We start from the raw sequence: 55,622 nt of genomic DNA on the forward strand, positions 1-55,622 counted from the left end.
TATCCCAAACTCGACAACCCGCACCCCGTTCTAAGGCAATCGGGAAACGGGCATATGTGTCCATGACTGACTCTTTGAAGTTGTCTGAGTCGAAGGATTTTACCACAGTGGCAGCTGATACTGACAAGTTATGGTTAGAAATAAGAGTATCTATAGTCACTATTTACGCCTCAATCAAAAATTTATTTTTTAACTTTCTGCTGTCAATTTAGCAGCAATGCCTAAAACTTTCCGTCGCATCCGACTCAGATCGCACATAATCTAAACTAGCTCAGATTTATCATTTGTCATTTGTGATTCGTCATTTGTCATTCGTGAGCCTGAAGTAGGGAGCAGCTATTTTCTCCCTTCACTTTCTTTCCCTAGCCCGTAACCTCTAAACCCAATCCCTCTCTTGTACTCAACCCCAGAGAAAATATATCGTCGAATTCAAAAAGAGTTACTAGCGGGGGCGATCGCGCTTGTAGGTGTCTTGCTGTTGGGGACTCTGTGGTATCGCTTTATAGAAGGTTGGTCGTGGGAAGATGCGGCTTACATGACGGTAATTACCCTAGCTACCGTCGGTTATGGTGAAACTCGACCGTTGGGCGATCGCGGACGATTATTTACCATCGGTCTAATTTTAATGGGAGTGATTACGATTGGTTACATCGTCAATCGCTTTACAGAAGCAGTAATTCAAGGGTACTTTCAAGAAGGAATTCGATTGAGGCAGCAACGGCGGTTAATGAAATCGCTCTCTGGACACTACATTTTATGTGGTTTCGGGCGCACGGGTCAGCAAATTGCCCTGGAATTTCAAGCTGAAGGGGCTAATTTTGTTACGGTTGACTTAGATGATGCTTCGGTGGAAAAAGCACGGCAGCTCGGTTATGTAGCAATCCAGGGTGATGCGACGTTAGACGATACTCTGCTACAACTACGAATAGATCGAGCAATTTGTCTGGTTGCAGCCCTGCCTTCTGATGCCGAAAACCTCTATACGGTGCTGTCAGCCAAAACCCTTAATCCGCAAATTCGAGCGATCGCTAGAGCAAGTACGAGAGAGGCTTTACAAAAGCTACAAAGGGCAGGAGCTGATGCAGTCGTATCTCCCTACATTACGGGAGGTAAACGCATGGCAGCAGCGGCATTAAGACCCCAAGTATTAGATTTCGTCGATGGCATCCTCACGGGAGCAGACAGGGAACTGTATATGGAGGAATTTCGCCTCGATCCGGCAGCGTGTCCCTGCATTGGTCAAACTTTGAGAGAAGCAAAACTGCGATCGCAAACTGGAGCGTTAATTTTAGCAATCCGCCGCGTCGATGGTACTTTAATTGGCGGTCCCACGGCAGACACTATGTTAATGGCAGGTGATTTACTCATTTGTATGGGGACGGCAGAGCAATTGCGCCAGCTCAATCAAATTTTGGGACCAATTCGCCCCCAGCAACTCCCCCGTCCGCCCAAGCATTAGGTGTGGGTTGCTGGATAACCGTTTCTCGTTAGTCCAATTTCAAAGCATTAACTGGCACGTCGTCCCACGATTCTACCGTTCGCAGTCTGGCTTCCCAACCGGATTCTTTTTGCGTTTCGGTCAAATTTTGCAAGTAGGATTCGTGACAAGCTTGCGCCTGCATTTCGTCACAGCAAGCAATGCAAGCGTGTATCATTCCAGACGGATCGATCTGCTCGTTAACCCAAATTGTCATCTTGCCTCTGGTGTAAACTGACGCTAATTCAAAGTTGACATTTGTTAGCTTAACCTGTTGTATCCTTTCGTTAACCACCAGATTTCCCAATCTTTGCTAGCAGTTTTCGCCTGCTTACTCCTTATGACTTAACAACAGACAAGGGAAAGAGGTAAGGAGTGTAGAACTTCTCTCATCACCACTCACTCCTTACTCCTCACTTTATGTATTAAAGTGCGAGTGATGTTAAGTTCTTATTGTTGAGAGCTTTCCTTTACTGCTGGGGCAAGCTGATGTCGTTCATCTAATTTCTATGCCTTCCCAACTCTGGCCCTATATTACACCAGGTATCCCTGACGATTTATTCGAGCGCTTGCCAGGAATTCCCTTGAGTAAGCGGGAAATTCGGTTATTGCTGATTTCTCAGTTGCGGTTACAACCAAACTCCTTGGTGTGGGATATTGGCGCAGGAACAGGGACAATTCCAGTTGAAATTAGCTTGTTGTGTCCGAAAGCCCAGATTATTGCTGTCGAGCGAGATGACGAAGTTGCTAGCTTGATCCGTCGCAACTGCGATCGCTTTAATGTGAAAAATGTTGAAGTCGTAGAAGCTAGCGCCCCAGAATGCTTACCAAATTTACCTCAAGCTCCGCACCGAGTTTGTATTGAAGGTGGTCGTCCTATCAAAGATATTCTCAAAGCTGTTTGGCAATATCTGCCACTACAAGGTAGAGTCGTTACCACTGCTGGGAATTTGGAAAGTTTATATGCTATTTCTCAAGGTTTAGCTGAGTTACATGCTAGAAATATCGATGTCGTGCAATCATCTGTCAATCGCTTAGAGCAAAAAGGTAATCAGCAAATCTTTGCTGCTGTCGATCCTATTTTTATTTTGAGTGGAGAAAAGCTAGACTAATCCCATCCGATTTTAGATTTTAGATTTTGGATTGAAGTCAAAGTCTGTAATCGAAAGTTCCAAATCCTAAATCCAAAATTGCTCTATGCCTTGGTCTCGAATTATTAGTGGAATTATCGCGATCGCTCTTGCCCTAACCGCCAGCGTCTTAGGAGGGTGGTATTTTACCTTTATGTTTATGGCGATCGTTTATTTGGGTCAACTAGAATATTTTGAGTTAGTCCGAGCCAAGGGAATTGCACCTGCTGCGAAAACAACGATAGTCGTCAGTTTGGCTTTACTCGCGATCGCTACAGTTTCTTCTAACTTGGCTGATGCCGTGATGCCAGTAGCAGGAACGTTTATTTGTTTCTATCTCCTATTTTTACCAAAATTAGCCTCGATCGCCGATATTTCTACTTCTATTCTGGGACTATTTTATTGCGGTTATTTACCGAGTTATTGGATTAGATTGCGATCGCTGGGCAATCCTGCTGTTAGCAACATTCCATTCGATGGCTACTTACCAGATATAGCGACTATTAATCTCATCAAGCATGGAAATTTTGCAGCTTTACCGCAAGGTTTGACAGTTACTCTTCTAGCTTTTTTTTGTATATGGGCAGCTGATATTGGAGCGTATACTATTGGTAAATTTTTTGGACGCACGCGCCTTTCTGATATTAGCCCCAAAAAAACTGTGGAAGGGTCTGTATTTGGAGTTGCTGGTAGTATAGCTGTAGCTACAATTGGCAGCTGGTTTCTTCATTGGGCTGGTTCGCCTTGGACGGGTATAGCTTTGGGATTGTTAATCGGGATTACCAGCTTGTTAGGCGATCTCACAGAGTCCATGATGAAACGCGATGCTGGGGTTAAAGACTCAGGACAATTAATTCCAGGTCACGGTGGCATTCTCGATCGCGCCGACAGTTACGTTTTTACCGCCCCCCTAGTTTATTATTTTGTCACTCTGTTGTTGCCGTTATTAGATTGAGTGGTAATTGGTAATCGATCGCAGATAACTAATTAAGGCATGACGGTAATACTACCACGACAGACAATCTGTCCTGGTTCTAAGGTTAGTTCTTTTAAATTGACGTGAGAACCTAAATCCATAACATAGTTTTCTAACTCTTCCCATGAGTTAGAAATTTGGAGTTGGGGTTGAGTTAGAAGCAATTTGCGACCGCTAGAAAGCTGCAAGCCGCACCTGAGAGTAATAGGTGTAGTGTGGCTAGAATTAACTAAATTACCCTGCAATAACAAGCTTCCTGGGGCGATCGCGATTTGTTTCCAGTCAATTTGTCCTCGCACAGCACTGTTGCTAGAAGCTAATTTTGATAGTAACTCCGTTAAAGCGCTAGACAGTAAATCCGACTTCAGGGAAGCATTGAGATCTGTTTCCTGTAGTATTGCTTCCCCAGAGACAACCATAGGTTCTAGCAGTTGCAGCGGTTGTCCTCTCATCACTTGATGTAAATTTGTCTGCATTCCCTCCCCCATTAGGCTGATTTTTGCGAAATGTAAACCTTTATAAACAATGCGATCGCCAGAGATAGATAGGCGGGGAATACTACCAGAAAGGATTTGTCGATCGCTGCTGGCGATTTGTACCTCTAAATGAGATACTTGCTCAACTTGCGATCGGACAAACAGCCATAGTGCCGGAGACAGCACTTTACTAATTAGGCGATGCTTAGCGGTCTTGTCTTGCTCTAAGTTGTTCGGATTCAAGGGAAATATGTCAGTGTAACAGTTGCTCAAATTAGTGTAGTTAATATTTGTTCGGTTATCAGTAGTAAAGGAGCTGAGGGAGCAACTCAAAATTCACGCATTCACGCATTAATTCCGAATTCCGAATTCCGAATTCTCAGCGTATATATTGGTATTACCTGGGTCTAAGGATCGACAAATGGAGGAACGGATACAAAAAATTCTTTCTCAGTGGGGAATCGCTTCGAGACGGCAAGCGGAAGAGATGATTAAGCTCGGTCGCGTGCGCTGCAATGGTGCGATAGTAGAGTTAGGGCATAAAGCCGATCCGAGCCGAGACGCGATCGAAGTGGATGGAAAGCCTTTGCGATCGCCTCATCGTCCCCAGCCTATCTATTTATTGCTCAATAAACCAACTGGTGTAGTTACAACTTGTGACGATCCCCAAGGTAGACCCACAGTGATGCAACTGTTACCACCTAATCTACGTCAAGGTCAGGGTATTCATCCTGTCGGACGTTTGGATACTGAATCTACAGGTGCATTATTACTGACGAATGATGGAAACCTGACATTTGCTCTCACCCATCCCCGTCATGACATTTCCAAGACATATCAAGTCGTAGTTGCGGGACATCCGCCAGAATCGGTGTTAAAACAATGGCGACAAGGAGTTGTTTTAGAGGGGAGAAAGACCAGAAAGGCACAAGTGCGCGTGTTGTCTCGCGATGCCAATCGCACGTGGTTAGAATTCATTTTATGGGAAGGCAGAAATCGGCAAATTCGCCGCATGACAGAACAGTTGGGTTATCCCACGCTCCAGTTGCATCGAACTACAATTGGTTCGATTCAACTAGAACCAACCGCAGGTGCAGCTTTGCCTCCAGGTTGCTATCGTTCGCTCGAAAAACGCGAGATTGATTATTTACAAAATCAACTACAAAATCAACTCAAATCTACAACAAGGGTGCAGGTGTAAGGTGCTATCAAGAAGTGCAACAGATAAATCTATGAAGCGGTGGAAACAGCAACAGCAGCAACAACAAGAACCAATCGTTTTGACGCTCGAACAACAAAGAGCTGAAAAGTTGGCGCAAATAGGTGCTACTCTGCGCCGCAGGCGAGAAGACAAACAAATTTCTCTAGAGCGAATTGAATCTACAACGCGAATTCGCCAGAGTTTTTTACAAGCGATCGAAGCAGGTAATATTGATAAATTACCTGAGCCAGTTTATATTCGAGGCTTTATTAAGCAATATGCCGAGGCACTCGATCTAGATGGTACGGAATTAGCTAATTCTTTTCCTTTAGAAGACTATCGGCAGAGTTTGAAGCCAGTAGGAGTTAGCCTACCTCCAGCTCAATTACAAACTTCTCATCTCTACGCTATATACATTCTTTTAATTATTGGTGCAGTCAGCATTTTGTCTCAGACATTGAGTAATTCTGACTTTCAAATCGGTCAAACTACTCAGTCACAACCTCCTTTACCCGTTGCTAATGTCGCTAAGCCTAAAGCACCAGCTAAAGTCAAACCAGTTGCTACTCCCAAAAAGCAAACCAAGCCAGTTGAAATTGGTATGACTTTTAAAGAAAAATCGTGGATTCGGGTAATTGCAGATGGGAAGAAAGCCTTTGAAGGCGAGTTACCTCAAGGAACGCAGCGTACTTGGACGGCTAACAATCGCCTGTCGTTCAGAGTTGGCAATGCTGGCGGGGTATTGGTTAATTACAACCAAGAAGAAGCTAAACCCTTGGGAGAGTCGGGACAAGTACAAGAAGTTACATTTGGAGCGAATAATCAGAGACTTTAATTCGTAACTCGTAATTCGTAATTCGTAATTCGTAATTTCTAACTAAATACTGGCGATCGCGCAAGTAAAGCACTCGCTCGATATCCGATCGATTGATACAGAAATTCGATTCAAGTGCTTCATTTTTAAATGTCAATACTATTAGAATTCATGACAGGAGGAGCTACCACAGAATTTCTCCATCATCGTCGAGAAATTTACCCGTGGGTGGATTCTCCATCGTAGCAAGTTTGACAATAATTGATGCTCCTTGTTCGACAGTACGCGGTGCATTATCTGTACCCATATCAGTTTTTACCCAACCAGGACAAATAGAATTGACGCTGATTTTGTCCTCTACTAAATCTTTTGCTAAGGCAACAGTTATAGCATTAAGTGCAGATTTGGAAGAGTTATAAGCAACGGTATTAACTCCGTAGTAATAATGTTCTGGGTCACTGAGAGAAGTTAGGGAACCAAGTGTTGACGAAATATTTATGATTTGTGGTTTCAGGATTTGTGCTGTTCCAGCTTGCTTGAGTAACGGTAGAAAATGGTGAATTGTTGCAAATGCACCAAAAACATTCGTGAGAAAAGTATCTTTGAGAACATCTACACTCAGCGTAGATGGTCGAGTTGCTGGTGAAAAATCATAATTGACAGCAGCATTATTAATCAGCACAGTAACTTGTTTCCACTGTCTAGCCACAGTTTCAGCAGCATCTTTAATTGACAATTCATCATTGATATCAATTGGTACAAAATGAACTTCAAATCCTTCAGCACGGAGTGTTTCTGCTGCTACTTCTCCACGTTGTACGTTACGTGTACCAATCAAAACAGTGAAGTCATGCTGGGCAAGCTGTCGTGCAACTTCATTTCCAATTCCTTTATTTGCACCTGTAATGAAAGTAACTGGCTTTGTTGTCATTGTCTCAAATCCTTTCTTGTCTAGGCTTAACTACATCGATCCAACGCTATACAATTCAGTAGCTCCATCTCGTGATGTCATAAATTTCAATCGAGACGATCTAAAGCGAGCTTTATTTTGCTTTGTTTGCTGTTATAGCATGGCAAAAAATCAGCGCGATCGCCACAACTGAAATAAGTTTGTCATACTCTAATAGAAGTTAAGCTATTAATGATAGATATTAAGCAATACTGCCGCGCTTACGCGCTTCCTTATAGGAAATTCCGACATTTCTCAAGCCTGCTTTGATCATTTGTTGTTCTAGCATCGCAAAGAAACGAGCGCGATCGCCTCCCCTCACAACTGCTTGATTGTGCGCCTCTGCTAACACGACAGGGTAGCCATAGCCTTTCTGTACTTGAGCTAACATCAAACCTAAAGACTGATTAAATAAAGCTTCATCCTCTGCTACCCAAGCCGGAACTTCTACCCGTGCAATTTCCGTACCGACATGTACGTAACAGAAATAGATTGTACAATCTCCATATAATTCTGTTATGCGGGCAGAACTACGCCATAAAGTGCTTCTTTGTCCTGGCTGCAATTGAATCGACCATAGTGCTGCATCCCGCAATGGTTCGAGGACTTGACAAGGAACTTTTTCAATTTGATTCGGACAAAAACTGGCGCAGTCTGGTACTTCGTGAATGCAAGCTTGCAGACGTAAAAAATTCAAGCTTTCCATACTACGAGAAGCGCTGAGATAACCCATGATGGGAATACTCAAGGCTTTAAGCTGTTCCCAAGCCGTCAAAATTGGTGGCAAAATGCGATCGCGTGCTTCTAAAGGCAATTGTTCTAAAAACCAATAGATTAACGATCCATCGACCATAGCTAGTGTAGGAGTGGTAATTGGTAATTGGTAATTGGTAATTGGTCGTTCTCCTCCTTGTCCCCCTTGTCCCCTTGTCCCCTTGTCCTCTTGCTCCCTGCTTCCTACCACAGCAGCAGCCAACTCAGCCAACACGGTAGCTTCAGAAGCAGTACGACGATAACCCATCCATTCTTCAGTGCGGATACCCCATTGACGCGAAATATATAAATCTTCGGGACGGTAGAATACTTCTGGTAGGCTATCGAGCAAAGGTTGGCGATTTTGTCCGTAGTGCAAGACTACCCGACCGATATTGAGTAGATAACAATAAGCGATTTCGTGATGATTGGGAGCAATCTGCGAGCCATCCGTGGCGAGAACGGTATGAGTTTTAGGTGGTACTGGTAGATCGATACAGGTGTTAAGCGGTTCCATTGGTACAGCGGTGCTGAATAAAATGCGATCGCGCCACTGTTTTTGTCGCTGCATCAATTCTGCTTGATTTTTGTAAGCTGCTGTCATGAGATCTTGCGCCAACTCCAACCGTTGGCGACTTGCAGCTACTTCCGTGCTTAAATGTTGGCTGATGCCTTGCATCGCCTTCGCTACTTTTGTCAGATCGAGCATATCGAGCTATAAGCTTTCGGCTATTAGTCAGCTTATATTCAATTTTTATTTTTTGTGAGTTTTTGATGATAAATATTCAAAAATCATCATTTACAATTTAGCCCCAAGCCGAAAAATCTTCAGCAAACTGAGCCAGCGATAGCAACTGAATACGAGGGTTTTGCTGCGCCAGTTCTCTCTCGGCTGAGGTATTATATCCCCAATCAGCTAGAAAAAGTCTCACGTCTTCCAAGTCTGCTTGCTGTTGCACGAGTTGCAAAGTCTTGAGTCTGTCTTCCACAAACCAGAACACGACTGGTGTTTGAGTGGCGATCGCAATTAACTCTCTGATAATTTGATATTTTGGACGCTTGATTTCTTTGCCTAAAACCGACTGACTGGGTAATTGTATACCTTGCCGTTGCAAAAGTTGCTCGACAAAACGCCCTTCTTTAGTCGTAATAATCAGCGGTTTAACCGGACTATCAATCAATGAGTGCAATCTTTCCAAAACCCCTGGATAAAACCGATGCAGGTCTAGCCAACTATCGAGATTGGTAGAAATCCATTCATCTCGAATTGCATCCAATTGCTTACCGATCTCAGCAGCAGTTAAGTTATCTTGTTGCAAGAATTTTTGCGCGATCGCACTCCAATTTTGCCATATTTCTGCTTCTGTTACCCCGGATAACAAAGCTCTAATCAACACTGGCATTTCCCAACCCGTCTCAATTACCGGACGCAAGCGATCGAATTGCGATGTTAAATTTTCAGGTGGGGTTTGAGAAGATGGTAACCAAATTTTGCAGTACGTTCGCCAAGCCGTAGCGAAATATTCTGGTAGACCGTCACAAATTACGCCATCAAAATCCAGAGCTAAAATCGTGGGAGCGTTTACACTCATTTTTCCCAACTGTGAGATTCCAACGGCAAGCTTAGCCCATCTAGCCCTTCAATAACAGAAAATCTCTACACAAAAACGCTGCTTAACTCTATGCAAGGGAAATCAACCTACTCTTTCTCCCCCAGCCTCCTCAGCTCCCCCAGCTCACCCCTACAGGAAGCCTCAAAATAAGAATTAAGATCTAAACTGGGGCGCTAGGATTCGAACCTAGGGATGGCGGGACCAAAACCCGCTGCCTTACCGCTTGGCTACGCCCCATCGTTTGTTAGCCTTAACCATGATAGCAGTTACTACTGCTATTGTGTCAAGAACTTTTACGGCTATTCCAGATAATTTTCTAACTTTCCACTTAGCTGCCAGTCATATTCCATGTACTCCGCAGTCTCTCTCGCTTGTTGTTCTCCCAAAAGCTTAGCGACTACATACAACGACATGTCAATCCCTGCTGAGATTCCAGCCGATAAAATTATGCTGCCGTTGTCTACAAACCTTTTATCTGGTTTAACTTGTGTATTCGGTGCAACCTGCTTGAGTAAATCGATCGCGCCATGATGGGTGGTAGCTGTAAGTCCTTCCAGCAAACCAGCTTTAGCCAAAAGTAACGCGCCCGTACAGACGGAAAGCAATAACTCTGCTTGTTGAGAGCGTTCTTTAATCCAGTCAATTAAAGCTGAATTGTGCATTTCTCGCCGCGTGCCAAAGCCGCCAGGCACGAGTAAGATATGCGATCGCGGACAGTCGAGGAGAGTGTACTGTGGATTAACGCTTAACTGATTTCGAGCGATTATCGGTCGGCGTTCTTCTGCCACCGTGTAGACGTTGAAAGGCTCAGAGCCATTGCGTTTTCCCGTCACTCCAAAGACTTCGTAGGGACCGCAAAAGTCCAAAATCTCTACCTCATCAAAAATTAAGATAGCAACGTTCCTTCGCTGTGTCATATCTACCTCAGTATGGGTGTGAGAGGACTTGGCGATCGCTCATACAATTGCTTTTACACTCACACAATAGCGTTACATTTGAAAATATACAGATGAGCCAACTTCAGCTATTACAAAGCGATCGCGGTATATCTGTTAGAGGCGTAAAGCTGTATTCAACTGGGTGAAATACAGAACTGGTAGGGGCGCACAGCTGTGCGCCCTTACATTTACCAAAAAAGGCATTACGCCGGATAAATCCGCAAGCGCCGATTTGGTTCGTCACCAAAACTATCCGATTTCAGACGATAGTGTTCTACCAATTCGTGCTGCATCTTCCGCACTTTTGCCGAACGGGGTAACAACTCCACGGGTTGTCCCTTGGGAATGACGATTTGTTCCACTGCTAACCGAGCCTCTTCTAAAGCATCGAGTTCGTCCTCGCTGCCATTTTGGATGAATAAACTCAGTTCCCGTTCGTCCGGTACGACTGGCTCGTCCATATCCAACAACCGCCGCAACGTGCGGATAATTTGTGGAATCGTATTTGACTTGAGCGTGTGGATTGGGACGTGACGCGCCTTAGCGACATGACGTAACTTAGACTGATTTTTGACGTGCGATCGCAAAGCTAAAATTGCATCGGCACTGTCAATATCTTTCGTCAGTACCACGGGTAAACTCAGCACTTGTATTGCTTGCTCTAACTGGTGGCGACTCACACCGTAGGGATAAATATGCAAGGGTAAATCTTCCCCATTCGGACCCGCATTCACCGCCAAATCGCTGTTAAAGCGATCGCTTCGAGCCAGAGATTCATCCAACAGGCGCTCGAACTCTTGTTCTCGCGTGGCTGGTTCTGGTACGGCAGCGAGTGGGATCATTCGTCCAGTCGAACGCCACCCACCTACAGTCATAGTGGGTGATAGTTTCGATTCTTCCTCTTGCCTGGGATTGCCCACCTCGTAGCCCCGCCCAAAGCCATCTTGCCCTACTCCCCGAAGCGGCGTAGGTGACTGCCGTACAATCGTGACTTTACCATCTGCATCGACAGTTCTAAGTTGTGGATTTGGTATGCGTCCTCTCAGCAAAGCATCGACGGTATCAGCAACGCTTTCATGGATCGTCCAGCGTTGTCTTTCCAGCATTTCCACGGCAATTTCAAACGTTGGTGGAGCTTTACGTTCTAAAACAGTTTTCTGCGTCCGCCGCCGTCTGGCTTCATCATCGCCTAAAGTGACAGACTGGATACCACCCACTAAATCTGATAGAGTCGGGTTCTTGATCAAATTTTCAATCTGATTGCCATGCGCCGTTCCTACCAGTTGTACGCCCCGTTCGGCAATGGTACGAGCCGCTAGAGCTTCCAACTCCGTACCAATTTCATCAATCACGATGACTTCTGGCATGTGATTTTCTACTGCCTCAATCATCACTTGATGCTGAAATTCTGGACGCGATACTTGCATTCGTCGCGCCCGTCCAATGGCTGGATGAGGAACATCTCCATCCCCTGCAATTTCGTTTGAAGTATCGATAATGACGACACGCTTATTTAAGTCATCGGCTAACACTCTGGCAATTTCTCGCAAAGCTGTGGTTTTACCCACCCCAGGACGACCTAATAGTAGAATTGACTGTCCGGTTTCTACTAAATCGTGGATCATGCCAATCGTGCCAAAGACAGCCCGTCCGACACGACAGGTTAAACCGATAATATCGCCAGCACGGTTCCTAATCGCACTAATCCGGTGCAGAGTTTGCGCCAGTCCTGCCCGATTATCACCACCAAAATGTCCCACGCGCTGTATGCTATATCTAATTTGATCGTGGGAAATGCCAGACTCAGCAAGGTACTCGGCGCGATCGGGAAAACGAGCTTCTGGGCGACGACCTAAATCCATCACCACTTCAATTAAGCTGTCCCGTTGTGGGTGTTGCTCTAAAACATTTTTAATGTCTAGTGGCAAAATATCTAACAACTTCTGGAGATCGTCTGTTTTTGTCATGCTGGCTAGAGCTATTCAGTCAACAATAGCGAGAAGGTTTAGCAATTTTCTATGGCAACTCCATAGACTTCAGTTGAGATACCAGCGAATAGGCAAGTTCTACTGCTTGCCATAGTAATTCCGGTACGTTTTCCAAGCGGGCGATCGCTCTTTCATTGGCTGGATTTACCTCCATTTGTTCTAATTGGTGCAAAATCGGCGACAGCAAAACGCGGGCATAACTGCCATAGGCAACTCCTGAAATGAATTCGGAATTCGGAATTCGGGAGTCGTCATTGTTTTGACTTCTAACTTTTGACTTTTGACTTAACATTCCCACCGCCTGCAACTTAGCAACGGTATAACTGTTCGTTCCACCTGCAAGTTGAACGTATCCAGGTAAGCCAGCTGCCAAGACTTTTTGACCTAATTTCACGGCGGCTAAGGTCGTACCGTCGCCAATATCACCGCTCATCGGTCGCCCGTCAGTTTGCCAAATTATCGGACACTTAAGGGGAGAAATTAGACGATACAGGCTGTGGAGATATTCTATTAACCCATCACCATCAGGACAGCTAATTGCCACAAGTTTCAAGCGCTCGATCCAGGGAGCTATACTTAACCATAAACGCTTAAATTCTGCTGTTCTACCTACCTGGGTATGAATTTCTACCGCATCGACACCAGTTGCAAGTACGAGCGGCGCGATCGCTCCTGGTGTCGATACATAAGAGCGAGTGTAAATAATTTGCGGCGGACAAACAGGCAAGCACCGCCCGCAGCCGTAACAACTTTCCGATATAACTCCAGAAGAGACAACTTGAGAATAATCGTCCCTGGGGGGATGAAACACAATTGCTTGGGCAGGACAAACTCGTTCGCACGGGCGATCGCATTGTGAGGGACACTCAACCGCATTAAACTCTGCTTTGCGAAAGTGTGGGTCTTCGCCATCGTTGAGGCTTACCATCAACCAAGGCAACTTTCCTCGACTGCCAAAGCCGCGCTGTCGAGCTTCTTCCATTAACGTACTTGCCACGGCGATCGCGGCTTGCGCTGACGCAATTACAGATGGGTCTGCTGCCACATCAATGCAATCAGCACCAGCCAGAGTATACGCTAAGCTAAGATTTCTTACCGCAGGCAGATGCTGGTAGCTGGCTCCGCAAATCAATTTGAACCAGTGACCTTCCTTTAATGAGCGTAAGGCGTTGTCAATCTCAGTCACACTTCTATGCTAATGTGCAACTGATAAAAAAGAAGATTTCCTCGATTAATTTCTGTTGTTTATCGATCGCCAAATTTTTTGCTCTTACGACAAATAAGTATTTATACGGCTTGGTAGCTAGGTGCAAGGGTATCTCGGAGAGGTTGCCAGCGAAAATAGCGCTCTCCTCCTCTTTCTATGACGATTTTTACTCGCGGATCTAGGCTAGGCAAATTGACCAAAAATTCAATTTCTTGATTCGAGAGAATGTGTCCTTCAATAATCCACAGTACTAATCCTTTAGACTTGGGTGGGAGTTGTTCCAAGTTGTAGCTGACTATTGGTGGCAGGTAATAAACATATCCCACTGCTGCCCCTTGACCTACACTCTTCTTCCCCAGATGTGGCGGACGCACGCCATGAACTCCAGTTAGATAAGCCGATACATCTCCTAGCCCCCTAGCAGTAATATTCAGGGTTGTGTAGCCAGTAGCACGTAGGCGGCGACGATAACGACCTTCAAACCCACCTTCTAGCGGAGCGTAAACGCCCAGCGCCCCGTGCTTTTCTAAGTCGCGAATTAATTTGCTACCAGTAGTAAAGAGTGGCATCGTTAAGTATTGTTGTTTAATTCCATTCTTATCTTAATATTCAGTTGCCAGTTATCAGTTGCCAGTTATTAGTTGTCAGTTATTAGCGATTGGCGATCGCCTTGAAAAAAATCCTGTCAACAGTTGTCATTTGCGATCGCATAGTTTAAACTGTTAGATCGTGACCAAACAAGGTAGCTAGACAAAACTCATTAATTGTTTTTGACAGCTTGCTGGAGTCCTTCGGGAAGAGGATGAGACCCTCTAAGAGGCAAGCTATTTGTTTGTGAGTGTCTGACTACATTTTTTAGCTCGTGAGTGGCAGTCTGGCGTGTGAGGCAGTTGAATTGCCTTACTAGGGCTTCCCTGGATTCTGAGAACGTGGGTTGATGAAATCTCAGAGAAGCTAAATCTAGAGAACTATTCAGGTTCTCAAGAATGGATACTAAGTAGCTTGCTACTTAAGTCCTACTCAAGCTAGACAGTGCCGGAGCAAATTCTCTCGCCATTGGCAACTGCTTCGCAGTAGAGTGTTTTGCGAGTTACAGCGATGAAGTGGGTTTAAACCAATTAAGCCGATTGCTCGCTACTCCAACCTGAAAACCTTTTGAAGGCGAACGGGCTGGACAGATACTGGCAGCAGAGATAGTAAGAACCGAATCCCACCTTTGCAATCCGGTTCCGATGCAACTGAGTTAAATAGGAGAAACAATTCCCGTGTCCATTGGTATTCTTGGCACTAAACTGGGCATGACCCAGGTATTTGACGAGACAGGAAAGGCTATTCCCGTTACTGTCGTTCAAGCGGGTCCATGTGTTGTCACCCAGATAAAAACTAAACAAACTGACGGCTACACCGCCATTCAAGTCGGATTTAAAGAAGTAAAACCCAAAGCACTGAGCAAGCCAGAATTGGGTCATTTAGCAAAATCTTCTGCTCCTGCTTTACGTCATCTGCACGAGTATCGCCTCGATAATTTAAGCGAATACACGCTAGGGCAGCAAATCACAGCAGATATATTTAATTCAGGACAAATTGTTGATGTCAGTGGAAATAGCATTGGTCGCGGCTTTGCTGGTTATCAGAAGCGGCATAATTTTGGTCGCGGTCCGATGTCTCACGGTTCTAAAAATCACCGCCTCCCTGGATCTATCGGAGCTGGTACGACTCCTGGTCGCGTCTACCCAGGTAAGCGGATGGCAGGGCGTTTAGGTGGTTCGCAAGTCACGATTCGCAAACTGACTGTCGTGCGGGTAGATGCAGAACGCAATCTATTGCTGATCAAAGGAGCAGTTCCAGGTAAACCAGGTGCTTTGCTCAGTATTGTACCTACTAAGAAAGTTGGGAAGGGGTAATAGGTCATAGGTAATAGGCTTGCAACTACCAAATACCAAATACCAATTACCAATCTAAATTCCAGAGAAATCTAATCAGGTAAAGCCCAAAATGGTTGAGTGCGTAGTCAAAAATTGGCAAGGTGAAGCAGTCGGACAGGCGACGCTTGAATTAAGAGTGGCAAAAGAAACAAGCGCTTCTCATGTCGTTCACCGCGCCTTAATTAAACAATTAACAAATGCCCGTCAAGGAACTGCCAACACCAAAACCCGTGCGGAAGTCCGAGGCGGCGGTCGCAAACCTTGGAGACAAAAAGGCACGGGACGCGCTCGTGCTGGTTCGATCCGATCGCCCCTCTGGCGTGGTGGTGGTGTCACCTTCGGACCCAAGCCGAGAACGTACAACTTGAAAATGAACCGCAAAGAGGAATTGCTGGCATTGCGCACGGCTTTTGCGAGTAGAGCTGATGATATGGTCGTCGTAGAAGACTTTGCCGAGCAGATCTCGCAACCAAAAACAAAAGAAATGACAGCCGCGATCGCGCGTTGGGGAATAGACCCAGGCACGAAAGTTTTATTAATTGTCGCTGAAGAAACAGAAAACGTTTACTTGTCAGCCCGTAATATCGCCAAACTGACTTTAATTTCAGCCGATGAATTAAACGTTTATGACATCCTCAACGCTGACACAATTGTCGCTACATCATCCGCCCTTAATATGATTCAGGAGGTCTACAGTGCTTAAGATCGACCCCCGCCAGTTACCAGATATCGTCCGCCGCCCAATTTTGACTGAAAAAGCCACGCGGTTGATGGAGCAGAACAAATATACATTTGACGTAACTCCTCAAGCTAGCAAACCGCAAATTAAAGCCGCGATCGAAGACTTATTTGAAGTTAAAGTCGTACAAGTCAACACCCTGCTCAAACCTCGAAGAAAAAAGCGGGTAGGTAGGTTTGTGGGATTCAAGCCCCAGTACAAGCGAGCGATCGTTACCGTAGCACCTGGGGATGAAGACAAGATCAGACAAGTTCTCTTCCCAGATGTTTAAGCCGGTCATCCGTTATTCGTGATTCGTTATCGCCACAAATGACAAATGACTAAGGAAAAATGACTAAGGAAAAAAATTATGGGTACTCGTTCCTATAGACCATACACCCCTAGCACGCGCCAACGGATCGTTTCCGATTTTGCTGAAATTACCAAAAGCGAACCAGAAAAGTCGCTGGTAAAGTACGTTCACAATCCTAAAGGACGGAACAATCGCGGTGTCATCACTTCTCGTTTTCGCGGTGGCGGACATAAACAACTCTACCGAATCATCGATTTCAAACGCGACAAGCGCAACATTCCAGCCAAAGTCGCAGCGATCGAATACGATCCCAATCGGAACGCTAGGATTGCCTTACTTTATTACCAAGATGGAGAAAAGCGTTACATTCTTCAGCCAAACGGCTTGAAAGTAGGAACAGTCGTGACAGCCGGAGTGGATGCGCCTATTGAAGACGGTAATGCATTACCTTTAGCTAACATCCCCCTTGGTACGACAGTCCACAACGTCGAACTAACACCAGGACGCGGCGGACAAATTGTCCGTGCTGCTGGTGCTAGCGCCCAAGTGGTAGCCAAAGAAGGTAATTACGTCACCCTCAAGCTCCCTTCCGGCGAAGTCCGCATGATTCGTCGTGAATGCTACGCCACAATTGGACAAGTTGGTAATACCGACGCGAGAAACCTCAGCGCAGGAAAAGCTGGTCGCACCCGTTGGAAAGGTAAAAAGCCCCACGTTCGGGGTAGCGTTATGAACCCCGTCGATCACCCACACGGTGGTGGTGAAGGTAGAGCGCCCATTGGTAGATCGGGTCCAGTTACCCCTTGGGGTAAGCCAGCATTAGGTATGAAGACTCGTAAGCGGAAAAAACCAAGTTCTGCTTTAATCGTCCGTCGCCGTCGTAAATCCTCCAAGCGTGGACGTGGCGGTCGCGAAAGCTAAATTTGGGTAATGGGTAATGGGTAATAGGTAATGGGAAGTCAAAAGTCAAAATTTGCCTCTCGCCTCTTGCCTAAATCGCCAATTACCAACTACCAACTACCAATTACCAACCACATAAAACTATGGGTCGTTCTTTAAAAAAAGGTCCTTTCATTGCCGATAGCCTACTCAGCAAAATTGAAAAGCTGAATTCACGAGGCGAAAAACAGGTCATCAAAACTTGGTCGCGAGCATCGACAATTCTGCCACAGATGGTCGGTCACACGATCGCAGTTCACAACGGCAGACAGCACGTTCCCATCTATGTTTCCGAACAAATGGTAGGACATAAATTAGGTGAATTTGCTCCCACCCGCACCTTTCGCGGTCACGCCAAGAGTGACAAAAAAGCAGGTAGGTAGTCATTTGTCATTAGTCATTAGTCATTTGTTTCTAGCTAATGACAAATAACAAATGACGAATGACAAAAACGGAGAAAGTTATGGCTACAAACACAACTAATACACAAGAAATCAAAGCGATCGCCCGTTACATTCGCATGTCTCCTTTTAAAGTGCGGCGCGTCCTCGATCAAATTCGGGGGCGATCGTATCGGGAAGCATTAATTATTCTAGAGTTCATGCCTTACCGTGCCTGTGAACCAGTATTGAAAGTGCTGCGTTCTGCCGTTGCTAATGCCGAACACAACGCTGGATTAGAACCATCCGAGCTAAAAATTACCCAAGCCTATGCCGACCAAGGACCAGTGCTGAAGCGCTTCCGTCCGAGAGCGCAAGGGCGAGCGTATCAGATTCGCAAGCCGACCTGTCACATCACGATCGCCGTAGCAGCTCAATAAAGAGAGCTGGGGAAGCTGAGGAAGCTGAGGGAGCTGAGGGGAAAAACCTCTTGCCTCTCGCCTCTTATCCCTTACCCCTTACCCCTTACCCCTTACCCCTCAACTATGGGACAAAAAATTCATCCAGTCGGTTTTCGCCTCGGCGTTACCAAAGAACACCACTCTCGTTGGTTTGCCGAGCCACAGCGATATCCTGAAATTCTCCAAGAAGACTATAAACTACGGCAATACATCGAGCAGAAGCTAGGTCGTTATGCTGCCAATAATGCCGGAATTGCTGAAGTTAGGATCGAGCGTAAAGCAGATCAAATCGAGCTAGAGTTACGCACTGCTCGCCCTGGTGTAGTCGTCGGTCGTGGTGGAGCTGGCATTGAAGCCTTGCGTAACGGACTTCAAGAACTTCTGGGCAGCCAACGCCAAATTCGGATTAACGTTGTCGAAGTCGCCCAAGTTGATGCCGATGCCTTTCTAATTGCCGAGTACATTGCGCAACAGTTAGAGCGTCGCGTCTCCTTCCGCCGCGTAGTACGCCAAGCGATTCAACGCGCTCAAAGAGCAGGCATTCAAGGGATTAGAGTTCAAGTTGGCGGTCGGCTTAACGGCGCAGAGATTGCCCGTACAGAATGGACGCGCGAAGGTAGAGTGCCATTACACACCTTACGGGCAGATATAGACTACGCCTACTGTACCGCAAAAACCATTTACGGCATTTTAGGAATCAAGGTTTGGGCGTTTAAGGGAGAAATTATCCCTGGACAAGAACCACAGCCTACCCCTGGAACCAATCAACCCCGCCGCCGTCAACAGCAGCGCCGACGGCAGCAGTTTGAAGACCGTTCTAACGAAGGTTAACTGTCATTCGTCATCAAATGACAAATGACAAATGACAAATGACAAATGACGAATGACAAACCATGCTAAGCCCTAGAAGAACAAAATTCCGCAAACAACAACGCGGACGAATGAAAGGACTTGCCACCAGAGGTAGCAACATCAACTTTGGTGAATTTGCCCTACAAGCTCAAGAACCAGCTTGGATTACCTCTCGGCAAATTGAGGCAAGCCGTCGCGCCATGACTCGCTATATCCGTCGTGGTGGGAAGATTTGGATTCGGATTTTCCCCGATAAACCCGTTACCATGCGTCCGGCTGAAACCCGTATGGGTTCGGGTAAAGGTTCGCCTGAGTTTTGGGTAGCTGTAGTTAAGCCAGGACGAATTTTGTTTGAAATCGCTGGCGTACCAGAAGCAACTGCTCGCGAAGCAATGCGGTTGGCTTCTCACAAACTACCAATTCAAACAAAGTTTATTATGCGCGAGGAGGAGCAAGTATAAGTCATGCCCCTACCTAAGATTTCAGAAGCTAGAGAATTAACTGACGAACAGTTAGCAACAGAAATTATTGCGATTAAAAAGCAATTGTTTAGCCTGCGCTTGCAAAAAGCAACTCGCCAGTTAGAAAAGCCGCACCAAATCAAGCACGCCAAACATCGGTTAGGGCAATTGCTGACGGTGGAACGCGAGCGCCAACTGGCAAACACGAATGAAGCTGAACCCGCAACAGAAGAGTAAGTAACGATGGCAGTCAAAGAAAGAATTGGCTTAGTCGTGAGCGACAAAATGCAAAAGACTGTGGTAGTTGCGGTAGAAAACCGCTCTCCTCACCCCAAGTACGCCAAAATTGTCGTGCGTACTCGGCGCTACAAAGCTCATGACGAAGAGAATAAATGTAAAGAGGGCGATCGCGTCCGCATTCGCGAAACTAGACCTCTCAGCCGTACGAAACGCTGGGAAGTGATAGAGATTCTCGATAGTCCCACCACCGCGATCGCTGCTGTAACTACCACAACGGGAGAACAACAGTGATTCAACCCCAAACCTATCTCAACGTCGCGGACAATAGTGGGGCGCGAAAATTAATGTGTATCCGCGTCCTTGGCGCTGGTAATCGTCGTTACGGGAACGTCGGCGACGTAATTATCGCCGTCGTTAAAGATGCCATTCCCAATATGGGAGTCAAAAAATCCGATGTCGTGCGAGCGGTGATCGTTCGTACCCGCAAAGGTTTGCGACGTGATAGCGGCATGAGCATTCGTTTTGATGACAATGCTGCCGTGATTATCAACCAAGATGGCAACCCCAGAGGAACGCGGGTATTTGGACCTGTAGCTAGAGAGCTGCGGGATAAAAACTATACCAAAATCGTTTCTTTAGCGCCGGAGGTGCTGTAATGGCAAAGAGAAAAGGAGCCAAAGAAAATAAACCAGTTCGCCACAAAATGCACGTCAAAACTGGCGATACGGTACAGGTAATTTCTGGAGCAGATAAAGGTAAAGTCGGCGAAATTGTGCGATCGCTTCCAGAAAAAAGCCAAGTGATTATCAAAGGCGTAAATGTCAAAACTAAGCACGTCAAGCCCAAAGAAGAAGGGGAATCGGGTCGGATCGTTACCTTAGAATTTCCCATCCACAGTTCCAACGTCATGCACTATTCCACCAAGCAAAACGTCGCTAGCCGAATTTGCTATACCTTCAACCAAGAAGGCAAAAAAGTGCGGATGCTGAAAAAAACTGGTGAAATCATCGACAAATAATTAGTCATGGGTCATTAGTCACTAGTCATTAGTGATGAGTGATTGACAAATGACGAATGACAAATATAATTCCCTGACCAAGACCAGGGTAAACAAGGAAAGACTATGGCATCGTCAAAACTCAAAAGCATATACCAAGAGAAAATTGTGCCGCAATTGGTGGAGCAATTTCAATACAAAAACGTCCATCAAGTCCCCAAGCTAGTGAAAATCACCATAAACCGAGGTTTAGGTGAAGCAGCACAAAACGCTAAAGCAATGGAATCGTCTTTGACTGAGCTAGCAACGATCGCAGGTCAAAAACCCGTAGTCACGCGAGCAAAAAAAGCGATCGCGGGCTTTAAAATTCGTCAGGGGATGCCAGTAGGCATTATGGTAACTCTACGGGGCGATCGCATGTACGCTTTCCTCGATCGCTTTGTCAATCTTGCCTTACCTCGGATTCGTGACTTTCGCGGCATCAGCCCCAAAAGCTTCGACGGACGCGGTAACTACACCCTTGGCGTAAGAGAACAGCTAATTTTCCCCGAAGTCGAATACGACAGTATCGACCAAATTCGCGGTATGGATATTTCCATCATTACCACTGCCAATACTGACGAGGAAGGTCGTGCCTTACTCAAAGCATTTGGTATGCCCTTCCGAGATCAATAAATTCTACAAGAGGAAACGATGGCGGCTAACGACACAATTGCTGATATGCTGACGCGCATCCGCAATGCTAATATGGCGCGGCATCAGACAACAAAAATCCCTTCTACCAAAATGACTCGCAACCTTGCCAGAGTCTTACAAGAAGAAGGTTTTATCGCCCAGTTTGAAGAAGAAGCGCAAGAAGGGGTAAAACGCAATCTGGTAGTTACCCTCAAGTACAAGGGTAAAAATCGCCAGCCGATCGTCACGGCGCTCAAAAGAGTCAGCAGACCAGGACTGCGAGTTTACTCCAACCGAAAAGAATTACCGCGAGTATTAGGTGGTATTGGCATTGCTATCATCTCCACCTCGCACGGCATCATGACCGATCGCGAAGCCCGCCGTCAAGGTCTAGGTGGCGAAGTTCTCTGCTATATCTGGTAAATTCGTCACTTGTCATTTGTTATTTGTCATTTCTATTCACCAATGACCAACGACCAATGACTAATGACAAACAAGGAGTTCATCATGTCTCGAATCGGCAAACGTCCCATTACCATCCCCAGCAAGGTTACCGTCACCATTAACGGCTCCCACGTTGCCGTCAAAGGTCCTAAAGGGGAACTCGCTCGCGTCCTTCCCAGTGCCGTTACGGTGGAACAGGAAGGAGACACAATTTTAGTCAAACGGCAAGATGATTCCCGCCTCTCGCGCCAACTCCACGGTTTATCCCGCACCCTAGTGGCAAATATGGTGGATGGAGTTTCGCAAGGATTCCAAAAGCGGTTAGAAATTCAGGGAGTCGGCTACCGAGCTCAAGTTCAAGGACGCAACTTAGTCCTCAGTCTTGGCTACAGCCATCCCGTACAAATCGAGCCACCCGAAGGCATCCAACTTGCAGTAGAAAACAACACGAATGTCATTGTCAGCGGCTTTGACAAAGAATTAGTTGGCAACGTCGCCGCTCAAATTCGCGACAAGCGCCCGCCCGAACCCTACAAAGGTAAAGGCGTTCGCTACGCCGGAGAAGCCGTCAGACGTAAAGCTGGTAAGGCAGGTAAGAAGTAATTATGAAGCTCAGTCGTCAAGAATCCAGGGAAAAACGGCATCGTCGGATCAGAAAAGTTGTCGTAGGCAGTACGGAACGCCCGCGCCTAGCAGTGTTTCGCTCTCACCAGCATATCTACGCTCAAGTCATAGACGATTCCCAACATCATACTTTGGTAGCTGCTTCTACTTTAGACCCAGATTTAAAATCCCTCGAATCTAAAGGAACGTGCGAAGCATCAGTGGAAGTCGGTAAATTAATTGCCCAACGCGCTAAAGCTAAAGGTATATCACAAGTTGTCTTTGACCGAGGCGGAAACCTCTACCACGGTCGAGTCAAAGCACTAGCTGACGCAGCACGGGAAGCAGGATTAGATTTTTAATTTGTTAATAGTTAATAGTTAATAGTTGATGGCAATTAACAATGAACGATTAACAATTAGCAATTAACATTTTTAGAGGCACTCAATATGGCAACAGGTCGTCGCAAAGCTAATCGCACTAAAGAAAAAGAAACAACTTTTCAAGAGCGGGTGATTCAAATCCGGCGGGTGAGTAAGGTCGTCAAGGGAGGAAAAAAACTCAGCTTCCGTGCCATTGTCGCTGTCGGTAACGAGCGCGGTCAAGTTGGGATCGGAGTAGGTAAAGCTGGAGATGTGATCGGCGCTGTGAAAAAAGGCGTAGCAGATGGCAAAAAACATCTCATTGATGTTCCATTGACCAAATCTAACTCGATTCCCCATCCAACTAATGGCACTGGTGGCGGCGCAAAAGTCTTAATGCGTCCAGCCGCACCTGGAACGGGTGTAATTGCGGGGGGTGCAGTCAGAACCGTACTGGAATTAGCAGGAGTGCGGAATATTCTAGCCAAACAGCTAGGTTCCAACAACCCCCTGAATAATGCTAGAGCTGCCGTTAATGCCCTTGCTACACTCCGCACTTTTGCTGAAGTCGCAGAAGAACGCGGCATTCCAGTAGAAAAGCTCTATATCGTCTAATCGTCATGCGTCAAACAAATGACCAATGACTAATAACCAATGACCAATGACAAACTAACAAAAAAGTTATGAGACTAACTGACGTTAGACCCCAAAAAGGCTCAAAAAAACGCGCTCGTCGTCTCGGTCGAGGAGTTTCTGCCGGACAGGGCGCGAGTGCCGGCAAAGGGATGCGCGGACAAAAAGCCCGTTCTGGTGGTGGCACTAGACCAGGATTTGAAGGCGGACAGCAGCCCTTGTATCGCCGTCTACCTAAGTTGAAAGGCTTTCCAATTATTAATCGTAAAGAATACATTACGATTAATGTAAGCAAGCTGTCTTCACTTCCTGCTGATACGGAAGTAAACTTGTCCTCGTTAAAAGAGGCGGGAATAATTAAAGCTGCTAAAGGTTCGCTTAAAATTTTGGGAGATGGGGAATTAAACGTTGCTCTCAAGGTACAAGCGGCAGCTTTTACAGCATCAGCTAAAAGCAAGATAGAAGCAGCTGGCGGGAGTTGTGAAGTCGTTAAGTAGCCAAAGTTTTTCACTGAAGTTATTTAACGCAAATGCCTATGGCAGTAGAAAGGTAGCCGTTTATGATTAGTCGAGATAAAGCCCCAACAGCTCAAGAAACTTTCATGCAAATGGCACAGGCAGCCGGACTGAGAGGACGGTTGCTCGTGACTATTGGCATGTTAATTTTGGCTCGCTTGGGTGTATTTTTACCCGTACCAGGAATCAATCGCGAACAGTTCGCTCAAAGCGTACAAAATAATAGTGCTGTCATCGGTTTTTTAGACATCTTTTCCGGCGGCGGACTTTCAACTTTGGGAGTTTTCGCCTTAGGAATATTGCCTTACATTAATGCCTCAATCATAATTCAATTACTGACGGCTGCGATTCCAGCTTTAGAGAATTTACAGAAAAATGAGGGTGAGGCAGGTAGACGACAAATTTCTCAAGTCACCCGCTACGTCGCTTTAGGTTGGGCAATTCTACAAAGTACGTTTATTGCAGCAATTTGGATCAGACCGTTTGCCCTTAACCCAGGACCAGTATTTGTGATTGAAACCGCGATCGCACTCACAGCTGGTTCGATGTTTGTCATGTGGGCATCGGAACTGATTACGGAGCGCGGTGTCGGTAACGGTGCATCACTGTTGATTTTTGTCAACATTGTTGCCTCTCTACCTAAATCTTTGGGCGATACTATTACTCTGGCACAAACTGGAGGCAGGGAAACCATCGGACGAGTCATCGTTCTGTTGCTGGTATTTTTAGTCATGATTGTCGGAATTGTCTTCGTCCAAGAAGGCACGCGCCGCATTCCGATTATTTCAGCTCGTCGTCAAGTAGGACGCAAGCTTTATCTAGAGCGGAGTAGCTATCTACCTTTGCGGTTGAATCAAGGCGGTGTAATGCCAATTATTTTTGCTTCTGCCGTCCTAATTCTGCCAGCTTCACTCGCTAGGTTTACCCAAAACGAATACGTGATTAACATCTCCAATGCAATCAGTCCTGGCGGTTCTACGCCTTGGCTCTACGCCCTAGTGTACTTCGTAATGATTGTTTTCTTCAGTTATTTCTACTCCACGTTGATCGTGAATCCGGTTGACTTGGCACAGAACTTGAAGAAGATGGGTTCTAGTATTCCAGGAATTAGACCAGGTAAAGCAACCAGCGAATACGTCGAGCGGGTATTAAATCGATTGACATTTTTGGGAGCTGTTTTTCTTGGCGCAGTGGCGATTATTCCTACAGCAGTAGAAAGTGCTACTAGAGTTCCGACTTTCCAAGGATTAGGAGCGACTTCGCTGTTGATTCTGGTTGGTGTGGCAATTGACACGGCAAAACAGATTCAAACCTATGTGATCTCCCAGCGTTATGAAGGAATGGTGAAGTAGTGCCGCGATTGATTTTTTTGGGACCGCCAGGAGCAGGTAAAGGCACGCAAGCAAAACACCTTGCCAATTCCTGGCAGATCCCTCATATCTCGACTGGTGATATTTTGCGCCAAGCTATGCGCGATCGCACGCCTTTAGGAATTCAAGCTCAAGGCTATGCCGACCGAGGCGAACTCGTCCCCGACCAGCTAGTAAACGATCTCGTTGCCGAACGCCTTCAGCAATCAGACGCGCAAGCGGGATGGATTCTAGATGGGTTTCCTCGCAAGCTCAGCCAAGCAGTATTTTTAGACGAACTGCTGCAAAAGCTTAACCAAGGTTCTACGCGAGTGGTGAATCTAGAAGTACCAGAAGCGATCGTTGTAGATCGGTTGCTGAAACGGGCAGAAAAAGAAGGACGAGCTGACGACACTGAAGAAGTGATTCGCCGTCGCTTGGAAGTCTATCACCAAGAAACTTCGCCCTTAATTGATTTCTACCGCAATCGCCAACAACTCGTTTCAGTAGATGGCGATCGCTCGATGGAAGAAGTGATGGCTCACCTGCAAACAGCAGTTCATAGCTAACTATTGGGGATGTTGTGGGATGTGGGTAATTGGTAGTTGGTAAGAAGTTGGTGCGCGGTGCGCTCTTGTGTTGAAGCGAGCGGTGCAGCGCCTTCTGCGCCTGAAGCCCCTCTGCTTCTTCAGTTCTCTTCTTCCCGACTCCCGACTCCCGATTTTCGATAAGATATATTAACGGTGGAAAAATATGTCCAAAAGTGCTAGAGCTAATTCCACAGAAAAATCAGTAGAGTTGAGGAATCAACAAGTTGTCTAAACAAGATTTAATTGAAATGGAAGGCACGGTGACAGAATCGCTGCCTAACGCTATGTTTCGCGTCGATCTGGACAACGGCTTTAACGTACTCGCCCACATCTCCGGCAAAATTCGCCGTAACTATATCAAGATTCTACCTGGCGATCGCGTGAAAGTCGAACTCACGCCATACGATTTGTCTAAAGGTAGAATTACCTATAGACTGCGCAAAAAATAATTGAAGTTAATTTTTAGCAACATCCAAGTCCGAAAACTCAGTAGGAGTGCTAAACTCTTGCGGAAAATCCAATCGTAGTATTATAATATAGAGTTTGTAATGTAAAAGTCATGAAAGTTAGAGCTTCTGTAAAAAGAATTTGTGAAAAGTGTAACGTTATCCGCCGTAAAGGTAGGGTAATGGTTATTTGTTCTAACCCGAAACACAAGCAACGTCAAGGCTAACTATAAAATGATTGGCGGCGATCGTCGCCATATGGTGTCTCAGTTAACACCATGAAAGAGTGAATATTGTTGCAGCAAAGCAAGACTAGGGAGAAACAGCGTGGCACGGATATCTGGTGTAGACCTTCCGCGAGATAAGCGGATTGAGATCGGTCTGACCTATATTTATGGGATCGGCTTAACGAGATCGAAAGAAATTTTGGCGACTACAGGTGTCAACCCAGATACCCGCGTCAAAGATCTCGGCGATGCCGATGTAGCAGCTCTGAGAAACGAGATAGAAGCAAACTATCAAGTTGAAGGAGATTTAAGGCGTTTGGAGACGATGAACATCAAGCGCCTGATCGATATTGGTACGTATCGGGGTCGTCGTCATCGGATGGGCTTACCCGTTAGAGGACAACGCACTCGTACCAATGCTCGTACCCGTCGAGGCAGACGACAAACGGTAGCAGGGAAGAAAAAGGCTCCAGGGAAATAAATAACTTCCTAGCAATATAGAGCATTTTTGAATTGAGTAGAGCAAAATTAAACCGATCGTAACCCTATGGCGCGACCAATTAAGAAAAGCGGTACGAAAAAGCAAAAACGCAACGTACCAAATGGCATGGCATACATCCAATCCACATTCAACAACAGCATAGTCACCATTACAGATCAAAATGGCGATGCGATTTCGTGGGCATCGGCTGGTTCTAGCGGCTTTAAGGGAGCGAAGAAAGGCACTCCTTTTGCCGCGCAGACTGCCGCTGAAAGTGCTGCACGACGCGCAGTTGACCAAGGTATGCGTCAGATCGAAGTCATGGTCAGCGGACCTGGAGCAGGCAGAGAAACAGCAATTAGAGCGCTGCAAGGGGCGGGATTAGAAATTACTCTAATTCGCGACATCACGCCTATTCCACATAATGGCTGTCGTCCGCCCAAACGCCGCCGAGTGTAAACTCAAATGTCCAAAAAGATGTGGAAATTTCTGCAACCTGCGCGTTCGTCCAGTGGGCGATCGCGTTATCTTGTCCCAAAAGTCAGCTAGAAACTGAAACGGCGGAACGGATAAATCAAGTCAGAAATTCAGGTAAAAAAATTCAGGCATGTAATTCAGGCAAGCGGTTGCTATGCCAATTTATAGGAGCTAACAATAGGGGAGGTTACTCCGTGGCGCAATTTCAAATCGAATGTGTTGAGTCTATTACGCAGGAGAATCGGAGTCAATATAGTAAGTTCGTCTTGGAACCTCTCGATCGCGGTCAAGGAACGACAGTAGGTAACGCCTTAAGGCGAATTTTACTCTCTAATCTAGAAGGTACAGCAGTCACAGCCGTCCGAATTGCAGGAGTAAGCCATGAATTTGCTACAATTCCTGGCGTGCGCGAGGACGTAATGGAAATTCTGATGCAGATGAAAGAAATCGTCCTCAGAAGCCACTCCTCGCAAGCCGTAACCGGTCGATTGCTCGTCCACGGGGCTACTACAGTTACTGCGGCTCATTTCGATCTACCAGCAGAAGTAGAAATTATCGACCCCAATCAGTACGTAGCTACCCTAGCAGACGGGGCGAAATTAGAAATGGAATTTCGGGTCGAACGGGGAAAGGGCTATCGCACGGTCGAACGAGGGCGCGACGAAGCTACGTCCATCGATTACCTGCAAATTGACTCGATCTTTATGCCAGTTCGTAAGGTCAACTACAGCGTTGAAGATGCGCGGGTAGACGGCTCGCTGCAAAAAGATCGGTTGATTATGGAAATTTGGACAAATGGTAGCCTAACACCGCAAGAAGCCCTTTCTTCTGCCGCAAATATTCTCGTTGACCTGTTCACACCCTTAAAAGACATCTCGCTGGCGGCGATGAAAGACGAAATTCCCGCCGACGAAGACCCGACTAGTCAGATTCCAATTGAAGAACTGCAACTTTCCGTTAGGGCTTACAACTGTCTCAAACGAGCGCAGGTGAATTCGGTAGCTGACTTACTAGACTACACCCAAGAAGATCTACTAGAAATTAAGAACTTCGGTCAGAAGTCCGCAGAGGAAGTGATCGAAGCCTTGCAGAAGCGTCTAGGCATTACCTTGCCGCACGAAAAATCTTCTAAACCTACCTGAAATACTCTTTGAAAGAAGGATGTAGCAATCCATCCTTCACCCCCGACCCTACATCCTTTTACGATCATGCGTCACCGCAATAGCATTAAAAAACTTAGTAAACCAGCAGACCAACGCCGCGCCCTACTAAGAGCGCTGACCACCGAACTACTCAGACACGGACGAATTACCACGACTAAAGTAAGAGCAAAGGTCGTACAGTCTGAAGCAGAAAAAATGATTACCCTAGCTAAAGACGGCTCTTTAGCAGCTCGTCGTCAAGCTATGGGATATATCTACGATAAGCAACTCGTACACGCTCTCTTCGAGCAAGTCCCCGATCGCTATGGTAGCCGCGCTGGTGGTTACACTCGCGTTTTACAAACGATACGCCGTCGGGGCGACAACGCAGAAATGGCAATTATCGAACTCGTTTAAAATACTGTGGCGCTTTGGAAATGGCTGTTCGGCAACCTGAATTGACAAGTAGAGTCGCCCTGGTAATTCAATACCTGGGTACTCGTTTTCATGGATGGCAGCGACAGCCGCAGCAGCGTACGGTTCAGGAAGAAATAGAAACTGCGATCGCCAAGGTCTTGGGTTATCCAATTGTCATTCATGGAGCAGGCAGAACGGATGCTGGGGTTCATGCTGCTGCCCAAGTCGCTCACTTTGATGTAGTTGATTGTCCGATTCCAGCTCATCGCTGGGCAGCAATTCTCAACAGTCGTCTGCCAGAAGATATCTTAATTCGCGCTTCGGCTGAGGTGAGCTTGGATTGGCACGCCCGCTTTTCTGCTAAGTGGCGGCGCTATCGCTACACTCTCTACACCGACCCCCGACCGAATTTGTTTGCCAAAGCTTTTAGCTGGCACTATTATCACGTACCTCTAGATGAATCATTAATTCAAGCAGCATTAAAACCTCTACTCGGCAACCACCATTTAGCAGCTTTTCATCGGGCGGGTTCTAGTCGCGCTCATTCTTGGGTAGAAGTACAAGCAGCGGAATGCCATCGTCAAGGTTCGTTCGTGCAAATTGAATTGCAGGCAAATGGCTTTTTGTACGGCATGGTGCGGTTATTACTGGGATTGCTGGTTCAAGTGGGTAGCGGACAGCGATCGCTAGCCAATTTTACCGAGATTTGGCAGCAGCAACGCCGCGCCGAAGTCAAGTACGCCGCCCCTGCTGCTGGCTTGTGCCTGCTGCGAGTTGGCTATACTGAATTTCCTTTTCCTGCTGAAGTTTGGTATGATACGCAACCCCAGTTTTTCTTACCAGATGTAACCGCTGCCCCAACAGAACAGACAGAGCCGATTTCTACTCCATCCTGTATAGCATCTGCTCTACTTTCTCAGGCTGCCGCACAAACATGAACCCAAATTATTTCAAGTAAATTATTTTAGGGTAAATATTCCAGTAGATTATTTCAGGATAGTAAAACCACCATGACCAAAACCTACATCCCCCCTCAAGATACGATTAATCAGCAGTGGTATCTGGTCGATGCCGCTGACCAGCGTTTAGGCAGGCTCGCCACTGAAATTGCTAATATTTTGCGAGGCAAAAATAAGCCAGAATTTACTCCACATATGGATACTGGTGATTTTGTCATCGTTGTTAACGCTGAGAAGATCAAAGTTACAGGGAAAAAACGCAGTCAAAAAGTTTACCGCCGTCATTCTGGAAGACCTGGCGGAATGAAAACCGAAACCTTTGCTCAACTTCAAGCACGGATACCAGAGCGCATTGTAGAACAAGCTGTTAAAGGTATGCTGCCAAAAAATAGCTTGGGCAGACAACTCTTTACTAAGCTCAAAGTCTACGCTGGTGCAGAACATCCCCATCAAGCACAGAAACCAGAAGCAATTAAAATTCAAACCATCCCAGGAGACAAGTAATGCAAGCAACACAAACCCCTGCCACTAACGGGCGAGTCATGTACTGGGGTACAGGACGACGCAAAGCGTCTGTAGCTAGAGTTCGTCTAGTTCCAGGTAACGGTCAACTCGTCGTCAATGGTAAAGCTGGCGACTTATATTTTCAATTCAATGCCAGCTACCTTGCAGCCGCTAAAGCACCTCTAGAGACGCTAGGTCTAGAGAACGAATACGACATTCTCGTAAACGCTCACGGCGGCGGCTTAACCGGACAAGCCGATTCAATTCGTTTAGGAGTTGCCCGCGCCCTTTGTCAATTGGAGCCAGAAAATCGCTTGCATCTGAAGAAAGAGGGTTATTTAACTCGCGATCCCAGAGCTAAAGAACGGAAGAAATACGGCTTACATAAAGCACGGAAAGCTCCTCAATTCTCGAAGCGATAAATTGGTAATGGGTAATTGGTAATGGGTAATTGGTAGTTGCCTATTACTTACTAGCTATTACCAGCCAAAAGCTACAATAAGATTAGAAAAATAGGAAAAAAAGATGGCAAAACCAGATATTCATCCGCAGTGGTATCCCGAAGCTAAGGTTTACTGCAACGGGGAACTAGTAATGACTGTTGGTTCGACCAAGCCAGAACTCCACGTTGATGTCTGGTCTGGCAATCACCCGTTCTATACTGGAACTCAAAAGATTATCGATACTGAAGGGCGCGTAGAACGCTTCTTGAGAAAATACGGCATGATGGATTCCTCCCAAGCAGGCAATACAGAAGGAAAGCCCAAGAAGAAGTAGCGCGGTCAGTTCAATTTTGGATTTTAGATTTTGGATTTAAGTTAGAAAAATCTGAAGTCTAAAATTTTCGTATATGACCCAATCTACTATTTGCTGAGCGATCGCAATTATGGCGGAACCTTACCTGCTAAATAAGCTCAAATCAGTCGAGCAAACCTACAATGAATTGACTCGTCGCCTTGCCGACCCAGATATTGCTACCGATCCGGTAGAGATGCATCGGGTCGCGAAGGCTCGTTCTTCTTTTGAAGAAGTCGTCAATACTTATGAAACTTGGAAAACCGCTCAGGAAGAGCTTAAAGGAGCGCGTCAAGTTTTAAAAGAAGCAGCTAGCGATCCAGAGTTGCAGGAAATGGCAGCTTTGGAGGTGCAGGAATTAGAAGCGCAGTTGGAACAGCTAGAAACGCGCTTGAAGGTTTTGCTGCTACCCCGCGACCCGAACGATGACAAGAATATTATGTTAGAAATTCGGGCAGGTACTGGTGGCGATGAAGCAAGTATCTGGGCTGGAGATTTAATTAGAATGTATTCCCGCTATGCCGAAACTCAAAACTGGCGCGTCAAGCTAGTGAGCGAATCTCTGGCAGAAATGGGCGGATTTAAAGAAGCAGTGCTAGAAATTCAGGGCGATTCTGTCTACAGCAAACTCAAGTTTGAAGCAGGGGTTCACCGCGTTCAGCGCGTACCAGTCACGGAAGCAGGGGGACGAGTTCACACATCTACTGCTACTGTCGCGGTGATGCCAGAAGTGGATGACGTTGAAATTCACATCGATCCGACTGAGATTGAAATGAAAACAGCTCGTTCTGGCGGTGCTGGCGGTCAAAATGTTAACAAGGTGGAGACAGCGGTAGACTTATTCCACAAACCAACGGGAATTCGGATTTTCTGTACGGAAGAACGCAGCCAGTTACAAAACAAAGAACGGGCAATGCAAATCTTGCGAGCTAAATTGTACGAAATGAAGCTGCGGGAACAACAAGAAGCTGTTACTTCCATGCGGCGATCGCAAGTTGGAACGGGTTCGCGATCGGAGAAGATTCGCACCTACAACTACAAAGATAATCGGGTCACAGATCATCGTTTGGGACAGAATTATTCTCTGAACCCAGTCCTAGAAGGTGACATAGAAACAATTATTCAAGATTGTATCGCCCAGGATCAGCAGGAACAGTTAGCAGAGTTAGCTGCATCGAGTGCGGGTGCTTAAGAAGGCGATCGCGCTTGGTTTGGTAGGGTAAAATATGATTGCATAATCCTTCCTAAGTTTAGGGAGGGTTAATTTTTTTGGTATGTGAGACTTTGCCACAGAAGCTCCCCGTGGTGGGAAAATGCGATCGCGCTTTGGAATTTGTGGAGGGAGGAAGTGCGATCGCAATCTTTATCAATTTTCTTTTGATTACCATATATTTGTAGGGACGTACAGCTGTGCGCCCCTACAGATCTGATATTTCATACAATAGAAAATAGCTATATTACTGTGAAGCAGGATTACCTAGATTTTCTGAGTCGTAGAGCCAATTAGAAGGATTATTTATAATGTATTGCTGAATTTTATTTAGAGATGCTTCATCTCGAATAATTTGTTCATAATAATTTCGCTGCCAGACAGGTATTGTTTGAGTCTGACGTATTTCGTTGATCCGTTTAGTAGTAGCTGACTTAAACCCAGCAATCAATGACGATAGAGAACGCGGTTTCCGACATAGCATCTTTTGTAGAGATGTGTCATCGGGTAGGGGCGTACAGCTGTGCGCCCCTCCTAGATCTGATATTCCTACAGAAGAGGTGAATACAACGATCGCGTGTATGTGATTAGGCATGATAACCCATTCATCTAATTCAATTCCTGGTCGAATTGTGGGCGATCGCAACTATTCTTCAGCTACTATACATCCAACTTTATTCAAGTGCATTTGACAATTCACAACTTCGCCAAATATACATTCTTTTTGGTAGGTACAAATGGTGATAAAGTAAGCACCTGCTTGAGAATAATCATAACCACGTAAACGAATAGACTGACGGCGATGAATTTTGGAATTATACGAGGTCATTGTTAGCTTTTTTCATTGGATGTAATACATGGCTTGTAGGGGCGCACATCTGTGCGCCCCTACAATATGCCCGCAGTAATTTATTAAACATAATCTCGATCGCTCGACTTTATATAAGCTTTTAATTACCTTCATTCAAAGCTCAAATTTTATAAATTATTAGCATGTAAATTAAGAAGATATTTAGTGATTCTTAGCAGTACGCAGAACATATTTGTAGGAGCGCACAGTTGTGCGCCTAGTTGTATATAAATAAAAATAGGAGTCTTTGTGATTCCAATTATTCTTGGTGCTATTGCTTTAGGTACTACAGCTTTTGGTGGGCTTGCGTGTGTCGCAGGTATGGCTGATATGGATCTAGCAAAAAAAATTGGTGAACGCGCTCAAAAACGCTACAAAAGTAAAGTTAGTCAATTGCAAGCAGACTGGGAAACTGCTAACCAGATAGCAGAGGAGTACAGTCAACTTCAGATTGATATCAAAATGCGCACAGTTGGACGTTTTGTTGATTTTATCGAGCGGCGAATTGGTCAGCAAGCTTCGCAAAGCGATCGGCAGATTTTAGAAGGACTAGAAATTTCAATTCAGCAGCTCAAACAGTATCAAGTTATGGCTATAGAGGCTGAAGAGTGGGTTAAAGGCGGTTTATCAGCAGCAGTTACAGGTGCAGCAGTAAGTTCTGGGACAATTACAATCGCAAGATCTGTTGGAACTGTTACGGTTACAAGATTTTTTGGTTTGTGGGCTACTGAAGTAGGTATTTCTCAATTGAGTGGTGTTGCTGCATGGGACGCAACAATGACATGGTTAGGTAGCGGTAGTATGGCGGCTGGAAATCTTGTTCTAGGAGGAATTACGCTCGGTTCTGCTTTATCTATTATCGGTTTTCAGCTTGCTGGTAAGGGTGAGGAAGCTTTAACAAAAGCACGAGAGTATGAAGCCAAAGTTAATACTGAAATTGCCAAAATTGAAGCAGCTAGAGATTTCGTGCAACAAGTAAAACGGCAAATTTTTGAATTAAGGCATTTAGTTAAATTGCTTAACGATCGAGCTGTTTTTGGTCTTAATGAACTTGAATCAATGCCATCATTTAACAAAGATAGGGATGCTTGTAAATTTCAGCAGCTAGGGCTTTTAATAAAAGCACTTACAGAAATTATAAAAACACCTATTTTAGACAAAAAAGGACTATTGAATCAGGATGCCGTGACTGTCCACGCTAAGTACCGTTATCTAGGAGTTTAGTAAAAATGCCTTTGCAATATATTGGCGCAGTATTAACTGCGCTTGAAGCAGCACAATGTTTATCTAGCATTGTTTCAGATTATCAGCAAGTTACAGAACAACAAGAAATTAGGCGGCGTGAAATTACAGCTTGGGAGAGAACGACGTTTATAGGGACAGCGGTTTCAGCGTATATAAACTACAAAGAAATTACCGAACAAGAGCAGACAAAGCGGCGTGAAATTGAGGCGTGGGAAAAAACTACTATCGCGAAAATTAACGCTCAACGAGAAATATTGATAGGATATCTCAATCGCTCGTTTGACGAACGAGCAGAAAATTTTCGGGCTTTGTTCAATGTAGTCGATCGCGCGATTATAACAGGTAATAACGAGGAACTAGAAGTAGCCTTACATTCAATTACAGAAATAGCTAAATCTAGCCCATTTAAAGAACTTGCTAATTTAGCTTCAGTAAAAGCGGCGCTAGACGATCCAAATCACAAATGGACATTTTGATATACATATTGAAATAATACAGATTTTGTATGGACGCACGATGGATATTTTGAAATAATACAGATCTTGTAGGGGCGCACAGCTGTGCGCCCCTACATCATTTATGCGCCCCTACATCTATGCGCCCTAACTGATTTATTACCAACACGAATAAATTTGACGTTGGAAATTCCGATCGCTACCACGAACCCAAGTAGAGCGATCGCCTCCTCCCCATCCAACCAACCACAAACTACTGCTGAATCTCTCCCCGCGCCAAACGTGTTTCGTACTCTTCTGGATTCCTTGAATAATCTGATAAATCTGAAGTGCTAATTTTCAATGCTTCCGTAGATTGCATCCATAAAGCCGAGCGAGTGTTATCTTTGTCTAGTCGCAAAGAGTCTACAAAATGACTTACTTCCTTAACAAGCGGTTCTGGCAGTTGGAGAATTTTGGAAATTGTCTCATCATACAAGCTCATTTGTTATTCCTTGTTTGAATCAATTTGATGCACCGAATTTGCGTACCAACAGCCTAATGAAGATAATTCAATATAGAGGTGTGAGGGCTGCGCGTCAATCATGTTAGTCATCTTAGGTGACTTCAACCCAGAAATTAAGATTCTCAAAATCTTTCCCCTGTCTTGAAGAACGTACCCTACATTTCGCCATTAAATTTTGTTACGATGTCGATGAAGCGATCGCCCCTGGAGATAATGAATGCTGCGACTGGAACACATTAGTAAAATTTATCCTACTGGTGAAGTCCTCAAAGATGTGAATTGGGAAGTCAAAGCAGGCGATCGCATCGGTTTAGTAGGTGTCAACGGAGCAGGCAAGTCTACCCAACTGAAAATAATTGCTGGAGAGATTGAGCCAACCACTGGAGAGGTGATTCGTCCTGCTAGTTTACACATAGCATACTTAACCCAAGAATTTGAAGTAGATCCAACTCGTACTGTAAAGGAAGAATTCTGGCGTGCCTTTGTTGAGGCAAACGAAGTTCATGAAAGTTTGACAAACGTACAACATCAGTTAGAAACCGCAACACCCGAAGAATTAGATAAACTTCTGCGACAAATGGATCGCTTCCAGCGCCAGTTTGAAGCTTTGGATGGTTACAGCTTGGAGGCGCAAATCGATAAAATCTTGCCAGAGCTGGGATTTGAACCAGGAGATGGCGATCGCCTTGTCAGCGCTTTTAGTGGCGGTTGGCAGATGCGAATGAGTTTGGGAAAGATTTTACTACAAAAGCCCGATTTATTACTGCTAGACGAGCCAACTAACCATTTAGATTTAGAAACTATTGAGTGGTTGGAAAATTACCTGAAAGGGTTAATTACACCGATGGTAATTGTTTCTCACGATCGCGAATTTCTCGATCGTCTTTGCACTCAAATTGTCGAAACTGAAAGAGGGGTTTCCACCACATATTTAGGTAACTATTCGATTTATCTACAACAAAAATTTGAAGCTAAGGAAGCACAACAAAGTGCATACGAACGGCAACAGAAAGAACTTGACAAACAGCAAGCCTTTGTCGATAAATTCAGAGCTAGTGCTACTCGCAGTACACAAGCAAAAAGCCGCGAAAAACAATTAGATAAAATCGAGCGTGTCGAAGCACCGATATCTGACTTAAAAACCCTGCATTTTCGCTTTCCACCCGCACCCCGTAGCGGACGAGAAGTGGTGAAAATTCAAGATTTAACCCATATATACGACGACAAAATCTTATTTTTAGGTGGAAACCTCTTAATAGAAAGAGGCGATCGCATTGCTTTTCTCGGTCCCAATGGTGCGGGTAAATCTACATTACTGCGTCTGATTACGGGAATGGAGGAACCGACAGAAGGAGTAGTCGAACTGGGCGCTCATAACGTGATTCCCAGCTATTTTGAGCAGAATCAAGCAGAAGCCTTAGATTTAAACAAAACCGTCATGGAAACAATCCATGATGAAGTTCCCGACTGGACGAATGAAGAAGTTCGCACGTTGTTAGGAAGATTTTTATTTAGCGGGGACACGGTATTTAAAAAAGTTGCAGCCTTAAGTGGAGGCGAAAAAGCCCGTCTTGCCTTAGCAAAAATGCTGTTACGTCCAGCAAATTTATTGATTTTAGACGAGCCAACAAATCATTTAGATATTCCAGCGAAAGAAATGCTGGAAGAAGCAATTCAAAACTACGATGGTACGGTACTGATCGTTTCTCACGATCGCTACTTCATCTCTCAAGTTGCCAACAAAATTATTGAAATTCGCGATGGAGAATTTCGAGTTTATTTGGGAGATTACCATTACTACCAAAATAAATTAGCAGAAGAACGAGAACAGGAAAGACAAGCTGCGATTGCTGCCGAGCAAGCTGCTAAAAAAGCCGCCAAAGCCGCTAAAGCTGCCGCTAAGAAAGGGAGTAGGGGTTAGAAAAAAAGACAAGGGAGACAAGGGAGACAAGGGAGCATTCGGAATTACAATCCAAAATCCAAAATTCCCTCACTCCTCACTCCTCACTCCTCACCCCTTCCAGAAGGCGATCCCCATTAGAAAAGCTGAAAGATATAGTAGAGAAAATGACAAAATCAGCAAAAAAACCCTTGCAGAGACGATCGGTAGTGGTATCATGACGGGTGAGTTAACAAAAGTAAAGGGTAACATCGTATGACCCAAGCACCTGTTGCTCCCGTGGTGCTAGTGATATTAGACGGATGGGGTTATCGCGAGGCAGCAGACGGTAACGCGATTTCATCTGCAAAAACTCCTGTAATGGATAGCCTCTGGGCAGTCTATCCAAGAACTCTAATTCGCACTTCAGGCAAAGCAGTAGGGTTGCCAGAGGGTCAAATGGGCAACTCGGAAGTCGGACACCTGAATATTGGTGCAGGGCGAGTTGTACCGCAAGAATTGGTTAGAATTACAGACGCGGTCGAAGATGGTTCAATTGGGCAAAACGTCGCGATCGCTCAGTTATGCCGAGAAGTCAAAAACAGAAATGGTAAACTGCACCTAATCGGCTTATGCTCGGAAGGTGGGGTACACTCTCATTTAAGCCACTTGTTAGGATTGCTAGACTTAGCAAAGGCGCAAGAGATCGCTCAAGTATGCATCCATGCAATTACGGATGGACGCGATACAACACCTACAGAAGGCGTGGAAGCTCTCAAACAGATTCAAGAACACGCAGATTCAATTGGTGTTGGTCAGATCGTCACTCTAAGCGGTCGTTACTATGCAATGGATCGCGATCGCCGTTGGGATCGCGTTAAACGTGCTTACGATGTGATGACTCAAGACGGTGTAGGCGACGGGCGATCGGCAGTTGAGGTCTTACAAGCTTCCTACGATGAGGGAGTCACTGATGAATTTGTCATCCCTACCCGCATCGCTCCGGGAGCGGTAGACCCAGGTGATGGCGTAGTCTTTTACAATTTTCGCCCCGATCGCGCCAGACAGCTCACTTATGCTTTTGTCAAGCCAGACTTTGACGGCTTTGAACGGCAGCAGATCGAGCCTTTATCATTTCTCACGTTTACGCAATACGACTCCGAACTTTCCGTCCCCATCGCTTTTGAGCCGCAGAATCTCGATAACATTTTAGGCGAAGTCATCTCCCAGCATGGACTCAAGCAGTTTCGCACCGCAGAGACAGAAAAATACGCCCATGTCACTTACTTCTTCAATGGCGGCTTAGAAGACCCATTTGCAGGTGAAGATCGGGAAATGGTGATGAGTCCGATGGTAGCGACTTACGACAAAGCGCCAGCCATGTCCGCTGAGGCGGTGACTGATGTAGCGATCGCTGCAATAAAGCAACAAGTTTACTCCCTGGTAGTCATGAACTATGCCAACCCTGATATGGTAGGTCATACAGGTGATATAGGTGCGACTGTAGAAGCAGTTGAAACTGTCGATCGATGCTTGGGACGGTTATTGGAGGCGATCGCTCAAGTAGGAGGCACGGCATTAGTCACAGCCGATCACGGTAATGCTGAATCCCTCCGCGACGAACAGGGAAATCCTTGGACGGCACACACGACTAATCCAGTCCCCTTCATTTTAATTGAAGGTGAAAAAGCAAAGATCCCCGGTTACGGTACAGAAGTAACGCTCAGAAGTGATGGCAAGCTTGCCGATCTCGCACCGACAATTCTAGAAATCTTGCAACTGCCACAACCAGCCGAGATGACTGGTCAATCTTTAATCGCCCCAGCTATGTATGAAGTACAATCTTCCCGTACTCCTGTCAGAATGGGCTGGTAAAGTTAAATAAGTAAGCAAGTAAGCTACACTTTTTTTGCGCTATCCGAGCTAATTCGCACTATGACAGTTACTACAGTTCTTGAAGCTATCTGGGCATTCTCTGCCGTGGGTTTGATTGTTTTGGTATTACTGCACAGTCCTAAAGGTGATGAGATCGGTGCAATCGGCGGTCAGGCACAGTTATTTAGCAGTACCAAAAGCGCCGAAACAACCCTAAACCGCGTTACTTGGGCATTGGTAGTGACGTTTTTAGGTTTAACAGTAGTTCTAAGTGCTGGTTGGTTGAATAGATAAATTGTAGAGGCGTTCCCGGGAACGCCTCTACAATTTATCTATAGTCTTATCTATAGTCGAGCGCGAAACTTAGAACTGAAAATTTTTGAACTTTGCCGTTGTGACAATACGCTGTCATAAAGCTGCTCTAGCCGGTCGATATTCTGACTCAGGGTATAGCGCTCTAATACTCGCTGTCGCGCTTTTTGCCCTAGTAAGATGGTAAGTTCTGGATGATCTTGAAACAAAGGTAGCAGAGTTGATAATTGTGACGTGACGCGCCTGGGAGTGAGGACTACACCAGCGCCATTCTCTAACACTTCCCCATCTGCACCCACATTTGTAGCTAAACATGCCAGACCACAAGCCATTGCCTCTAACAAAGAAATTGACAATCCCTCTACCAAAGACGGCAAAACAAACACATCGCTACCACGCAAAATCTCCAACCGTCGATTTTCATCGGCAATATATCCTAACCAGTAAATGCCAAATTCTGCGCTGTAGAAAGGTCGTAAAGAAGCGGTAAGGGGACCATCACCTACCATAAGCAATTTACTACTAGGTTTCATATCCGCTTGCTTCCAGGCGCGAAGCAATGCTTCGATATTTTTTTCCGCAGCAATTCGACCTTGATAGACGAATAGTCGTTCGGCGTGGAATTCTTGCTTGATACGTGAAGTCCCAGGACTATATTTCTCTACGTCTACGCCGTTGGGGATCACTGCTACTTTGTCAGCAGTCAAACCCATTTTGGCAAACAACTCTCGCTGGACTTCCGAAAAAACGATAACGCGATCGTAGTTGATTAAAAATGGAGCATACAGTTGATATGCCAGCAATTGAGTACCCGATACGAGTTTTGCCCCTTTACCAGCATAGGGAGTGTGGAAAGTTGCAATAAGGGGTAGGTTCAGCTCCTCGCAAATCTCTGGCAGGATGAAATCTAGGGGAGATAGCGTTAAAGATGCATGAACTAAATCTGGTTTTAACTCCCGTAGCGACTGAGTTAAAACCTTTGTTGCCCCTAAAGTCGGGATTGTATAGACTTGAGACTTATAGAGGAAAGGTAGAGGGACTTCTGGGCAGTCGGGCCAATTATCCCGCTTAGCTTCTTCTTCTTCTTGAGTGAAGTGAAGAAAACTAACCTGATTTCCTCGGTCTAGCAAGGCATTAGTAACTTCTCGACTGTAAGTAACATTGCCACAAAAGGGTGATTTTTTTCCAATCCAGGCAATATGCATTCGGTTGCGGCTCGATTTTCCGATCTAGTAAGAGACTTAGGGAGTTGGGAGTCGGGTGTGAGGTGTAGGGTGTGGGGTATGGGATGTGGGGGAGCCATTGCGGTGCGGGGGTTTCCCCCGTTGTAGCAACTGGCGTTGTGGGGTGTGGGGTGTGGTGAGTCAATTCTCTCCCTCAGCTCCCTCAGTTCCCGATCGCTCCCTCAGCTCTCTTTCCCCTGCTCCCTGCTCCCAGCTCGTCCCTGCTCCCTTAATTCCCCCCAAAGCCTCTCGTTGATAACTAACTAACAATCTGGGTCTCTGTACGGCAAATATACCAGGTTAAGAGACCTCCTGCGATCGCGATTACGGCTAAACTTAGAAAAACTGCCTGTAAACCAATTAATGTCTCTGCTAAACCAGCCAGTGCTAGCGGTAGAGACAAAGCAATATTGATGGCGTTATTTTGGAGACCAAAGACTTTACCATGCATGTCAGGCGGAGTCTCTTTTTGAATTGTGGTCTGCATGGGGATCGCTACTAAGGCAGCACAAGCCCCTAGTAGCGCAATCAATGCTAAAGCAAACCACAGTTGGTGGGAGAACATCGATAGACCGACTAAGGAGGCTGCTACGCCCACAGAACCCCACAAACTTAATTGAGCGTGGGAAAAGCGTTGACCGAATTGACCGAGGAGAGTTGCACCAGAGGCAATTCCAACTCCGCCAGCCGCTAACAAAAAGCCAAATTGAGAAGATTTTAACCCTGGAATGACTTCTGCTAGCCGCACGGCAAGCACGGTTAGAGCGGCAAAGATGGAAAATAGAATGATTAGCTGGAGGAGGGCATTGCGGACGCGACGATTATGTTTGAGATAGCTGAGTCCATCACGTAGATCTTGCAAAACGTGGGGCGGTTCTCGATCGCTATCGGGTAGGCTCTCGCCAGTTTTGAGAAGAAATAAAATCAGTCCGGCGATCGCGTAACTCCCGCCAACAACGATTTCCTTACCCATACCCGTACCGATCCCAATCCGATCGGTAATTGTATCGGCGATCGCCAGTAATGGTTCTCCTACCGCAAATCCCACAACCACCAAAGCCATCATTGTCGTGGTATAAAGCGAGTTAGCTGAGAGTAAGTGTCTTCGCTCCACGACTAAAGGAATTGCTGCTTGTTCGGCTGGAGCAAAGAACTGTGTCAGTGTCGAGATCGCAAACGATAATCCTAAAAGAATTGCAAAGCCTACGGGCAAATTAAAAATTGAATGCCAGTCTTGCGTGAACCACAGCAGAAATGGGACTGACAACACAAAAACGCCCCGTAGCAAGTTTGTCACTACAAGTACAATCTTTTTCGACCATCGATCGACAAATACCCCTGCAACTGAGCCAAATAAGACTGCGGGGATGGTAAAAGCCATCATAATCGCCGAAACCCACCCGCTGATACTTTGATCGCTGGCTTGAAAGCGACTGGAAATGATGGCGATCGTCATCACTAAATAAACTTTATCGGCAAGTTGAGAAAAGACTTGACCGCTCCACAAAGAGAGAAAATTGCGGTTGCGCAAAACGGGCAAAAATCCTTGTGACTCATCTGATGGCGGCTCGTCTCCATACTCTTGAGAACTGCCGTTTGAGCCACCCGACTCCGTGGCGATCGCGCTATCTTGACTTGCTGGCATTTTTGTCATTACGCCATTTCTGACAGTTTCATTTAACTGCTCTATTTTTGGCAGCTTGTCGTCTGCCTCTCCCATAGAAAATTCGCTTTTTTCTTGAGTGTATGTTTTTTCTGGAATATTTGTGCTTTCAGCTACAGAATTATGAGATATTTGCTTTTTACTAAATAGATATTTGGGCGTAGATGGCGTAGACCGCGAATTAGCAGCGTGACCTCCAACTTGACTTCTGAGGGAATTAGCCTGAGAAGCGGATGGCTTGGTATTTCTTGTATCTAAATCAGACGGTTGCATGATCTTCTGTTAAAGGACTCGGCAGGGAAGCAAAATAACTATCGATCAGGGCAGCTGACCGAATGGGGCGACCGAAGTGATACTGTACGTACTGACGCAAAATGCGTTCGATTGACAGCCAGTTATGGCGATCCAGAACGGCGATCGCAGGTAAATTAGCCTGAGACAGTTGTTGCAATAAAGCTAGTTCTGCGGCATTTATCCGCCGATCGAGTACGAGTTTCTCTTGTTTGTGGGCGATCGCCCGATAACCCGTACCCATCGCCTCTGCCACTCTGCCCGTGGGTGGCAAAATATTGGTATTAGTAACATCATCAGATTTTATAGATTTGTTGCGATCGCTGTTTTTGCCTATAGCCGTGGCATTTTCCCAAGCAGACAAATTTACCGTTCCCCCTGCTGAGGTACTAAATCCTACTTGCCAGTTAGGAGTAGAAAAATCTGGAGTCAGGGAATTTGCCGTTAAAGAACAAGCTTGAACTTGAGGCGCAACCCCTGCCAAAGCCAACAGATGAAACGCTGCATGGCATAAGTGAGCTAAAGTCGAAGATCCCGCAGATTTAGGCAATTGCTCTAGGCGTTTGAGATGCTCGTTGAGCAAGAAAAATAATTCAGTTTGGGGTTGTTCGCTCAAAGCTTGACACATCGCCATTTCTGCCAAATACTGGCTAGCTGCGAGCTTACCTAAATCTTGACTCAGAGCAGGGTATGACTCTATGGTCTCAGCTTGAGTAATTTTATCGAGCGATCGCCCCTGAGCAATCAACAGTTCGTTGACGACAAACAACCCGCTTCTACCACCAATCTTGGAATTTTGCTTTCTCACCCCAGGCGCAACAGCTCGGATCAAACCAAACTCCTGAGTCAAAATCGTCAGCAACCGATCCGCCTCGCCCAAAGGCATACTCTTTAAATTAATTCCGGTGGCTTTGTAGGTACGACTCATCTAGGAAAGAGTTAGGTGTTAGGAGATAAAGAGACAAGGGAGCAATTCTATTCACTAGCCACCAGTCACTAGTCACTGATAACTGTTCGCTGATAACTGCCTTTTTCCAGGTTATCGCGCTGGCGGAGTAGATCGACGCTGCGAGATGTACCCAATCGCGTCGCCCCTGCCAATATTAGCTCTATTGCCTGGTCTATAGTGCGAATTCCTCCCGATGCCTTAATACCGACTCGTTCCTTAGCAATTTCTTTGAGCAAGCGCACATCCGCCACTGTTGCACCCCCATTCCATCCCGTACTTGTTTTGAGAAACGCTGCCCCCGCATCCATACATATATCTGCGGCAAGTCGTTTTTCTGCCTCTGTCAGAAGGGTAGTTTCTAAAATAACTTTGACTGTTTGCCCCGTTTCTTCGCAAATTTCGGCTATTTCTCGGTGTAGTGCTTCTGTTTTCTCAGCTTTAAGCCAGCCCAAATTGATGACGACATCTAATTCAGTTGCCCCGCTGTCGGCTGCTTCTTGCGCTTCGTATAACTTCACGGCTGATGTCGTGGCTCCGGTAGGAAAGCCAATCACCGTACAGACTTTCGGTTTTTTGCCGTGGAGTAGTTCTGCTGCTTGCCGCACGTAGACAGGGTTGATACATACTGCGGCAAATCCAAATCTGTCTGCTTCCATACACCACTGTTCCACTTGGGCGGGTGTTGCCGTTGGAATCAGCAAGGTATGGTCGATTAATGGGGCAATGTCAATCTCGCGGTAGTCTGCTGCTGCCACCATCACTGCTGCTCTCAGTCACCTCTGTTTTAAGTTTTATCAGAATTCCGAGACATTATTTAAAGTTTTTTTAATTTAAAGTTTTTGACTGGCACGATCGCGCATAACTCTTGGCTAGCGCGAAACAAATAGCCTACCAATTCCAGTCAACAATACCGAAAACAACACTCATTCTCTTCGCTTCTGTCTTAACCTTGGCGCGATCGCATTTGCCGCTACACCGTAAATTCGCGCTGCTTGAGTCATATTGAGTTGCAGTAGGCGATCGCATCCCAGTTGTTGTGTTTCTTTTGGTTTAACTGGAACTATTCCTAAAACGCGGAGAATTTCTCTAGCAATTGCTTGAGCTAAAAGCGGTGGAACAGAATTTCCCACTTGGCGAAAACCATGCCATTTCGTCTGATGAAATCGAAACCAGTCGGGATAGGAATGCAATCGGGCAGCTTCTCTAACAGTAATACATCTGGGCTTGTAGGGATGAATCGGGCGGGGTGACGTAAAAGCACCCAAATTACTCGCCGTCCCAGCTCTTAAAGTATTGCAAATACCTTCAGGTGCAAGTTTATAAAAGTGACTGATTGGCTCTACTTCCCCCCAATTGGTAGTAGCAAATCTAGCAATAGAATTGTCACCGTGTCGAGTTCTCAAACTAGAAGTTAATAAGCGCAGATCGAAGTGGCGATCGCCAGCATAGTTATCATTGTTAGCAAAAATACTACGCATTTTACTACTATAATGACTGGGTTTACCGTACTCAACGATCGTCCAATCTTGCTGAAATAATTCTGGATACATTTCTACTACTGGAAGGTCGCACAGGGCATCCCAAATTGTGGGAGTTGGTTTTAAATGAGGTAAATTTAAAATATATTTTGACTTGCGAGAGAGCGAGGGTTTCGTTATCGGTTGAGGATATTCAGGCAGAGGTAAACCGTAACGACAGCCAAGCAGAAATAATCTGGCTCGATCTTGAGGTACACCATAGTTTGCCGCATTTAAAACTCGATAATCTGTTTTAACTTCGTATCCACCAGCGCCAAAAGCTGCAATTAATTCTGAGAGAAATTGGCGATGATTGCCAATAGTTAATCCTGGTACGTTTTCAAATACGAAATATTTTGGTTTTAGCTCTAGTACCAATCGCAAAAAGTGATGTACCAATGCATTACGCGGATCGTCTAAAGCGCGTTTGCCGATTAACGAAAATCCCTGACAGGGTGAACCGCCGAATACAACATCAATATCGCGATCGCCTATTGCCGAACAACTTCTAACTTCCGTACTTGTAGTTTCGGTGACACTCTGACATAAAACCTTGCAAAACGGAAAATTAAACTGATGGGTTGCACAATGGATCGGATCGATTTCCACAGCTGCCAGGACATCAAAACCTGCTTGTTCAAAACCAAGCGTCATCCCACCAACACCTGCAAACAAATCTACACCGATAGGTCGTCCGCTATCCATTTCCATTGTTCAAACACACCACGTTCAAACACACCACGTTCAAACACACCACAGTTTGAAGTCAATTATCGCCCGTGGCTTGTCTTTTTTTCCTATTCATCTTTACCAATAACTGTTAACTGTTCACCGATCGCCGATCGCTGATAACTGCTTTTGTCGCCGCAGGCTAGAGATTGTCGCCACAACATGTTCTGCTACGCGATCGATCTCCTCTGTAGTATTAAACCGCCCAATCCCAAATCGAATTGAGGCATAAGCTAGCTTTTCCAAGCGCCCCAAGGCGAGTAAAACGTGAGAGGGGGCTGTTTTGGCAGAAGAACAAGCCGCGCCGGAAGACACCGCTACAACAGGCTGTAACCCCAAGTGTAGGGCAGTACCGTCAACTCCTTCGACGCTAATGTTTAAATTACCAGGCAACCTTTGGCTGGGATGTCCGTTTAAATACACCCCGTCTAATTGGCTTAACTTTTGCCACAGCCGATCGCGCAATTGAATTTGGCGCTTTGCCTCTGTCTCCCGTTCTGCCAAAGCGATCGCGACTGCTTGACCAAAACCAACAATCTGCGGCGTATACAAAGTCCCAGAACGCATTCCCCGTTCTTGTCCGCCGCCGTGTAGCTGTGGTGCTAGTTGGACTCTAGGATTGCGCCGTCGCACGTACAAAGCACCAATCCCTTTTGGTCCATGAACTTTGTGCGCCGTCAGCGACATTAAATCGATCTGCATCGCCTGCACGTCGAGCGGAATTTTGCCGATCGCCTGCGCTGCATCAGTATGAAATAAAACTTGGCGATCGCGACACATTTTCCCAATCTCTGCCAAGGGTTGCAATACACCAATTTCATTGTTTGCTGCCATCACCGAGACTAAAATCGTATCGGGACGAAAAGCCTGTTCTAATTTCTCTAGATCGATCAACCCATCTATTTGCACGGGTAAAAAAGTGACTTCAAAACCGAGCGATCGCAAATATTCGCTAGGGTCGATAACAGCATTATGCTCTGTTGCTAGCGTAATAATGTGCCGTCCTTTCTGAAAATAAGCCTCAGCCACCCCTTTAATGGCTAAATTATTTGCTTCCGTCGCTCCACTCGTAAAGACAATTTCTTCTGGCGTAGCCGCGATCGCCTCTGCCAAGATTTCCCTTGCTTGTCTCACCGCCGCCTCTGCTTCCCAGCCGTAAGCGTGGCTGTTACTCGATGGATTACCAAAATGCTCCCGAAAATATGGCAACATCGCCTGCAAAACTCTTTCATCTAGCGGCGTAGTCGAGTGGCAATCTAAGTAAATTGGGCGAGACATGGCAATAGTGGTAATTGGTAATTGGTAATTGGTAGTTGGTAGTTAGCGAAGTCTCCCTTGTCTCCCTTGTCCCCCTTGTCTCGCTTGTCTCTCTTGTCCCCCTTGTCCCCCTTGTCTCCCTTGTCCCCCTTGTCTCGCTTGTCCCCCTTGTCCCCCTTGTCCCCCTTGTCCCTTATTCTTACCTAGCCTCTAGCCTCTAGTTATCACTTTCCGTGACGCGCCAGCTGAGTTTGAGGTTGATCCAGAAGTTCCAGAACGTGACGATCGTGATCGCGAGAAGATTGGCAATTTGATAGTGGACGTGCAAAGTGTTGTACAGGACATTCAATAATAGGATATTCAATACTAAACCCATCAAGCAGACGATATTAAATTTCAACAACCGCTTGATCCGCTTGCGCCAACCGCGTTGCTGTCGGGACATATCGCTGAACGTCCAAGCATCGTTCCAGAAAAAGTTATTGATAATAGCAGCTTCCGCCGCGATCGCTTTACTGCGCGTCAACCCCCACCCCAATCCACTCTGATCGTGGAGGAGATATAAAACTGCCATATCGACAAATACCCCGCTAAAACCAACCGCACCGAAGCGGATAAATCTGCCAATCGGGAAATTAATTTTTTGTCGAATTCTGCCGATCCGTCCTCGCGAAACTCGCAGTCCGATCAAGTGCTTGATGTAGTCTACATACTGCTTCCACGTAACTTTGCTTTCGCCTTCGCGCCGTTCTTGGAAAACGTAACCAACTTCGGCAATTTCTTTAATGTCTCCCCGTCCCAAAACTTCAATCAAAATTTTGTAGCCTACAGGACTGAGAGCTGCTCCGGCGATCGCTTGTCGCTGTACCATAAAATAGCCGCTCATGGGGTCAGACACGCGCCCCACGACTTGCGGTAAGATTACCAAACCTAATAGTTGTGCACCTCTTGACAAAAAGCGACGTACCGCACTCCAGCTACTCACTCCCCCACCTTCAATGTGGCGACTAGCTACAGCTAAATCTGCACCATCGTTCATTGCAGCTAAGAGTTTCAATAAAACTTGCGGTGGGTGTTGTAGGTCGCCATCAATTACGCCTAAAACCTCTCCATTGGCTGCTTGCCAACCGCGCACTACAGCTGTTGAAAGTCCCTTTTCCGTAGTCCGTCGCATCACCCGCAATTGGGGGTACTCTACCATTAAGCGCTGAGCAATTTCCCACGTCCGATCCGGGCTATCATCGTCAACGACGATTAATTCATAATCTTCTGGCAAAACTGGATCGAGCAAATTCGTGAGAATGCTGACGATCACGCGAATGTTTTTTCCTTCGTTATATGTTGGTATTATCAGAGAAAAGCGTACCGAATAGCTTTTTTGTCCTCTATTTGTCTGAAAGTCTCTATCTGAGGTAGCGGCTGGCGCAGTTTCAGGTATGAGTAGAGAGCCTGTAGGAACTGGTAATAGAAAGCTTTGTTGTCCGAGTGCCATAAATCTTTTTGAGTGTATTTTATTACTTTGTTCCGATAAAACCTAGACAATCATTGTCAGCGCCGCCACGCTATTTCTCTGCTTCTTCCTGGGTGAATTATATCTAATCGCGATTCAGAAGTTTTTCTCGCTACTCTTGCTTCAAAGCTAAATGTTATGTCCTCAAGCACCTAATAGTTTTTGATAGACATCAACGAGTTGTCCGTTAAGTCGATGGATATTGTAGTATTGTTCCACACAGACTCGACCTGCTACCCCCATTTCTTGCCAAATTTCGGGATTTTCTAGTAGATAACTCAATTTTTCAGCTAAAGCCTCCGCATCTCGCTCTGGGACTAAAAATCCCGATCTACCATGTTCGACGAGTTCGGGAATGCCGCTATGCATGGTACTCAAAATTGGCATTCCACAAGCCATTGCTTCCATTAAAGAGACTGGAATACCTTCTCGATCGCCATTTCTACTTGTAACGCTGGGAGCCATATAAATGTGAGCTTGAGCGAGAAGTTCGGTAATTTCTTGCTGTTGTTTCCAACCTAATAGTTTCACTTTATTGGTTACTTTAAGTTCTTGAATTAGACTCTGTAGCTCTTCTTTTAAACAGCCGTCTCCTACTATTTGATATTCTATTTGGGGAAAATCTTTTGCTAGTTTTGCTACAGCACGAATTCCATATTCTACGCCTTTTTTTTCGACGAGACGCGCAATAGTAATTACCCGCACTACGCGATCGCTGGATTGACGTGGTTGAAAGGTAAATTGATCGCAATCAATCCCCATGTGGTGAACGACAATTTTCTTTTCATCGCCACCTAACTCCATGAGTTTTTGCTGCCAAAGTTTGCTAATTGGCATTAATAAATCTGCGGTCGATAGCAAGCGATCGTAAACGCGATCGCCAACTTGCTGAAGATAAAGAGTGATATCAAATCCGTGAAATACGGTAATCAATCGTCCTTGAATTGCCCCGATTTCTTTTAATACAGCTGCTTTAACACCATTCATTCCAAAATGACAGTGAATGATATCATACGATCTACTACGTTTTAGCCAAGGAGTTAACTCGTAAATTAGCGTGAGTCGGCTAACTTTTCTGACAGATTCAGAATAGAGCAATCGCGCGATCGCCTGAGGTGCTTTGTGAAAATTAGTTGCGATCAACCCCAATCCTTTCAGCCATTGTTGCCAGCGATTATCGGGCATTTTAGCAGCATAAAAAGTCCGCGATCGCAAGCCATACTTTTCGACATCTGGATGCACTTTTGAATCTTGCGATCGCGGCTGAATGGCATAAATATCTACCTCATGTCCTAGATCGATTAAACCCGAAATTTGATTCAGGATAAAGGTTTCAGACAAAGCTGGAAATTCCTGCACGACAAAGGCTATTTTCATCTAAAACCAAGTAGAAACAACTCTATTATCTAAGCGCGATCGCCCTCAACTAACTTTTGTACCCGTTGGCGCTTCCACCATCTTGTAGCCCGAACAATTCCAGGTAGATTTGTGAGGGCAAGTAAGCCACGATAAGATATATTTTGTCGCAGAGAACTGAACCCTTTAATTAGTAAATAATCTTGTTGAGCAATCCTCCCTATTTCTGCCGCTCCTCGTTCGATAACCGCGTGGATATAATCGTTTGTATTCCATACAGAAATTGTACTCCAATAGGTCAGCGTTCCTTCAACGGCTTTTCCGACTTCGACCAAATCTTCTAGCGTGACAACTTCATCAACGACTTGTAAACCTTCTCCCGATGCGTAGAGTGCGGCTTGCTTTCCTGGACTAGGAATCGTAAACAAAATTTTGCCTTGAGGACTCAGCAAAGCGTTGAATTTACGATGTAAATCTCCCCTTGCTGCTAGAGGAATATGTTCGTAAACATCAGGTAAAACAATCGCATCCCAATTTCCTTCAATTGCTTCCGTCACCACGTTAACTTGGCGATATTCAATGCGAGGATGACTAAATAAACTCCGAGCCAAACGAAGATTTTCCGAACTAATATCTACTGCTAGAATTTGAGCTTTTTTTGCTATCCATTTAGCAATAAAATGAGTCCCCTGTCCCGAACCACAACCAATAACTAATATTCTTGCCGTATCGGGATGAATTGCCTTTGTAAAAAACTCTAGCTGGCGATCGATCCGTTCGTTACCGTAAACGTAGTCCCGAATAAAAGTTGGAGAAAAATTGTTGTAGAAAGTTTCAACTGGACTAACCACCATAGATTTGAATTTCTCCTTTTTTTGCTGAAAATAATACAGTAAAATTCTTCACTAGAAAAGCTACAGTTAAGAGAAAACCTTTTCCTCTCCTCTAGATTTTTTGGCAAGGATAATATACACTGCTGCATCGTTAGATAACCGTTCGGGATGGCGCGATTCAATCCAAGCGATCGCCCGTTGAAGCAACCAAATGTAGAATTTGCGCAAACGACCCGGTATTTTCTCTTCTGTAGCATCTTGCCAAAGTTGCAATCCAGCAGATGCCATCCCAAACACACTTTGCACCGATACAATCTCAAACCCAGCTTGCACGATTTCCCGTTGCAAACCAGCAGCCGTCCAGCGCCAGTAATCGCAAGGATCGGGGTGATATCGCCAAATTCCGTGAGTTGAAAGCACCAAAGCGCTACCTGGCTTGAGAACTCGATAAGCTTCCTTCAAATAGACTTGAGGCTGTTCTACATGTTCCAAAACCTGAGAAGAGAGGACGCAATCAATACTTGCATCGGCAATTGGTAGCTGTCCTTGGCAACCAACCGCAATTTCGGCGCGATCGTTACCTGGAAAGTCAGCCCCAATGTAGCGAGCGAATTTTTGTTTAAATAAAGATTCGTAAGGCTTGTTACCACAACCGTAATCGAGTAACTTTTCTCCCGGTACGAGCAACTCAGATTCAACTAGATACTGCAATTTTTCTAGCAGCAATTTGAGAATCGCATAGCGGGAGTGAAAGCGGTTGGGACGCACGCGATCGCCCCGTTCTTGAACTTTGTAAGTATACCGAGAAGGTGTCGCTACTTTCATCGTCGTTGTTTAAATTCTCGCAGGAAGGACAGATAAAAAGATTTCTTGCCAAACAAATAAAACACGATCGCGACGTACAATCCTGCCATCACTAACGTGCAAGCAATCGCGATGCCCCACACTGGTAAAATCGGATTGAGTGCAAATTTAATTCCTATTGTGGCAAGCCCCGCGATCAGAGCAGCAACAAGCGATTGGGCGATCGCCGAGAACAAATCGCTCGTCGTAATTTCTAGACCGCGAGTCGCATAATACATACAAGGATAGACTTGTAAAAGCATCGCTACGGCATAGCATAAAGCAACTCCCCGCGCTCCATAAGGCAGACCGATAAAGAACGATACCACTGTCAAACTAGAAGCAAACACGCCCCATTTCAACATCCGGTCTGTTTTGCCTGTGGCAATGTACAACCAACCAGCCGTATTGCAAAGCGGTTGAAATATGGCGGCGACACCGAGAAACCGAAACAGAAAACTAGCTTCTCGCCATTGAGAACCGAGAATTAGCGTCACGACTTCTTCAGAGATTGCGATCGAAAGGATAACTAAAGGTAACGTGAGAAACGTAACCAGCGAGACTGCTTTAAGGTAGTAGTTGCGAAATTGCTGCGGGTCTGCCTGTAATCGACTTAGGCTTGGGATTGCCACCGCAGTAATTGGCGCGTTAATTTGTTGCAATGGTAAGAGTAACAAGCCATAAGCTTTGGCATACAGCCCTAATTGTCCCGCACCCCAAGACCGACCGATTAAGATGTTATCTAGGTTGCGGGCAAAGTAATTAATCACGTTGAAGCCCGTGAGATGGCTACCAAAAGTCAATAATTCGCGAATATTAGCGTGTCGTTTCGGTAAACTCGGTCGCCAGCTACACAGCAACCACGCACCTCCCATTTGACCGATCGCGATCGCGATTTGCATGACTACCAATGCCCAATATCCCGCACCATACCAAGCTAAAACTAGAGCGCTGACGACTCCAAAACCCATAGCAACAATATCAATTGCTGCCAAAGCCGTAAATCGCATCTGGCGGTTGAGCAAAGCTTGATGCTGGACTGTTAAGCCTCCAAACAAAAAACCAATTGCTGAAACGATGGTAATTAAGGTTAACCGGGGTTCGTTGTAAAATACGGCGACAACGGGAGCGATCGCGCAAGTTACGAGAGTTAATAACAGACTAACTGCAATATTTACCCAAAACAGGTTGCTAATCTGGCGGTGGTTAATTTCTGCCTTTTGGATGGTTGCCATCGACAACCCCATATCTTTAAATAAGGCAACAAAACCCGTTACGGCAGTTACCATCCCGACTAAACCGTAATCCTGCGGCGCTAGCAGGCGGGCTAAAATGACTGTAGAACCCATTTGCAAGGTAAACTTGCAAGCTTGAGCTACCAGCGTCACTGCTCCGCCGCGTATAGAACGCTTTTTGAGATCGGCATTGAGATGATCGGTACGAAAGTGTCTGTCGCGATCGCTCTGTTCGGAGCTGGTTTTTAAAGACTCTGGCAAAGGCTCTGGCAAGGCTGCACCTGGATAAATTAACGGGATCGATCTGGCGATCGTGGCATTAGTGACTCTGACTTCTGAGCATCATAATCAAAAGTTTGAATTCGGGCAATTGTATCCTAGAGTTGTCTTTTCAGCAATAATTCCCTGACGAATAACTGCGATCACGCTATTTTGATTTTTTCCATCTCGCACGATCACGTGTTTTTTTGCACCAGCTAAACTTACGCCGAACTCTGGACTTACTCTAAATCTTCCGTAGGTCTGGAATCGGTTCCTGTCACACCAGCAGCAATACATTTTAGTTCAAAGCATTGAGCCTCGGAGATCCCTCCAACCCCCCTTAACAAAGGGGGCTATGATTCCCCCCTTAAAAAGGGGGGCTAGGGGGGATCGTCTTATCTAAACTGTATTGACACCAGCACGACTAGCGAATTAAGCCTAGTCACAAAAATACTCCGAAAGTTATATTTGTGCGAGCAAAACGCACGATCTACAAATAAATGCAACAATCCATACTCTGCTATACGAAATTACCCGCTTGCTTTGTGGTTACATTTTTAGAGACAGTTATGACAGATTGTCAAACTCAAAAGAATTTAGCTAAAATAATATTACGTATGCGAAATATCCCCGAAATGCCTTCTACTTCTACCGAACGAAAAATTGCCGAGCCATTGCGAGAAATTTTAGCGCCGTATAGCGTTGGCTACCGGATTAAGCTGTTAGGTCAGTTGGGGAGCCGCAGATTTCAAGAACGCCTCGAACCCTTTGGTCTGACACCCTTTCACTGGGTCGTGTTGTGCTGTTTGTGGGAGGAAGATGGCTTAGCCACTTGTAGTATTGGGGAGAAATTGCAGCAGGTAGGAGGAACTTTAACGGGAGTCCTCGATCGCATGGAAGAACGAGGACTGATCCGCAGAGAACGAGACCCTCGCGATCGCCGCATTTGGCGGATCTGGCTGACGGGTGCTGGTCGAGAACTAGAAAATATACTACCCCCAATCGCTTTAGATTTGAGAGAGCAAGCCATGCAAGGCTTTTCTCTGGAAGAACGCCAATTATTTTCTAGGTTAATTGACCAAGCGATCGCCAATCTTTCCTAAAAACTCACAACTCCACTGTTACTCGTACACAGCGATCGCTGGAAGCAGAGAAATTGTTAGTATCAACATACTCCAATCCTATGTTTCAACAATAGTTCTCTGGATGGTGTTCCGAGGCAACAAAGTATTTATTTAATAAATAAGTGCTTTCCTGAATCTAGATAAAAAATGAATAGAATTGCAAATATTGCGGTCGTACCTGCTTTAAGATCGAGAAACTACCGTTTATTTTTCTTTGGACAAGGGGTTTCATTAATTGGTACGTGGATGACCCAAACGGCAACAATTTGGCTTGTGTACAAACTCACAAATTCAGCGCTGATGTTAGGCATTGTGGGATTTTCAAGTCAAATTCCCAGCTTCTTTTTAGCCGTTTGGGGTGGAGTTTTAGTAGACCGATTCAATACACATAAAATTTTAGTTATTGCTCAAATATTAGCCATGATCCAGTCTCTAGTGCTAGCAGTGTTAGCGCTATCAGGCACGATCCATATTTGGCATTTCATTATTTTGAGTTTATTTCAAGGCGTAATTAATGCTGTAGATGCTCCGGCTAGACAAGCATTTGTGCCAGAAATGGTCGAGAAGAGAGACGATTTAGCCAGTGCGATCGCGTTGAATTCTTCTCTAGTTAATGGCGGACGGTTAGTCGGACCTGCGATCGCGGGAATTTTGATTGCTAGAATTGGCGCTGCTTACTGTTTTTTAATTGATGGTGTAAGCTATATTGCTGTCATTGCGGCTTTAATGGCAATGCGCTTAAAACCAAAGAAAATAGTCGTTACAACCGCCAATCCATTGCAAAGATTACAAGAAGGATTTGTTTACGCCTACAACTTTTCTCCAATCCGCTCGACCTTGCTATTACTAGCTTTATTTAGTTTAATGGCAATGCCTTATATTACCTTAGCTCCCATATTTGCTACCAAAATTCTAGGTGGAGACGCGCGCACTTTAGGCTTATTAATGGCAGCCTCGGGAGTGGGAGCAATTGGCGGAGGAATTTATTTAAGCACTCGCAAAACAGTTGTCGGTTTGGGCAAAATCATTGCTTTAGCTCCGGCACTTTGCGGCACGGGAATTATCTTTTTTTC

At 45.6% G+C, this 55,622-nt stretch carries 65 protein-coding genes, 1 tRNA gene and 1 pseudogene (1 of these 67 running past the window's edge); 43 read left to right on the forward strand and 24 right to left on the reverse strand.

The annotated features are described in order from the left end of the window. Positions 1 to 394: 394 nt before the first annotated feature. On the forward strand, positions 395 to 1,459 hold the full coding sequence (locus DSM107010_RS09530) for a potassium channel family protein (protein WP_106166891.1): 1,065 nt from the start codon (positions 395 to 397) through the stop codon (positions 1,457 to 1,459). A gap of 28 nt (positions 1,460 to 1,487) precedes the next feature. Here DSM107010_RS09530 and DSM107010_RS09535 read toward each other — a convergent pair whose 3' ends face one another. Then, on the reverse strand, positions 1,488 to 1,694 hold the full coding sequence (locus tag DSM107010_RS09535) for a hypothetical protein (RefSeq protein WP_015152315.1): 207 nt from the start codon (positions 1,692 to 1,694) through the stop codon (positions 1,488 to 1,490). 292 nt (positions 1,695 to 1,986) lie between these two features. On the opposite strand from DSM107010_RS09535, the gene cbiT reads away from it, so the two are divergent. Together cbiT and DSM107010_RS09545 are read left to right on the forward strand one after the other, a co-directional pair. Beyond that, a complete protein-coding gene (gene cbiT, locus DSM107010_RS09540; protein WP_015152314.1) occupies positions 1,987 to 2,589 on the forward strand; it encodes a precorrin-6Y C5,15-methyltransferase subunit CbiT in 603 nt (200 codons plus the stop codon). A gap of 85 nt (positions 2,590 to 2,674) precedes the next feature. Then, positions 2,675 to 3,562, forward strand: coding sequence for a phosphatidate cytidylyltransferase (locus DSM107010_RS09545; protein ID WP_015152313.1), 888 nt, complete (start codon positions 2,675 to 2,677; stop codon positions 3,560 to 3,562). 32 nt (positions 3,563 to 3,594) lie between these two features. Here the strand turns inward: DSM107010_RS09545 and DSM107010_RS09550 are convergent, their stop codons facing one another. Continuing rightward, positions 3,595 to 4,302 (reverse strand): LmeA family phospholipid-binding protein, encoded by a 708-nt coding sequence (locus DSM107010_RS09550; RefSeq protein WP_158631758.1) that lies wholly within the window; start codon positions 4,300 to 4,302, stop codon positions 3,595 to 3,597. A gap of 178 nt (positions 4,303 to 4,480) precedes the next feature. Between DSM107010_RS09550 and DSM107010_RS09555 the strand changes: the two genes are divergently transcribed. Both DSM107010_RS09555 and DSM107010_RS09560 read left to right on the forward strand, forming a co-directional pair. Beyond that, complete coding sequence (locus DSM107010_RS09555; RefSeq protein WP_015152311.1) at positions 4,481 to 5,260, forward strand: pseudouridine synthase; 780 nt, start codon at positions 4,481 to 4,483, stop codon at positions 5,258 to 5,260. 31 nt (positions 5,261 to 5,291) lie between these two features. Beyond that, positions 5,292 to 6,095: a helix-turn-helix domain-containing protein gene (locus DSM107010_RS09560; protein ID WP_106166889.1), complete on the forward strand. Its 804-nt coding sequence runs from the start codon at positions 5,292 to 5,294 to the stop codon at positions 6,093 to 6,095. A 163-nt stretch (positions 6,096 to 6,258) separates the two neighbouring features. Here the strand turns inward: DSM107010_RS09560 and DSM107010_RS09565 are convergent, their stop codons facing one another. The 8 genes from DSM107010_RS09565 to ndhN form a co-directional block, all read right to left on the reverse strand. Then, on the reverse strand, positions 6,259 to 7,005 hold the full coding sequence (locus DSM107010_RS09565; RefSeq protein ID WP_106166888.1) for an SDR family NAD(P)-dependent oxidoreductase: 747 nt from the start codon (positions 7,003 to 7,005) through the stop codon (positions 6,259 to 6,261). A gap of 220 nt (positions 7,006 to 7,225) precedes the next feature. Beyond that, the gene (locus DSM107010_RS09570) at positions 7,226 to 8,485 is read right to left on the reverse strand and encodes a DNA double-strand break repair nuclease NurA (RefSeq protein ID WP_015152308.1); all 1,260 of its coding nucleotides are present in this window, start codon (positions 8,483 to 8,485) and stop codon (positions 7,226 to 7,228) included. A 97-nt stretch (positions 8,486 to 8,582) separates the two neighbouring features. After that, positions 8,583 to 9,368, reverse strand: coding sequence for an HAD family hydrolase (locus DSM107010_RS09575; RefSeq protein WP_106166887.1), 786 nt, complete (start codon positions 9,366 to 9,368; stop codon positions 8,583 to 8,585). A 186-nt stretch (positions 9,369 to 9,554) separates the two neighbouring features. Further along, positions 9,555 to 9,626 (reverse strand) — tRNA-Gln (locus tag DSM107010_RS09580). A gap of 62 nt (positions 9,627 to 9,688) precedes the next feature. Then, on the reverse strand, positions 9,689 to 10,306 hold the full coding sequence (locus DSM107010_RS09585; protein WP_106166886.1) for a DJ-1/PfpI family protein: 618 nt from the start codon (positions 10,304 to 10,306) through the stop codon (positions 9,689 to 9,691). A 224-nt stretch (positions 10,307 to 10,530) separates the two neighbouring features. Then, positions 10,531 to 12,294, reverse strand: coding sequence for a R3H domain-containing nucleic acid-binding protein (locus DSM107010_RS09590; RefSeq protein ID WP_015152305.1), 1,764 nt, complete (start codon positions 12,292 to 12,294; stop codon positions 10,531 to 10,533). Positions 12,295 to 12,343: 49 nt separating this feature from the next. Beyond that, entirely contained in the window at positions 12,344 to 13,501 is a 1,158-nt protein-coding gene (ldpA, locus tag DSM107010_RS09595) for a circadian clock protein LdpA (protein WP_015152304.1), read from the reverse strand. Positions 13,502 to 13,602: 101 nt separating this feature from the next. Then, on the reverse strand, positions 13,603 to 14,091 hold the full coding sequence (ndhN, locus tag DSM107010_RS09600) for an NAD(P)H-quinone oxidoreductase subunit N (protein ID WP_015152303.1): 489 nt from the start codon (positions 14,089 to 14,091) through the stop codon (positions 13,603 to 13,605). 696 nt (positions 14,092 to 14,787) lie between these two features. On the opposite strand from ndhN, the gene rplC reads away from it, so the two are divergent. The 31 genes from rplC (at position 14,788) to prfA (ending at position 32,619) form a co-directional block, all read left to right on the forward strand. After that, positions 14,788 to 15,426: a 50S ribosomal protein L3 gene (gene rplC / locus DSM107010_RS09605; RefSeq protein WP_015152302.1), complete on the forward strand. Its 639-nt coding sequence runs from the start codon at positions 14,788 to 14,790 to the stop codon at positions 15,424 to 15,426. A gap of 91 nt (positions 15,427 to 15,517) precedes the next feature. After that, a complete protein-coding gene (gene rplD, locus DSM107010_RS09610; protein ID WP_015152301.1) occupies positions 15,518 to 16,150 on the forward strand; it encodes a 50S ribosomal protein L4 in 633 nt (210 codons plus the stop codon). Further along, positions 16,143 to 16,457 (forward strand): 50S ribosomal protein L23, encoded by a 315-nt coding sequence (locus DSM107010_RS09615; RefSeq protein WP_015152300.1) that lies wholly within the window; start codon positions 16,143 to 16,145, stop codon positions 16,455 to 16,457. Before rplD ends, DSM107010_RS09615 begins: the two co-directional genes overlap by 8 nt. Positions 16,458 to 16,535: 78 nt before the next feature. Continuing rightward, entirely contained in the window at positions 16,536 to 17,399 is an 864-nt protein-coding gene (gene rplB, locus DSM107010_RS09620) for a 50S ribosomal protein L2 (protein ID WP_015152299.1), read from the forward strand. 122 nt (positions 17,400 to 17,521) lie between these two features. Next, complete coding sequence (gene rpsS, locus DSM107010_RS09625; protein ID WP_015152298.1) at positions 17,522 to 17,800, forward strand: 30S ribosomal protein S19; 279 nt, start codon at positions 17,522 to 17,524, stop codon at positions 17,798 to 17,800. A gap of 80 nt (positions 17,801 to 17,880) precedes the next feature. After that, complete coding sequence (rplV, locus tag DSM107010_RS09630) at positions 17,881 to 18,237, forward strand: 50S ribosomal protein L22 (RefSeq protein WP_015152297.1); 357 nt, start codon at positions 17,881 to 17,883, stop codon at positions 18,235 to 18,237. A gap of 105 nt (positions 18,238 to 18,342) precedes the next feature. Then, positions 18,343 to 19,089 (forward strand): 30S ribosomal protein S3, encoded by a 747-nt coding sequence (gene rpsC / locus DSM107010_RS09635; RefSeq protein WP_015152296.1) that lies wholly within the window; start codon positions 18,343 to 18,345, stop codon positions 19,087 to 19,089. Positions 19,090 to 19,151: 62 nt separating this feature from the next. Then, positions 19,152 to 19,571 (forward strand): 50S ribosomal protein L16, encoded by a 420-nt coding sequence (gene rplP, locus DSM107010_RS09640; protein ID WP_015152295.1) that lies wholly within the window; start codon positions 19,152 to 19,154, stop codon positions 19,569 to 19,571. A gap of 3 nt (positions 19,572 to 19,574) precedes the next feature. After that, positions 19,575 to 19,808 carry a 50S ribosomal protein L29 gene (gene rpmC / locus DSM107010_RS09645; RefSeq protein WP_015152294.1) on the forward strand — a complete coding sequence of 78 codons (234 nt, stop codon included), beginning with the start codon at positions 19,575 to 19,577 and terminating at the stop codon, positions 19,806 to 19,808. Between the two features lie 6 nt (positions 19,809 to 19,814). Next, the gene (rpsQ, locus tag DSM107010_RS09650; protein WP_015152293.1) at positions 19,815 to 20,102 is read left to right on the forward strand and encodes a 30S ribosomal protein S17; all 288 of its coding nucleotides are present in this window, start codon (positions 19,815 to 19,817) and stop codon (positions 20,100 to 20,102) included. Next, positions 20,099 to 20,467: a 50S ribosomal protein L14 gene (rplN, locus tag DSM107010_RS09655; RefSeq protein ID WP_015152292.1), complete on the forward strand. Its 369-nt coding sequence runs from the start codon at positions 20,099 to 20,101 to the stop codon at positions 20,465 to 20,467. Before rpsQ ends, rplN begins: the two co-directional genes overlap by 4 nt. Beyond that, a complete protein-coding gene (rplX, locus tag DSM107010_RS09660) occupies positions 20,467 to 20,829 on the forward strand; it encodes a 50S ribosomal protein L24 (RefSeq protein WP_015152291.1) in 363 nt (120 codons plus the stop codon). Before rplN ends, rplX begins: the two co-directional genes overlap by 1 nt. 105 nt (positions 20,830 to 20,934) lie before the next feature. Continuing rightward, positions 20,935 to 21,483: a 50S ribosomal protein L5 gene (gene rplE, locus DSM107010_RS09665; protein ID WP_015152290.1), complete on the forward strand. Its 549-nt coding sequence runs from the start codon at positions 20,935 to 20,937 to the stop codon at positions 21,481 to 21,483. An 18-nt stretch (positions 21,484 to 21,501) separates the two neighbouring features. Next, entirely contained in the window at positions 21,502 to 21,906 is a 405-nt protein-coding gene (gene rpsH / locus DSM107010_RS09670; protein WP_015152289.1) for a 30S ribosomal protein S8, read from the forward strand. A gap of 84 nt (positions 21,907 to 21,990) precedes the next feature. Continuing rightward, on the forward strand, positions 21,991 to 22,530 hold the full coding sequence (gene rplF, locus DSM107010_RS09675) for a 50S ribosomal protein L6 (RefSeq protein ID WP_015152288.1): 540 nt from the start codon (positions 21,991 to 21,993) through the stop codon (positions 22,528 to 22,530). 2 nt (positions 22,531 to 22,532) lie between these two features. After that, complete coding sequence (rplR, locus tag DSM107010_RS09680; RefSeq protein ID WP_015152287.1) at positions 22,533 to 22,892, forward strand: 50S ribosomal protein L18; 360 nt, start codon at positions 22,533 to 22,535, stop codon at positions 22,890 to 22,892. Positions 22,893 to 22,979: 87 nt separating this feature from the next. Further along, complete coding sequence (gene rpsE, locus DSM107010_RS09685) at positions 22,980 to 23,507, forward strand: 30S ribosomal protein S5 (protein ID WP_015152286.1); 528 nt, start codon at positions 22,980 to 22,982, stop codon at positions 23,505 to 23,507. Positions 23,508 to 23,575: 68 nt separating this feature from the next. Beyond that, on the forward strand, positions 23,576 to 24,022 hold the full coding sequence (gene rplO, locus DSM107010_RS09690) for a 50S ribosomal protein L15 (RefSeq protein WP_015152285.1): 447 nt from the start codon (positions 23,576 to 23,578) through the stop codon (positions 24,020 to 24,022). A 62-nt stretch (positions 24,023 to 24,084) separates the two neighbouring features. After that, positions 24,085 to 25,392: a preprotein translocase subunit SecY gene (secY, locus tag DSM107010_RS09695; RefSeq protein WP_015152284.1), complete on the forward strand. Its 1,308-nt coding sequence runs from the start codon at positions 24,085 to 24,087 to the stop codon at positions 25,390 to 25,392. Then, complete coding sequence (locus DSM107010_RS09700; protein ID WP_015152283.1) at positions 25,392 to 25,958, forward strand: adenylate kinase; 567 nt, start codon at positions 25,392 to 25,394, stop codon at positions 25,956 to 25,958. Before secY ends, DSM107010_RS09700 begins: the two co-directional genes overlap by 1 nt. 245 nt (positions 25,959 to 26,203) lie before the next feature. Beyond that, on the forward strand, positions 26,204 to 26,428 hold the full coding sequence (gene infA / locus DSM107010_RS09705; RefSeq protein ID WP_006196724.1) for a translation initiation factor IF-1: 225 nt from the start codon (positions 26,204 to 26,206) through the stop codon (positions 26,426 to 26,428). Positions 26,429 to 26,538: 110 nt separating this feature from the next. Then, complete coding sequence (rpmJ, locus tag DSM107010_RS09710) at positions 26,539 to 26,652, forward strand: 50S ribosomal protein L36 (protein WP_015152282.1); 114 nt, start codon at positions 26,539 to 26,541, stop codon at positions 26,650 to 26,652. 100 nt (positions 26,653 to 26,752) lie between these two features. Beyond that, a complete protein-coding gene (rpsM, locus tag DSM107010_RS09715; protein WP_015152281.1) occupies positions 26,753 to 27,133 on the forward strand; it encodes a 30S ribosomal protein S13 in 381 nt (126 codons plus the stop codon). Between the two features lie 66 nt (positions 27,134 to 27,199). Next, positions 27,200 to 27,592: a 30S ribosomal protein S11 gene (rpsK, locus tag DSM107010_RS09720; RefSeq protein WP_106166644.1), complete on the forward strand. Its 393-nt coding sequence runs from the start codon at positions 27,200 to 27,202 to the stop codon at positions 27,590 to 27,592. Between the two features lie 212 nt (positions 27,593 to 27,804). Beyond that, a complete protein-coding gene (locus DSM107010_RS09725; protein ID WP_039714880.1) occupies positions 27,805 to 28,752 on the forward strand; it encodes a DNA-directed RNA polymerase subunit alpha in 948 nt (315 codons plus the stop codon). Between the two features lie 66 nt (positions 28,753 to 28,818). Then, a complete protein-coding gene (gene rplQ, locus DSM107010_RS09730) occupies positions 28,819 to 29,169 on the forward strand; it encodes a 50S ribosomal protein L17 (RefSeq protein ID WP_015152278.1) in 351 nt (116 codons plus the stop codon). A gap of 20 nt (positions 29,170 to 29,189) precedes the next feature. Beyond that, positions 29,190 to 30,107 carry a tRNA pseudouridine(38-40) synthase TruA gene (gene truA, locus DSM107010_RS09735; RefSeq protein WP_015152277.1) on the forward strand — a complete coding sequence of 306 codons (918 nt, stop codon included), beginning with the start codon at positions 29,190 to 29,192 and terminating at the stop codon, positions 30,105 to 30,107. A gap of 72 nt (positions 30,108 to 30,179) precedes the next feature. Beyond that, on the forward strand, positions 30,180 to 30,632 hold the full coding sequence (gene rplM, locus DSM107010_RS09740) for a 50S ribosomal protein L13 (RefSeq protein ID WP_015152276.1): 453 nt from the start codon (positions 30,180 to 30,182) through the stop codon (positions 30,630 to 30,632). Then, complete coding sequence (rpsI, locus tag DSM107010_RS09745; protein ID WP_015152275.1) at positions 30,632 to 31,054, forward strand: 30S ribosomal protein S9; 423 nt, start codon at positions 30,632 to 30,634, stop codon at positions 31,052 to 31,054. The genes rplM and rpsI overlap by 1 nt, the downstream gene beginning before the upstream one ends. 103 nt (positions 31,055 to 31,157) lie before the next feature. Beyond that, entirely contained in the window at positions 31,158 to 31,409 is a 252-nt protein-coding gene (rpmE, locus tag DSM107010_RS09750) for a 50S ribosomal protein L31 (protein ID WP_015152274.1), read from the forward strand. A gap of 109 nt (positions 31,410 to 31,518) precedes the next feature. Next, positions 31,519 to 32,619 carry a peptide chain release factor 1 gene (gene prfA, locus DSM107010_RS09755; protein WP_015152273.1) on the forward strand — a complete coding sequence of 367 codons (1,101 nt, stop codon included), beginning with the start codon at positions 31,519 to 31,521 and terminating at the stop codon, positions 32,617 to 32,619. 265 nt (positions 32,620 to 32,884) lie between these two features. Here the strand turns inward: prfA and DSM107010_RS09760 are convergent. Then, positions 32,885 to 33,466: pseudogene (locus DSM107010_RS09760) on the reverse strand (transposase). A 270-nt stretch (positions 33,467 to 33,736) separates the two neighbouring features. Here DSM107010_RS09760 and DSM107010_RS09765 point away from each other — a divergent pair. Both DSM107010_RS09765 and DSM107010_RS09770 read left to right on the forward strand, forming a co-directional pair. After that, the gene (locus DSM107010_RS09765) at positions 33,737 to 34,711 is read left to right on the forward strand and encodes a hypothetical protein (protein ID WP_106166645.1); all 975 of its coding nucleotides are present in this window, start codon (positions 33,737 to 33,739) and stop codon (positions 34,709 to 34,711) included. 5 nt (positions 34,712 to 34,716) lie between these two features. Further along, on the forward strand, positions 34,717 to 35,208 hold the full coding sequence (locus tag DSM107010_RS09770) for a hypothetical protein (RefSeq protein WP_199755464.1): 492 nt from the start codon (positions 34,717 to 34,719) through the stop codon (positions 35,206 to 35,208). 232 nt (positions 35,209 to 35,440) lie between these two features. Here the strand turns inward: DSM107010_RS09770 and DSM107010_RS09775 are convergent, their stop codons facing one another. Continuing rightward, a complete protein-coding gene (locus tag DSM107010_RS09775; protein WP_015152271.1) occupies positions 35,441 to 35,671 on the reverse strand; it encodes a hypothetical protein in 231 nt (76 codons plus the stop codon). A gap of 238 nt (positions 35,672 to 35,909) precedes the next feature. Here DSM107010_RS09775 and DSM107010_RS09780 point away from each other — a divergent pair, with 238 nt between their 5' ends. The 3 genes from DSM107010_RS09780 (at position 35,910) to secG (ending at position 39,740) form a co-directional block, all read left to right on the forward strand. Continuing rightward, positions 35,910 to 37,613, forward strand: a complete 1,704-nt coding sequence (locus DSM107010_RS09780) for an ABC-F family ATP-binding cassette domain-containing protein (RefSeq protein WP_106166646.1) — start codon at positions 35,910 to 35,912, stop codon at positions 37,611 to 37,613. A gap of 234 nt (positions 37,614 to 37,847) precedes the next feature. Continuing rightward, entirely contained in the window at positions 37,848 to 39,446 is a 1,599-nt protein-coding gene (gene gpmI, locus DSM107010_RS09785; RefSeq protein ID WP_106166647.1) for a 2,3-bisphosphoglycerate-independent phosphoglycerate mutase, read from the forward strand. A gap of 60 nt (positions 39,447 to 39,506) precedes the next feature. Beyond that, entirely contained in the window at positions 39,507 to 39,740 is a 234-nt protein-coding gene (gene secG, locus DSM107010_RS09790) for a preprotein translocase subunit SecG (protein WP_127022850.1), read from the forward strand. Positions 39,741 to 39,790: 50 nt separating this feature from the next. Here the strand turns inward: secG and DSM107010_RS09795 are convergent, their stop codons facing one another. The 12 genes from DSM107010_RS09795 to DSM107010_RS09850 all read right to left on the reverse strand — a co-directional run bounded on the left by DSM107010_RS09795 (position 39,791) and on the right by DSM107010_RS09850 (position 53,437). After that, positions 39,791 to 40,963, reverse strand: coding sequence for a glycosyltransferase family 4 protein (locus tag DSM107010_RS09795; RefSeq protein WP_015152267.1), 1,173 nt, complete (start codon positions 40,961 to 40,963; stop codon positions 39,791 to 39,793). 159 nt (positions 40,964 to 41,122) lie between these two features. Beyond that, positions 41,123 to 41,251: a hypothetical protein gene (locus tag DSM107010_RS42145; RefSeq protein WP_258183842.1), complete on the reverse strand. Its 129-nt coding sequence runs from the start codon at positions 41,249 to 41,251 to the stop codon at positions 41,123 to 41,125. Continuing rightward, on the reverse strand, positions 41,241 to 42,917 hold the full coding sequence (locus DSM107010_RS09805; RefSeq protein WP_106166649.1) for an MFS transporter: 1,677 nt from the start codon (positions 42,915 to 42,917) through the stop codon (positions 41,241 to 41,243). Before DSM107010_RS09805 ends, DSM107010_RS42145 begins: the two co-directional genes overlap by 11 nt. Next, a complete protein-coding gene (gene recO / locus DSM107010_RS09810; RefSeq protein ID WP_106166650.1) occupies positions 42,904 to 43,863 on the reverse strand; it encodes a DNA repair protein RecO in 960 nt (319 codons plus the stop codon). The genes DSM107010_RS09805 and recO overlap by 14 nt, the downstream gene beginning before the upstream one ends. 68 nt (positions 43,864 to 43,931) lie before the next feature. Beyond that, positions 43,932 to 44,642, reverse strand: a complete 711-nt coding sequence (gene deoC, locus DSM107010_RS09815; RefSeq protein ID WP_106166651.1) for a deoxyribose-phosphate aldolase — start codon at positions 44,640 to 44,642, stop codon at positions 43,932 to 43,934. A 165-nt stretch (positions 44,643 to 44,807) separates the two neighbouring features. Further along, positions 44,808 to 46,112 (reverse strand): DNA cytosine methyltransferase, encoded by a 1,305-nt coding sequence (locus DSM107010_RS09820; RefSeq protein ID WP_199755465.1) that lies wholly within the window; start codon positions 46,110 to 46,112, stop codon positions 44,808 to 44,810. A 117-nt stretch (positions 46,113 to 46,229) separates the two neighbouring features. After that, positions 46,230 to 47,408 (reverse strand): cysteine desulfurase family protein, encoded by a 1,179-nt coding sequence (locus DSM107010_RS09825; protein WP_127022853.1) that lies wholly within the window; start codon positions 47,406 to 47,408, stop codon positions 46,230 to 46,232. 196 nt (positions 47,409 to 47,604) lie between these two features. Then, positions 47,605 to 48,879, reverse strand: a complete 1,275-nt coding sequence (locus DSM107010_RS09830) for a glycosyltransferase (protein WP_127022856.1) — start codon at positions 48,877 to 48,879, stop codon at positions 47,605 to 47,607. 162 nt (positions 48,880 to 49,041) lie between these two features. Next, on the reverse strand, positions 49,042 to 50,274 hold the full coding sequence (locus DSM107010_RS09835) for a glycosyltransferase (RefSeq protein ID WP_106167684.1): 1,233 nt from the start codon (positions 50,272 to 50,274) through the stop codon (positions 49,042 to 49,044). A 29-nt stretch (positions 50,275 to 50,303) separates the two neighbouring features. Then, the gene (locus tag DSM107010_RS09840; protein WP_106167683.1) at positions 50,304 to 51,107 is read right to left on the reverse strand and encodes a class I SAM-dependent methyltransferase; all 804 of its coding nucleotides are present in this window, start codon (positions 51,105 to 51,107) and stop codon (positions 50,304 to 50,306) included. Positions 51,108 to 51,173: 66 nt separating this feature from the next. Next, positions 51,174 to 51,911: a class I SAM-dependent methyltransferase gene (locus tag DSM107010_RS09845; protein WP_015152258.1), complete on the reverse strand. Its 738-nt coding sequence runs from the start codon at positions 51,909 to 51,911 to the stop codon at positions 51,174 to 51,176. Beyond that, complete coding sequence (locus DSM107010_RS09850) at positions 51,908 to 53,437, reverse strand: lipopolysaccharide biosynthesis protein (RefSeq protein ID WP_106167682.1); 1,530 nt, start codon at positions 53,435 to 53,437, stop codon at positions 51,908 to 51,910. Before DSM107010_RS09850 ends, DSM107010_RS09845 begins: the two co-directional genes overlap by 4 nt. Before the next feature lie 623 nt (positions 53,438 to 54,060). On the opposite strand from DSM107010_RS09850, the gene DSM107010_RS09855 reads away from it, so the two are divergent. Beyond that, entirely contained in the window at positions 54,061 to 54,528 is a 468-nt protein-coding gene (locus DSM107010_RS09855; protein ID WP_041462686.1) for a MarR family winged helix-turn-helix transcriptional regulator, read from the forward strand. A gap of 168 nt (positions 54,529 to 54,696) precedes the next feature. Next, on the forward strand, positions 54,697 to 55,622 hold the 5' portion of the coding sequence (locus DSM107010_RS09860; RefSeq protein ID WP_127022859.1) for an MFS transporter. 346 nt of this gene lie beyond the right edge of the window; only the first 926 of its 1,272 coding nucleotides appear in the window; its start codon is at positions 54,697 to 54,699; its stop codon lies beyond the right edge, outside the window.

The sequence above is a fragment of the Chroococcidiopsis cubana SAG 39.79 genome, assembly GCF_003991895.1.
Classification (GTDB): Bacteria; Cyanobacteriota; Cyanobacteriia; order Cyanobacteriales; family Chroococcidiopsidaceae; genus Chroococcidiopsis; species Chroococcidiopsis thermalis.

Excerpts from the sequence above, each read along its gene's own strand:
- DSM107010_RS09830 (WP_127022856.1), bottom strand. The coding sequence starts at position 48,879 with ATGGCACTCGGACAACAAAGCTTTCTATTACCAGTTCCTACAGGCTCT.
- ndhN (WP_015152303.1), bottom strand. The coding sequence starts at position 14,091 with ATGCCACTCTTTACTACTGGTAGCAAATTAATTCGCGACTTAGAAAAG.
- recO (WP_106166650.1), bottom strand. The coding sequence starts at position 43,863 with ATGAGTCGTACCTACAAAGCCACCGGAATTAATTTAAAGAGTATGCCT.
- DSM107010_RS09535 (WP_015152315.1), bottom strand. The coding sequence starts at position 1,694 with ATGACAATTTGGGTTAACGAGCAGATCGATCCGTCTGGAATGATACAC.
- DSM107010_RS09770 (WP_199755464.1), top strand. The coding sequence starts at position 34,717 with ATGCCTTTGCAATATATTGGCGCAGTATTAACTGCGCTTGAAGCAGCA.
- deoC (WP_106166651.1), bottom strand. The coding sequence starts at position 44,642 with ATGGTGGCAGCAGCAGACTACCGCGAGATTGACATTGCCCCATTAATC.
- gpmI (WP_106166647.1), top strand. The coding sequence starts at position 37,848 with ATGACCCAAGCACCTGTTGCTCCCGTGGTGCTAGTGATATTAGACGGA.
- rpmE (WP_015152274.1), top strand. The coding sequence starts at position 31,158 with ATGGCAAAACCAGATATTCATCCGCAGTGGTATCCCGAAGCTAAGGTT.
- secG (WP_127022850.1), top strand. The coding sequence starts at position 39,507 with ATGACAGTTACTACAGTTCTTGAAGCTATCTGGGCATTCTCTGCCGTG.
- rplM (WP_015152276.1), top strand. The coding sequence starts at position 30,180 with ATGACCAAAACCTACATCCCCCCTCAAGATACGATTAATCAGCAGTGG.
- DSM107010_RS09775 (WP_015152271.1), bottom strand. The coding sequence starts at position 35,671 with ATGAGCTTGTATGATGAGACAATTTCCAAAATTCTCCAACTGCCAGAA.
- rpsQ (WP_015152293.1), top strand. The coding sequence starts at position 19,815 with ATGGCAGTCAAAGAAAGAATTGGCTTAGTCGTGAGCGACAAAATGCAA.
- rplB (WP_015152299.1), top strand. The coding sequence starts at position 16,536 with ATGGGTACTCGTTCCTATAGACCATACACCCCTAGCACGCGCCAACGG.
- DSM107010_RS09845 (WP_015152258.1), bottom strand. The coding sequence starts at position 51,911 with ATGAAAGTAGCGACACCTTCTCGGTATACTTACAAAGTTCAAGAACGG.
- rpmJ (WP_015152282.1), top strand. The coding sequence starts at position 26,539 with ATGAAAGTTAGAGCTTCTGTAAAAAGAATTTGTGAAAAGTGTAACGTT.
- DSM107010_RS09835 (WP_106167684.1), bottom strand. The coding sequence starts at position 50,274 with ATGAAAATAGCCTTTGTCGTGCAGGAATTTCCAGCTTTGTCTGAAACC.
- DSM107010_RS09575 (WP_106166887.1), bottom strand. The coding sequence starts at position 9,368 with ATGAGTGTAAACGCTCCCACGATTTTAGCTCTGGATTTTGATGGCGTA.
- rplE (WP_015152290.1), top strand. The coding sequence starts at position 20,935 with ATGGCATCGTCAAAACTCAAAAGCATATACCAAGAGAAAATTGTGCCG.
- DSM107010_RS09855 (WP_041462686.1), top strand. The coding sequence starts at position 54,061 with ATGCCTTCTACTTCTACCGAACGAAAAATTGCCGAGCCATTGCGAGAA.
- DSM107010_RS09590 (WP_015152305.1), bottom strand. The coding sequence starts at position 12,294 with ATGACAAAAACAGACGATCTCCAGAAGTTGTTAGATATTTTGCCACTA.
- DSM107010_RS09560 (WP_106166889.1), top strand. The coding sequence starts at position 5,292 with ATGAAGCGGTGGAAACAGCAACAGCAGCAACAACAAGAACCAATCGTT.
- DSM107010_RS09795 (WP_015152267.1), bottom strand. The coding sequence starts at position 40,963 with ATGCATATTGCCTGGATTGGAAAAAAATCACCCTTTTGTGGCAATGTT.
- rpsH (WP_015152289.1), top strand. The coding sequence starts at position 21,502 with ATGGCGGCTAACGACACAATTGCTGATATGCTGACGCGCATCCGCAAT.
- DSM107010_RS09585 (WP_106166886.1), bottom strand. The coding sequence starts at position 10,306 with ATGACACAGCGAAGGAACGTTGCTATCTTAATTTTTGATGAGGTAGAG.
- rplV (WP_015152297.1), top strand. The coding sequence starts at position 17,881 with ATGGCTACAAACACAACTAATACACAAGAAATCAAAGCGATCGCCCGT.
- rplQ (WP_015152278.1), top strand. The coding sequence starts at position 28,819 with ATGCGTCACCGCAATAGCATTAAAAAACTTAGTAAACCAGCAGACCAA.
- DSM107010_RS09820 (WP_199755465.1), bottom strand. The coding sequence starts at position 46,112 with ATGGAAATGGATAGCGGACGACCTATCGGTGTAGATTTGTTTGCAGGT.
- DSM107010_RS09545 (WP_015152313.1), top strand. The coding sequence starts at position 2,675 with ATGCCTTGGTCTCGAATTATTAGTGGAATTATCGCGATCGCTCTTGCC.
- DSM107010_RS09570 (WP_015152308.1), bottom strand. The coding sequence starts at position 8,485 with ATGCTCGATCTGACAAAAGTAGCGAAGGCGATGCAAGGCATCAGCCAA.
- rplR (WP_015152287.1), top strand. The coding sequence starts at position 22,533 with ATGAAGCTCAGTCGTCAAGAATCCAGGGAAAAACGGCATCGTCGGATC.
- rplP (WP_015152295.1), top strand. The coding sequence starts at position 19,152 with ATGCTAAGCCCTAGAAGAACAAAATTCCGCAAACAACAACGCGGACGA.
- DSM107010_RS09825 (WP_127022853.1), bottom strand. The coding sequence starts at position 47,408 with ATGTCTCGCCCAATTTACTTAGATTGCCACTCGACTACGCCGCTAGAT.
- rplO (WP_015152285.1), top strand. The coding sequence starts at position 23,576 with ATGAGACTAACTGACGTTAGACCCCAAAAAGGCTCAAAAAAACGCGCT.
- truA (WP_015152277.1), top strand. The coding sequence starts at position 29,190 with ATGGCTGTTCGGCAACCTGAATTGACAAGTAGAGTCGCCCTGGTAATT.
- rpsE (WP_015152286.1), top strand. The coding sequence starts at position 22,980 with ATGGCAACAGGTCGTCGCAAAGCTAATCGCACTAAAGAAAAAGAAACA.
- DSM107010_RS09840 (WP_106167683.1), bottom strand. The coding sequence starts at position 51,107 with ATGGTGGTTAGTCCAGTTGAAACTTTCTACAACAATTTTTCTCCAACT.
- DSM107010_RS09555 (WP_015152311.1), top strand. The coding sequence starts at position 4,481 with ATGGAGGAACGGATACAAAAAATTCTTTCTCAGTGGGGAATCGCTTCG.
- rplD (WP_015152301.1), top strand. The coding sequence starts at position 15,518 with ATGGTTGAGTGCGTAGTCAAAAATTGGCAAGGTGAAGCAGTCGGACAG.
- DSM107010_RS09805 (WP_106166649.1), bottom strand. The coding sequence starts at position 42,917 with ATGCAACCGTCTGATTTAGATACAAGAAATACCAAGCCATCCGCTTCT.
- DSM107010_RS09780 (WP_106166646.1), top strand. The coding sequence starts at position 35,910 with ATGCTGCGACTGGAACACATTAGTAAAATTTATCCTACTGGTGAAGTC.
- rpsC (WP_015152296.1), top strand. The coding sequence starts at position 18,343 with ATGGGACAAAAAATTCATCCAGTCGGTTTTCGCCTCGGCGTTACCAAA.
- DSM107010_RS09565 (WP_106166888.1), bottom strand. The coding sequence starts at position 7,005 with ATGACAACAAAGCCAGTTACTTTCATTACAGGTGCAAATAAAGGAATT.
- rpsK (WP_106166644.1), top strand. The coding sequence starts at position 27,200 with ATGGCGCGACCAATTAAGAAAAGCGGTACGAAAAAGCAAAAACGCAAC.
- rpsI (WP_015152275.1), top strand. The coding sequence starts at position 30,632 with ATGCAAGCAACACAAACCCCTGCCACTAACGGGCGAGTCATGTACTGG.
- rpsS (WP_015152298.1), top strand. The coding sequence starts at position 17,522 with ATGGGTCGTTCTTTAAAAAAAGGTCCTTTCATTGCCGATAGCCTACTC.
- rplF (WP_015152288.1), top strand. The coding sequence starts at position 21,991 with ATGTCTCGAATCGGCAAACGTCCCATTACCATCCCCAGCAAGGTTACC.
- cbiT (WP_015152314.1), top strand. The coding sequence starts at position 1,987 with ATGCCTTCCCAACTCTGGCCCTATATTACACCAGGTATCCCTGACGAT.
- prfA (WP_015152273.1), top strand. The coding sequence starts at position 31,519 with ATGGCGGAACCTTACCTGCTAAATAAGCTCAAATCAGTCGAGCAAACC.
- rplX (WP_015152291.1), top strand. The coding sequence starts at position 20,467 with ATGGCAAAGAGAAAAGGAGCCAAAGAAAATAAACCAGTTCGCCACAAA.
- rpmC (WP_015152294.1), top strand. The coding sequence starts at position 19,575 with ATGCCCCTACCTAAGATTTCAGAAGCTAGAGAATTAACTGACGAACAG.
- secY (WP_015152284.1), top strand. The coding sequence starts at position 24,085 with ATGATTAGTCGAGATAAAGCCCCAACAGCTCAAGAAACTTTCATGCAA.